Source organism: Paenibacillus sp. FSL H8-0548 (assembly GCF_038630985.1).
Lineage (GTDB): Bacteria > Bacillota > Bacilli > Paenibacillales > Paenibacillaceae > Pristimantibacillus.
Genome location: NZ_CP152049.1, coordinates 1,428,186 through 1,485,856, shown reverse-complemented (window position 1 = coordinate 1,485,856; position 57,671 = coordinate 1,428,186). Strand labels below are relative to the sequence as shown.

Sequence of the window (57,671 nt, the reverse complement as noted above, 5' to 3'; positions counted from 1 at the left end):
CTGACGAATCAAGCTGCTGAGCCGCTGCATGAGCAGAGCGATTAACAGCATGCTTGCCTTGGAACAAGGTGTGCATGGCGAGCTCCTCCTCCACCTGCAGCAGATGAATCGAGAGCCACACCGTCATCATAAGCACGATAAGCAGCAGCTTGTACATCCATTCACCTGCTCTCTTCGTTTATGGGACATATTCACTCATTTTCATACCGAAAGCCCGAATTCTCTCATCCTCCGAAGGCGGCGTCAGCCCTAATAAACGATCAATCTCAAACAATCCATCATAGGGATAACTCATCGTGAGCGAAAGGCCTGTCCCGCGAATTAACGGAGAGCTTGGATCTGAGGCGGACAATCCGCTTGTAGTCGCAAGCTCGAACTCTATCGCAGCGGGCAGCAGACCAAAACGTGAAAGCCGCTGCCTTGACTGCTCCTGCATCTCCTCACTAATATAGCCATAAGTTCCACTAGCCCCAATTTCTAATAAATAATCAACCTCCTGCTGCAAAACGGCTTGCCTAACGATAAGTACATGCTTATAAATTGGGGAAAACATGAGCCAGCATAACAATCCGGCAAACAGTACAAAAATTAATATTTGCTTCATGGGCTCATCCCTCTAATATGGCTGCTGATCGAGCTGCCCGCGCCATCTATCTGCTTCTTCATTCCTTCATCGCCTTCTGCAACAGCTTGATAAAGTAAAATCACAGTAACCAATAGCAGCATAGATACCAGAATTCCACGCATAAGTAATGACCTCCGCGCTTATTGAGAAATAAAGAGTACTGCAACTACTACGGAAGCAGCTGACTAATTTTTGTATTTGCCGAGGTTCCTTGTGATTCGATCTGACTTCTTGTCCCAGTCGTCTCCTTAGCGATTATCGTATTGAACAGGACGACAACAACAACGAGCAGCATGACAGTCATCAAAATATTGCGCATGCGATTCACCTCCTTTCCTAAGTTGTCAAACAGCAATCAACTAAGTGATTGAAACAGTTTCTGCCCTTCTCGCACCCACGGGTATATAAATATTTGAAACGTATACAAAATGGGAATGCCTGCGATAACAAATAAAAAATAGGAGGTCGATTCCTTGCGGCTTTCCTTGGCCAGTTCGATCTTCTCTTTGTAATCCGCTATCCGAACACGCAGCAGTTCGTAGTACTCAGGGCTCTCATGCAGGCGAAGCGCATCGAGTGTTTCCACGAAGCTTAAGCCCTCTTCCGTACCCAGACGCTGCTTGAAGCGCTGCAGCGCACTTCCCGCATCGTGATACCATTCCGCCAGCAGCCAATCTAGATCGTCGCGCATCACTCTTGTAAACGGAATACACCGCAGCAGCTTAGCATGAATATGCAGCGAGGATTCCGACATATAAAGCAGCTGCTTGCTGATGACAAATATTTCTTTCGTAATTTGAAGCGCACGCACTGTGCGGATCGAGCGCAGCCACATTAAATCAATATAGAGCATCAGCAATAGGATCGTAAGTACAGCACCTGCATAGGAAATAGGAATATAAGCAGAAATAAACTTATGACATGCAGCAACAAGTGCTAACAAGACGTAAACTGCGCTAAACAGAAATCGCCTCACCAGCACATACCACGCGGCATCGATGGTTACCCCGCAGCCTGCGAGGAGCAGCTCACGCTCCATGAAGGAAGGCTGCTGCCTTGAAATCCGAAACCAGCGGAGCCATCTCTCTGGTACCCTCTTCGTTCGCCAGCTTAGCAAGGCTAAATGTCTCCATCTAGCAGGCCGCTGCGGCCAAAGCTGCAGCAGTGAATAAATAGCCACTGCTCCAAAAACGTACTGGCCCGCCAGCAAAGCTAGACCCAGCATATTTTCCAAGAAGTCAGGCATTAGCTTGCTCCCTTCACATTTTTTTGCGTGACAGCCATAGGCCCATCAGAAATGATGCAAAAATGAGCAGCGCAGCATTCAGCAGCATGTCTCGGCCCTGCGTATCGACGAAATAGTAATAGTAGGAATTATCCTTGTTGTACCGCAAATTAATCCCAATAAAAAATACTAAAAACAAGACGGGCGAGAAGTTTGCTACGCGTATTTCCAGCAGTCTGTTCCTTTCCTGCTCATTTGCACGTCTAGCCTTACGCATATCAGTTAGCAGCTCCCTTAAGCTGTCCGATACGGGAACACCTTCCACGAGCGCAACTCGCAAAATATTAACAAAATAATCTGCCCATAGATGACCTAGCGAAACTGAAAGCAGCCGGAGACTCGCCTCATCGTCGCTGCGGACGGAAAGATTGCGATAAAGCTGTTCAAATACGGCTTGCATCGGTCCAAGTAATCTTCTCTCTTCTACTGTGCGCTGCAGCGCTATTCTAATTTGACGCTCCCCAGTAACCAGATAACACTGATAAAACAGCTCAACAGCAGGCAAAAAATCCATCTGCGTCTGCATACGACGGTGGACAAGCATCGCTCTAAGCGAGGTATAAGGCAGGGCCCCTAGCAGAACTCCGAACAAAAGAGTTCCCTTTACGTTTTGAAAGAAAAAGCCGCCTATTGAGACACCCGCCAGCAGGAGCAAGCCTGACAGACCGGCAAATGCTGCCGGGGTAAGCTTCAATCGAAGCGATTCTAACAATTCTGACAAATGCTGATACAGCCATTCTTGTCGTCTAAAGCGCATTGCCATTTGATTACGCCAGCCGCTATCCGCCGTATACGTCAACTTACTGACTAGCTGCCGCTCCTTTGACCAAATAAATAGCAAGTAATAGAAACTAATGAATAGCAAGCAAAAGAGCAAGCATGCCGCGGCAGCAAGCGAGAGCTTATTCATCATGCTCCCTCCCATCAGCAATATGAGCAGCTGCCCTCTTAGCAGGAAGCGATGGATATATCCAATCCTTCAAGGACTCATCAAACCTCACCCAATCCCGCACACAGCTCTGTCCTTCCTCCCAGCGCAGCTCTCCTATGCGGCTAATTACCCGGCGTCCTCCCAAATAGCTCATCTCGATACCGATCTCCGTCACGTATTGTGTAATCCGTTTCGTCAGGCGTTCAGCATTCATGCCTCTGCCATCGAGCATGCACATGTCGGTGATCGCCTCCGGCACATCCTCTAATTTGCTTGCATGCACCGTTGTCATGCTTCCTGAGTGTCCTCTCGTACAGGCTCTAACATAAATATTGGCATCGAGATCTCGTATTTCAGCATGAATGATCCGCTGCGGAGATTGTCTAAGAGCGAGCTTAAAGGCTTGGTCAGCACGATGATACGCATCATCTTCCTCTGTCATATATTCCACGACATTTTTGCTCGGAAAATCACGCCCAAGCATCATCTCGAATCGCCCTTCGATCGTAATAATTCGCTCCGCATCAGGAAGCTCCGCAATTAATGCTTTCATAAGATTTGTTTTTCCTGAATTCGTCGGTCCAATAATGACCAGATTATATCTCGCCGCCAATATCGCTTTAAGCAGCTGTTGTATTCGTCCATTCATCGTCCTATATGCCGGACTGCCTAACGTCTCTAGACTGAAGCTGCGAACCGTATAGAAACGTATAGTCAAGGTCGGGGTTGCTGTGAATCCAAAGCCAGTCATCGTTACACGGGACCCATCTCGCAGCATCACCTCCGCCCACCGCTTCCGTGGATTAATCCGATCGTTATTGTAGAGCACCAAATTTTGCTGGACACGCTCTACCTCTCGAATGCTGTTGAAACGATAAGCAGAGGGATAGGTCAGCCCATGCTTGACAATGAAAATTTGCTGGCCAACTACTTGTATTTCCTCTAAGCCTTCCTTATCCGCCAATACCAATTCAAGCACATTAAGCCCAACCACTTCTGCGAACAATGCTTCTGCAAGGGTTTGGTACGGATGCTGAACATTGACCGCGCCATGAACTCGCAATCTAATCAGCCGATCCGAAATGACAGCCATGACCTGCTCCCGCTCCTGAGCGTAGCCCAGCACCGCCCGATTAAGCGTTTCACTATACTGCCGCCTCTCTTCCTCGCCAAGCCCATGCGGGGAGCTTAAATAGGCTCTAATGTCCTCAGCCAGCCTGACGAATTCATCCTGTGTGTCAGCCGCAAGATAGGGGAGCATCATCTCAGCGTCCCGGCTGTCCTTTTCTAATTGCTTTCGAGCTGCAAATTCTGATGGCGAGAACCTACTCTGCTCCGCCGTCATGAGCTTGTACCGTCTCGATGAGCCAGCAGCTTCCGATACCACGGCTGAACCGATATCGTTGTCGGTCTGCTGCGCATGCCATGCCGCTGCATCATTGCTTTAGCTGGAAATTGCATCATTTGCTTGCCCTCCGAGTCTGATTTGAGCCACTCTGCATACGTTCCATTATCCAATTGACTAAAGACCGGCTCACTCAATTGAAGCTGTCCGAGCGCCGATGTGCCTAGCTCTTTGCAAATATGCTTCATCTGATAACCTCCATTTCTCCATGGGCCGTTAATAACGATCAAATCATACTGCTTGGGAGCAATCCCGAATAAAGGAGATACCTGACCTATCCACCGCCTGCCATCCTCTTGAAAATGAGATAACGCCGGTGTCGTTACGAGAATACGTGAGCTTGCTCTGCCAATAGAACAAATTGTCGCTGCATTATCCCAATAGGCCCCTACATCCAAAATAGTAAATGCGAAGGCTTGCTCTGCAATCGAGAGCAAATGCTCCGCTTCCTCAGGTGTGAAATATTCAGCTTGATCCCTCATCAGATTACCGAACAAAATATGTAGATTCGGCTGGCTTGGTACCGTATAGGCTGCTCTATGCAGCTGCTCGGGCGACAACGTGTAGGATCTAAGCTCCGGACGAAGCTTATCCAATGTAACAAGCGGCTCGTCAATACCTAAGTAGCGATGGATCTTAGCGCTCTTAAGATTAAGACATAAATAACCGATTGGTTTGCCGCTTGCTTCCGCTATCCGATAAGCTGCAGCAAATGCAGCTGCCGTAGTCCCGATATTAGGTGTTGTGCCGATAAATACAGCTATAGGCGCCATAGCTCCAGTCACGATCTATCCCCCTCCTCGCCTACAGCTAAATTAAGCGACTCAGGACTGTACGCAACAACCAGCTTCAACTCTCCAGCCTTGCATAAGTCATCCAGCTGCAGCCATTGCTCTTCCGATAAATTCAAGTTTAAATAATCGATCATTCCATTTGCTTCTCGCCTAGAAGCATACATTTGCTGCTTGTTTCCTTCCGCCAGTGAAAATAGGTTCGGATTCTCGATGCTATCGATCTCTACGTTGCCTGAGCTCTTAACCGATGCGACAGTAACCGCTTCTGAGAATATCCGCATGGAAGGAGCTGCTTCTCCTGATGCATAAATCATCACCTTATCACCCGCTCTAATTCCGTTTGAAATCGAGCGGATATATTCCTTCGGAATTTGAAAGGTCGACTCTGAACGTTTAGGCTGAAAATAATAATCGTCGACCTTCCAATGCAAGAGCGGTTCGCCCTGCCCTAAAGGAATAATCGTTTCTTTCCCTGCTGCGTGCTCTAATTTGCTTATCATATCTGACACATAAGCAGCCTTCGGCAGCATTTTAAACTCCAGATCACTTTCCTTCAGCCGCTCTCCCGCTCCGATGAAGCGCTTCGGAACAATAATCGCAATGGTGTCATCAAGCTCAATTTGATTGCGCTGCAGCTCATACATGCCATAAACGAGGCTTGCCGACAGCACCGCAGCAGTTAAGCTAATCATCGCATTACGCCTTCTCAATATCCTCACTCCTCACTGAGCACAAAAAAAAGAACGCAGCAGTAGCCATTTAAGGCGTACTACGTGCGTTCTTCGCATAATAAAGCTCATATATTAGTTAGCAATAAGTAATTGAATTCATAATAGCAAAATAAGCTTTCATTTGTCTATCATTTTTTTCTAATTCCACCATTTTTCGGTTCCAATCGACAAAAAAAGCCATTCAGCAAGAGATGATCTCTTTGGATGCTAAATAGCTCTTCCTACTTTAAAAATCGATTAATCCTACACTAATCAACAACGCATCATCAACCTTACGCATCGTTTCATCATCCAAATGCGTAATTTTGTCGGTTAGCCTTTGCTTGTCAATCGTTCGAATTTGCTCAAGAAGCACGACAGAATCACGATCAAACCCGTGTGCCGCAGCATCCATTTCCACATGAGTAGGCAGCTTTGCCTTTTGAATTTGAGCTGTAATCGCAGCGACGATTACGGTAGGACTGAAGCGATTTCCGATATCATTCTGAATGACCAAAACGGGGCGAACACCTCCCTGTTCCGATCCGACGACAGGTGATAAATCCGCAAAAAAAACATCTCCGCGTTTTACAATCAACCTCTACACCCCGCTAACGAGACGGCCTAACGTATGATCTGCTTCTTCCTCCGCTTGAAAAGCTTCCGAGGCCATGATCAGGTTTATTTTCGCCATTTCCATATATCCGCGCTGCATGGACTCACGAATTTGGCGCTTTTTGCGTTCCACCAAATATAGCTTCATGGCTTGCCGAATAAATTCGCTGCGGTTGGAGTTTTCCTTTGCAACAATCCCGTCAACCTCCTCCAGCAAGTGATCTGGCAGGCTAATCATGATTCTTTTGGTATTTTGTACATTGGCCACCGAACTCGCACCCCCAAAACTTTTCCATAACCTTACTACTCATTATAACAAAATATTGCCGTCGCTATACTTCAACATATCTATGATCGCCGTATATCAAATATGCTGTATGTTTTCATGTATAGCCGTTATAGATGATCTTACATACTACATTCGTGCTTTTTGACGAAAATCCTCTTCAATTGAAAAAAAATGTAGGATGAAAAGATTACCAGTACAAATTCAGTCTACACCAAGGGGTTAAATATTGCGGTTGTTTGGCCGCCGCTTATATAGATCCGTGGCACACGAGCAGCCAGCATACAAATGATTTCATAATTGATCGTGCCCAGTTGGTCTGCTACTTCTTCAATCGTAATGACATTATTGCCTTGACGCCCTATAAGCACAACCTCTTCTCCTGGCCCAACGGGCGCAGCTCCGGCAGTTGAAGCTTCATCAAGCGCAATCATACATTGATCCATACAAATGGTTCCGCGAATCGGTGCCTTAACTCCCCGAACAAGTCCATGCGCTTTGCCTGTAAGCATGCGGCTAAAGCCGTCTGCATAACCAATGGGCAGCGTTCCAATAAGCTCTTCGCCCTGCGTTACATAACGTGTACCATAGCTGATTCCCCAGCCGGCTGGCGTTCTTTTGGCCATAGTCACTTCCGTCTTTAGTGACATAACTGGCTCCAGCTCAATACGCTGCTTGTTAACCTCTTCTGAAGGATATAAGCCGTACATGCTAATGCCGAGACGCAGCATGCTGCCTGCCATGCTTGGTGTATCGATACCAGCAGCGCTGTTCGCCGCATGAATGATCGGAATAGGCAGGCCTTGCTGCTCTACATAGCCCGCCACTTCACGAAATCTGTCATGCTGCTGCTGCGTATAGCTCTTATCTGCTTCATCTGCACGTGCGTAGTGGGTAAATAAGCCTTCAACGTTAAGCTGCGTTACCTGCAAAGCCTTCTCTATAAAAGACACTGCAGCATCTTTGCCGATAATGCCAAGACGTCCCATTCCGGTATCAACCTTAATATGCACCTTGAGCTTGCGATTGCTGCTATCCATAGGCAGCTTAGCTGCTGCTTCTAAAATATCATCACGAAACAGACTTATCGTAATATTGTTTTCCCTTGCAACAGACAAAGCATCCGCCGCCACGAATCCTAGTACGAGAATCGGGCTTTGGATGCCAGCCTTCCGCAATTGCAAAGCTTCATCAAGAAAAGCGACTCCTAAATAGTCGACGCCAAAGCGTTCTGCTTCACGCGCCACTTCTACGGCACCATGCCCGTAAGCATTTGCTTTGACCGAAGCCATAAGCATGCAGCCTTGAGGCATGGCGTCCCGAAACGCTTGTAAATTATGTCGTAATGCATCTAATGATATTTCAACCCTGGTAGGGCGATAAAACGAGTCCAAGCCGTTCACCTTCTCCTTAGATATGGCAGCCACAATAATCCGAGCAGCAAACATCAATAGCAATAATGTTATACGCTGCTGCTTTGACTGTCAATGAAATGAAAGCCGGATATGGCTAGTACGTCTTGGGAATTCTCGTTTTTATCCGCTTTATTTACCGATTTCGCCCTGTACCGATTGTGCGATCTTAATCATTTCCGTTTCAGGAAGATTCGAGCTTGTCAGACGGAATTGATGTCCTTCGTACGTCCAATCCAGCGTTTGGTGCAGGCTCTGATCATCACTGTTAAGCTGTCCCATCGTAAACCCAAGATCAACCAGCATACCCGGTATTAATGAAGCCGCCTGATCCTTCGGCTCTGTTTGAATAAGTGTATAGCTGTAATCTCCGGTGTAACGGGTCATGAGGCCCGGATTGCCGCCAAAAACGATATCGACTAAATCCAGCTCCGTTACGCCATCTGGCGTGTAGGAAGGCTTCATAGCTGCAAAATCAGCCTTCACCTCTGGCTTCGCGCCAGTTGCGGCATCATCGGCTTTATTACCGCTATGACCCGATTGATCATCTCCGTCTACCGCGCTGTCATCGTTTGATGCATTGTCGCTGTTATCAGAGTCTGCATTCTCATCCGTTTCTTTTGTTGCATTTTCGTCTGCCGAATCATGACCTGGCTGGTCTGGCAATGTCATTGTCGGCTCATCAGAAGACTGGCTGGAAGGTGTAGCCTTCATATTCGCCTCTGTCTCAAATACTGCCTTGTCAAATTTAGTTCCAAAATCGAACGTATCAAATTTCACTTCGACCATGACAGCCGCGTTTGTATCACTAACCTCTACCTGCACCGGCTTGTAGTCTGATTTATTCAGCCAAATCTTCTGGCGAGCCAGAGAGCCGTTATTATAGTTGGCCATTACATCAAAGACGTAAGCATTCTCGTCGCTTACAAATTGCCGTGAATTATCTACTAAAATGCTTTGAATTAGCGTTTGGTACAAATACACTTGGCCTTGGTTTTGCGGCCAATCGCTTTGGAAGCGGAACACTTTATTCAGCTTCGGTGTGAGAACGAATACGCCGTCGTCATTGCGAAGCACGATTTGAGTAATGTCCTTCTCTTCATTCGTCAGCTTGATCCGATAATATTGCGGCTTTTGGTAGGAGATCTCCACCTTATACTCCAGTGGCTGCTGTCCCGTCCGCAGTGTCATCGTACCGCTTCCCTGATAGCTCTCCATACTGTTTACTACTTTGTCGAGGTCCTTAACCACGGACTCGGCGTCCTTCGTTCCGCAAGCTGCCAATATTAATGATAGACATAATATTATTGCCGCGGTCCATGTCATGCGACGCATGTAATCATCCCCTCTGCACATTGTTTTTTACTGGCTGATAACATGTCTATGAGGGGACTTGACCAATTATGCGGACTGGCATGTGCTTGACCAAACTTTTAATTTCACGTACAGCAATTTAAAAACCACGAAACCTTGTCCTTCGCGGTAGTTGAACATGCAGCCCGTCTCAAGCATGCTTTTTCCTGAAAACACTTACCACTAAGCTGGCAAACAACAGGCAGGACTATCGTAAAGGAATCCTGCGTATTGTAGTCTGGATAGCACATTGCTGATTCTGCTGCCACAATCCGTTGCTTTGCTCATCCTTGTCTCCTCCTAAAATAGTAAAAGGTCTCTGTGTAAGAGACCTTTTACCAGACTTACCAAACATCATTATTATGTCCAGCTATTATTCAATTTTTGTTCTAAAAGCTAACTCGGTTTAGCTCTTTGCTGAGCATTCTTTCGCTTGCTCAATAGCTCGCTACGAGTCTCGAGACAGCTGCTTGCCCCAGACGGCGGCACCGCTTTCATTCATCCCTGTGAAGACGAGAGCAGCCTTGTTCCGTTCCCAGTCCCATGCGGGCAACAGAAGAACAGTCTCCTCTGAAATAACTGTGCCCTCCGCATCGTGCCAGTACAAGGTCAAGGTATGATCTCCGTCAAACTTCCAGTAATCCTTTGGTTCGCCGCCCTCAATCTTGCCGTTCTTCAGTAAAGTAATCGTATTGGACCCGACTTGTCCGTCAATGAGCTTCTCATGGACAAGCAGCTCCCATTCACCATGTATGCTGCCTGCCGCCACCTTCTGCGGCGTTTCGCCTGCATAGCGTTCAGGGGATACGGCCGGCCAGCCGTCCGCAGTCCACACCATCCGCCTCACATGGAGATACATCCAGTTCGAATCCTGCTCTGGCCTTGCATGGTGCACCAGATAGTAGTCGCTGCCATCCTGCAAAACAGAGTTATGCCCGGGAGATATCCAACCTTCTCCTTCATTAAAACGATAGCCGCCAATGAGCTTGTTCCCGATTTCGAATTGAGCCTCATAGTCAACATCCAGCATATCGCGTCCATTCGAATCCAGATAAGGTCCCGTTATCGATTCCGAGCGCCCAACCCGAACATTGTAATCGGAGGATAAAGAGTCGTACGAAACGAATAAATAATATTTTTCCTGCTCGGGATTATAGATGACATAAGGTCCTTCCACCGCGCCTTGCTCCATCGACCTGCTGCGGGCAGCAATCTTCGTACCGAAGCCGGGCTCCGCAAGCTTGCCTGTCTCTTGATTAAGCGGCGATACGTAAATCCCGCCAAAAAAAGAACCGTAAACAAACCATGCCTTGCCGTCCGCATCCAAAACGATGTTCGGATCAATCGCGTTTGGATCGTCCACTCCCGAGGTCTTCACAACCTCTCCTTGATCTGTCCACGGTCCCTCTGGCGATGAGCTGGTCGCCACACCGATATAAGAGGTATTGGAGCCGAAGGTCGATGCCGAATAATACAAATAATAAGTGTCGCCAAACTTCTCAATATCCGGCGCCCATAGTCCCGTTGCCCCAGTCCACGTCTCCGCTTCTTCTGGAACGCCAACGAACGCATAGCCAACCCACTCCCAGCTAATCAGATCCTTCGACTTTCGCACCATAATGCCAGGAGTGCCCGTACCGCCGACCTTCACATCCGTAGAATAAATATAATAAGTATCCCCATCCTTCAAAATGGACGGATCATGCACATTGCTTGTGTTCCAAGCTGCCTCGTTGTGAAGATTATCCGTATCGTACAGCTTGTAATCAGGCGGCGCTGACGGATAAGCGGTCGGATCAGCCTGACCCGAGCAGCCCGTGAGCAGCAGCGCAGTCATTAAGGCCGCGCCAGTAAGCTTTTTCATTCCGAAGCCTGCTAATTTCATCGTATCATGGTCCTCTCTGCTAGCCCTTTACGCCGGAGATAGCGACAGATTCAATAATTTGTTTTTGGAACACGAGGAAAATAAGCAGCATCGGCAGCAAAGCGACGAAGGATGCCGCCATAATGAGCGGATAATCCGTCTGAATGGCATAGGTCGCGTTAAAGTTCGCAATGACGAGCTGCAGCGTCTGCTTCTCAGGCGAATTCAAATAGATGATAGGAGCGAGATAATCGTTCCAGATCGCCATAAACCACAAAATAACCTGAGCAGCTACCGCTGGACGAATTAACGGGAAAATGATTCTCGCGAAAATACCGAAATAGGATGCTCCGTCGATTTTGCCTGCTTCAATAATCGCTCCCGGTATGCTCGTTAAATATTGGCGCAGGAAGAAGATCATCATAATATTGCCGAACAAGCCTGGCACGATGAGCGGTTTTAGCGTGTCCACCCACCCGAATTCGGAGAACATAATAAACTGCGGAATCATAATCGCCGGATAAGGTATCATTAAAGATGACAGCAGAATCAAAAAAAGTGTATTCCTATGTTTGAACCGAAGTTTAGCGAACGAAAAAGCCGCAAGACTTGATGTGAACGTCCCGATAACCGTTACGCAAAGCGTAATGAACAGGCTGTTCTGAATCCCGCTGAGCAGCGGCCCTTTATCCCAAATTTCCACGTATTTGATGAAATCAAACGTCTCCGGAATCCAGACCGGCGGCAGCGCGAATACTTCCGCTTTCGTCTTGAAAGAGGTCGAAACCGTCCAAGCCAGTGGTGCAATCATAAATACGGCGCCGATACTGATGAATATGAAAATAAAAATATCCGAAATTTTAATCCTTTTGGCCGATAGCATGGCTGTCTTCACTCCTTCCTTCAAATGGTCGTTATTCCAAATCTCTTGACGATCTCTCATTCATCTTGAATTGGACGAGCGTAATGACAAAGATGAATAGACCGAGCAGCATCGCCATCGCAGAAGCATAACCCATTTGCAGGTTGCCAAACGCCTTCTGCCAAACATAGAATACGACCGAAGCGGAGCTGTATTCCGGGCCGCCTGTCGAGGTCATAATGTTGATTTCCGTAAAGACTTGAGCGCCTCCAATAATTTTCGTCACGATGATGAAGAAAGTAACCGGTTTCACCATCGGAAAAGTAATATGCTTGAAGGTTTGAAAAGCGTTGGCGCCATCAAGCGAGGCCGCTTCGTAATAATCCTTGGGCACGCTTTGCAGCGCCGCCAAATAAAGCAGCATGGAATATCCGATGTTTTTCCATACCATCATGATGATAAGAGCGGGTTTCACCGTATATTTATTGGTCAGCCAGTTGGGGCCGTCAATCCCGAACAGCGCAAGAAACTGATTAACCAAACCGTAGTCTCCGTTATAAGCCCATTGCCACAAAATCGAAATCGCCGCAAGCGATGAAATAACCGGAATGTAATAGACGACTCGAAAGGCGGTCGTGCCGAACATTTTGCGGTTTAGACCAAGAGCCAGCAGTAAAGCCAGAATAATTTCGATTGGAATGCCAATCATCATGAAGATCGTATTGAAACCAGCCTTATGAAACTGCTCGTCTGCAAAGATCTCCTTAAAATTCGCCAATCCGATAAAATCCATGCGGCCTAAGCCGTCCCAATCCGTGAAGGAGCCGTAAAGCGAATATAAAAGCGGATACATTGTAAACAAGAGAAACCCAAGAACGGGAGCAAGCACAAACAAATACCCGTAGTAGCTTTCTTTGCGATAGAGATTCGACTTGGTTTTCATCTTCCACCCCTGATTCACCCGGCACGAGAACGGCGCCTGCCTTCCTTGAGGAGGATAGACACCGTTCCTTACGGGCTAAAAATGTTTAGCTGGTTTTATTTTTTGGATTTTGCTTCCTGCTCGATCGCTTTGTCAAGCAGCGCCTGCATTTTTGGCTGCTGTGATTTCACATAATCGGCTGCGGTTGTTTTGCCATCCAATACCGGTTGAATGTCCGTGAAGAACAATTGGTACCATTCTCCGTTGTAAGTTAATGTGTTAGGCATTGGTTTACCGTAATCTTGAACGATATCCAAAAACTCTTTCTTGTTGGCAGGCTTGGTCTCCGTATTGGCAGCCCAAGTCTCAGCCATATCAATCAGGTTAGGAATTTGTACTTTAGCATCAACCAATTGCTGCTGGCCTTCAGGAGAAGCTGTCAGGTACGTAACCAGCTTGGCTGCAAGCTCAGGACTCTTCGAGCTATTGGAAACGCCGATGCCAAGCGAACCGACGAAGGTTGCCGATTTGCCAGTAGAGCCTGCTGGGTAAGGAATAAGATCATAATCGAAAGGAAGTGTTTCGTAAGTAGCCAAATCCCATGGGCCTACCGGAAAAAATGCCAATTCGCCTTTCATCCAACGCTGGTAAGTATCCAGCGTAGCCGCGTCTTCAATGGACGGTGTGATCTTATAAACGTTTTGCATATCTGCAAAGTATTGCAGCGCTTCCGCAAATTTCGGATCGTCAATCGTTACTTTCGTATTTGTCTCATCAAGCCAGTCCCCGCCGTTGCTCCATACGAATGACTGCAGCGCCCAGTTAATGTTGAAGCCTGTGCCGTACTGGTCAATTTTGCCGTCACCGTCATTGTCTTTGGTCAACTGCTGGTTTACTTTAATAAATTCATCCCAAGTGTACGGCTTGTCCTTGTCCGGCAATGGAATGCCAGCTGCTTCGAACATATTTTTGTTAAAGCCAAGCGCGAAAGGACCAACGTCTTTCAGCAAACCATAGATGCTGCCTTGGCCTACGTTGTCGCCATCATAACGGTAGATGTCTACACCATATTGCCAGATATTATCGAAGTTGACGTCCTTCACATACTCTGTAATGTCCTTCAGTACGCCACCGTTCACATAGGCTCTTAGATCACCCGGATCGAAGTAAAACACGTCGGGTACGCTTTTCCCTGTAATAGCAGCCTTCAATTTCGTAGCATATTGATCGCCGGTTGTCGTAATGATTTTAACTTTAACACCAGGATTATCCGCCTCGAATTTTTTTACAGTAGCCTCATATGCCTTTTGCTCTTCCGGAGCACCTCTGAACATAAACGAAATTTCTTGCGATTCCGTTTTATTGCCTTGCGCTCCTTCATTGTCTTTGCCTCCGCATGCGGAAAGGACAACTACTAACGACATCATTAATACAAACACGGAAAGCAAACCTTTTTTCTTCACCAATTAAACCCCTCCTATATATGCAGCTGTCACAATAACTTCGATTATGTAATGAAAATATAATAAATTAGCATTTACATTACATAGTTAATGTTTTTGTTAAATTGATAATAATGCAAAGCGCTTTCATTGTCAATATAAATCAATTACATATTTATAATTTAATTAATGAATTTGCTAATTTGAAAACTTGTTTATTGATTTCCCGTTCTTCCATCCGCTTGCGGAATACCGAAATGAGGCGTCCCATCGGAGTTCCAGCCGAACACCTGGGCACGGGTATGACGATTCGGATCGTAGAGAGGATCGCCTGTAATGTCTTTATAGTTGCGGGCGTGATAGACGATAATGTCCTGCAGACCGTCTGGGCTCACTGTAAAGCTATTGTGGCCGGGACCATATTGCCCTGTCGCTTCATTCGTTTGGAAAACTGGCATCGGTGCCTTCGTCCAAGAGGCCGGATCAAGCAAGTCGCTTGTCTCAGACGCCGACAGCAGCCCCATGCAGTAATTGAAATCGGTAGCACTGGCAGAGTAACTGATAAATATTTTGCCGTTCCGCTTCAATACCGCCGCTCCCTCATTAACGAGGAATCCGATCTTCTCCCACTCCTGCTCAGGGGTAGCAATCATAACTTGCTCTCCCTTGATCGTCCACGGGCTGCTCATTTCCGCAATATACAGATTGGAGTTTCCATAGATGGACGGATCCTTCTGCGCCCATACTAGAAAACGCACGCCGTTATGCTCGAACGTCGTCGCATCCAGCGCAAATGACTCCCAATTCGTTATGATTTGCCCTTTCTCAACCCACTCGCCCTCAAGTGGATTAGCCGATTCATTCTCGACAACGAACATGCGATGATCGAATAAGCCATCAACGGTGTCCGTTGTTCTGGCAGCCGCGAAGTAGATATACCATTTACCATCAATAAAATGAATCTCTGGCGCCCAAATGTTCGCGCTCATCATGCCTGAATCATATTTTCTCCAAGCCACGACCGGCTCAGCAGAGCCAAGCTCCTGAATCGTTCGGGCCCTCCTCACCTCAAGTCGATCGTATTCCGGCACCGAGGCGGTGAAATAATAATAACCATCCGTATGCTTGTAAACCCACGGATCGGCGCGCTGGGGAATGACCGGATTAACAAAGGATTGTGTTGCTGAGATTTCTTTACTTAACATGTAATTAAACTCCCTTTCTATAAGCCGTGTTTGCTGCTCTTGCTGACTGCTATGTTTGCCCATGCAGCTGGCAGCTTATTAGCTTCATTTCTGAATCACCCAAACGTCACAAATCACGTCTTTTTTGAGGCTGCTAAACACCTCATATGATTCGTATATATATTAACTAATTCACTATAATGCAAATGATAGCAATTTAACACCGTCTCTGTCAATTATTTATTCATCGAAGAGCAAGCCCAGCTTACTGCGTATAGATTGGTCTAGACACGACAAAAGGGCTCTTCACAGAGCCCTTTTGTCGTATCTGGATGGCAAATTAGTGAGATGCTCCCTCAGTCTCAGGAGCTGTTATCTTCTCGTAAAAAAGCTTGAAGACAATATCTTGATTGTAATTTCCGAATCCCGTCCCAAATAAGGTTACGCCTCCTACATTTTGCGCATCCTCATGCACAGCGATGCGAAATGTCCATTGCTTCAGGTCGATATGAATGTCACTTAGCTTAACGTCCGAGATTCTTGTACCGTCAATAAACGTGCCTTCTTCATTAATTTTCAGCATTTTCAAAATACCGTATTGATTTATCTCATTCCACCACCAGTCAGGGGTGTAGCGGCCGCGGTTGCCGCCGCCGAAGTCTCCGGGACTTGTCCATGATCCAAGCTTGATGTCATTGAGCGTAAACGTAATGTCCGATGGCCAATTATCGTTGGCAAAAGGAGCCTCGGAGGAAATTTCCATCGTTATCTCAAGCTCAGTCGGCTCCTCATTTTTCATCAAATAATTAGCAAGACGGTATTCCACAAAGCCTTGTCCAAACCATAATACTTTGGCATTGACACGCTCCGGCTCCAGAAATGCGCGCGGCTCGTCGAACATGCCAATTACTTTGACTGTGGATGCAAGACCGCAAGTCGGTGCAACCTCAAAGTCAGTGTAATGTCCCACCGATACTTCCGTCACATGGCATTCGCGTATCACTGAAGCAACCTTGGTTGGGAATAATATCTCAATGGAATCGGTTACAAGTGTGCATACCTTCTTGGCCCCGCCTTTGCCTGGCTGCATGGATGTCTTGATGATGCTTGCGCGTTCCAGCTTCTTCACATGCATCGTCATAATCGCGCTGCTCAAATTCATCGCTTCCGCAAGCTCTTTGACATTCATCGGCTTCTGGGTAAGCTGCTGAATCATGCCAATTCGCACGCTGCTTGCCAGCGCTTCATATACAGGGAGCGAATGTAGAGAGATATCTATCTTCATTATGTTCTCACCCTTATTCATAATAGATTTATAAATAAATATACTCCAATGTTAATCATCATACAACTATCTGTCAAAAATCTATCTCTATAAGTTAAATTAAAGTTTTAGAAAATTATGTTATGGAATATTAGCTTTCTTTCTCCTGTTCTTAGATTGGTCGTGCTAGCGCTATGGGTTCAGCGCTATAGGAAGAGGCTACGTTGCAGTTTGGACAACGTAATCGACGTTACTTAGCCTAACAAGGCAGGTACAGTGTAGGTACTTCTCCTTCATCTAGCGGAGGAGGCCTACGTAGTAAGCAGTCAAGATTGTAACGGAAACACGGCCCTCTATTTGTAGCCTATATGCCCGATCTCGCTACATTTCTGCATAATAGAGTCTTCCTCTTCCGTTAAGATGTGGCGCTAGCCAAAAATGGAATTTTAGCGTCTCTGGTTTCCGTTAGCTTTCGTTATCACCAGGTTCGGAGAAGGTGTAGCTTCCTATACAATACAAAAAAAGGCTGCCCCTTTCAGCGGGACAGCCTGTCGCATCTCAATAATCAGGTTTAATTCGTTGATTCTCTCATGAGCACTTCAGCGTAGATGAGCGTTTTCTCGACCATCGATTGGGGATTTTGGATTCTCCATATCATTTTATCGACGGCGCGCATGCCAAGCAGCTCTTTGTTCACATTAACCGTTGTGAGCAAAGGAGAATAATCCTTATCTGTATTGTCAAAACCGGTTACGGCAACTTGCTTGGGCACCTCGATCCCCCGCTCGTGAAGCGCGTGCATGACCGTTGAGGCCAAATGATCGTTCGCGCAAACGAATACCTCGGGAAGACTGCCCGCTACAGCGAGAGGGATCACCTCATGCAGAAGCTCCGCCTCCGTTTCCGTAAGCAGCGGATCTTGTTCGCAGGTCAGCCCGTATTCATCCAGAACAGAGCGATAGGCGATCCAGCGTTCAAAGAAGCTTTGGGCATAATCGGTTCTTCCTACGAATTGAAAATCTTTATACCCTTTGCTGACAAGCTGAAGCATCAGCTCACGCATGCACGTAAAGTTGTCTGTAAATATGGTGTCGGCATGCAGAGCCGGATCGAGATGGTCGATCATAACGACAGGTATCTCCAGCTTCTTGATGTCGAGCAAAATCTGTGTCGATACCGTTCCCAGCGTAATAATCCCTTGTATAGCATTCGGGTTTAATAGACTGAAAACATGGTCGCTAGAAGGCTCTGTTAACGTTAATATATCCATTTCCCTTTGATTCAGCCGTGCAGAAATGCCGTCAAAAATCGGACCCCAATAAACAGAATCCTTGTTTTGATAACGAATATTCGGGAATAATACCACTATAGTGCCTGTAATTTTGTCCGTACTATGATCAGGAGATTGGGTTAAAGGACTAGGGCGGCTGCTCTTAAAGTATCCTAGCTGCCCTGCTGTTTTGAGAATCATCTCGCGCGTTGAATCACTGACTCCCGTCTTTCCGGCCAACGCTCTGGATACGGCGAACTTCGATAATCCCGCCAGGTCAGCAATCTGTTGAATCGTAACTTTTCCCCTCATAAACCCCATCCTGTACTTGATAATATACCAAAATAGTAGCATATCCCTTCATGTTTCACAATTCATAGGGTGAAAACGCAAACATTTAAATTCCAGAAGCTGCTATCTACCTGTAATTGCCTCTATACTTCCAAGGTTCTCCATAAATAAAAAGCAATATAAGACTCCCACCCGGGCCATTGATCGAACAATGCGCTCAATTCAAGCGGAGTTGGCTTTAGGCTTAACCCCAGCAGCTTCTTTACCGCATTTTGCAGTCCCACGTCTCCTACAGGGAGAGCGGTCTGATCGCCCAAACATCTCATTCGCACATATTGGGCTGTCCATGGACCGATGCCGCGTATTTTCGTAAGCTCCTGATCGACGGATTCAGAATCGTTCAGCTTTAGCAGCTTATCCCGGCTTAATTCCCCGCCAGCCATACGGGATGCCACATCCAATATAGCCATCGCTTTGTTCTTGGTAAGCTGAAGGCTGCATAGGGATTCTACCGATTCCCCAGCAAACCGCTCAGGCAATGGAAACAGGCGATACGTTGCGCCCTCCCAATCCGCAGCAATGCCGTACCGCTCTGCCAGCCGGTGTTTAAGCTTGTAGGCAAATGCAAGATTCACTTGTTGACCGACAATCGCCCAGCACAATGCTTCAAAAAGATCCGGAATGCCTACCAGCCGCAATCCGGCAAAGCGTTCTGCCAGCGGAGCAAGCAGTGGGTCACCCTGTAAGAGCTTGATAAACGGCTTCAAATCCCGATCCAGATCAAACCAATCCTTTATATACCGTGTTAGCTGCTCCCTATCCTCAAGCGAAAGGGAAGCCCCATCCAGCATTTGAACCTGCATTACGCCCCTGCCTTCAAGGCAGGTCACCCTGACTAAACGGTCGGCAGATCCAACTCGCAGCAGACGATTCACTCCTGAGTAATCCATGCGGTACAAGCTCTCCAGCGGAGAACGCGTCATATAGTCCAGGCATTGCTGGAAATCAAACGGCTGCGGAAGCGCCAGCTCAAAAACGGAAGCGTTCATGCCCCACTACCTCCATATTCGTTACTCCCTCCAACGCAAGAATGTCTTTTTTCATCTGAAGTCCCCCTCTAAACCCTGTCAGCGTACCATTGGAGCCCACGACACGATGACAGGGCAAAATAATGGGAAGCGGATTGCGCCCAATCGCTGTGCTTGCCGCCCGTATCGCTGCCGGCTTTCCAATTGCGTCCGCGAACCGCTTGTACGTCCACGTCTCCCCATAAGGAATTTGGCTCAGGCCCGTCCATACGCTTTGTTGAAACGGCGTTCCTCCCGCATCCAGCGGTACCTTATCGAAGCTGACGGGAACGCCGGCGAAAAACTGCTCCAGCAGGTCGAGGATGCCGAATTCAACAAACAAGCCGCGATCCTCGATCATATGTGTGAAATCCTGGTCCAAACCGGCCAACTCTGAAACATGCGGCGGATATAACAATTGACTTACTCCTTGATCAGTAGCAATAAGTGTCCACGGCTGATCGAAGCCGATTATCGTTTGCCGATATTTTTGGTTAGCTGTCAAATAAATCCCCTCCTCTTTGTCCGTTCTGATACGCCGTAGGCGTGATGCCCGTTCTCCGAAAAAACCAAGAAGCCATATGAGATGGATTGCGGTAGCCTACTGCTGCTCCAACCTCTGCGATGACAGCTCCATCTTCTAACAACAATCTCTGCGCGTGTGCTAATCGAACACGCTCCGTTTTTTCCGCAGGAGAATATCCGGTCACTTGCTTATATACCCGCTGCAGATGGTAAGGGCTAATAGCAAGTGAAGCAGCCAGCATAGATAAAGTCAGCTTCTCTTTGTAGTGTGCCTCAATAATCGCATCCGCCTTAGCGGCCAGGTCCGCATCCGGTCGAAGCGTCCCATTCTCCTCGGGCTTGCATCGCTTGCAAGGACGAAAGCCCGCATGCAGCGCATCCTCCAATGAAGAGTAAAAAGTCACATTGCGGGCAAGCGGTGTTTTGGCGCGGCAGCTGGGCCGACATACGATCTTCGTCGTCCTTACACCTGTATAATATATACCTTCATAGGTTAATTCCCGATTCACAACAGCTTTGTATACAAGGTCAAATAACGTCTGATCCATAGCGTTCACCTCACTTCAATAGTATAAGCCAATCCTTGCTCCAGTTGTAGTACGCCTGAATAGGACAGCAACATTTCGATAGGCGAGTATAAATGGTACAATAGCAACAACATCATTAAGGGGGAGCCCATGTTTATTTTAATCGGACTAGTATCCATCGCTATTTATGCATCTCTCGTATTTTATATTGGGTGGAGCGGCTGGTCATGGATGAAGCCTGTCCTATCCCGCCGCTTTCGCTTACTGTACATCATTACGCTAATCTTTCTCGCAACCTCCTTTATATTAGCTAGAGTAGTTGAAGGCTCTGTGCTGCTAAATATTGTAGGCTCCTATTGGCTCGCCTTGTTCAGTCTGCTCCTGCTGGTGCTGCCGATCATCCATCTCCTAGTATGGCTAACGAGGCTTACATCGCTTCCCCGCCATCGCGTACAGAAATGGGCTGGCTCCATCACGCTGGCTGCGCTTATTTTACTTATCGGCTACGGCACCTTTAACGCATACAGCCCAATTGTACGGAGCTACGACATTGCACTGCCTAAGCAAGGTCCTGCGAGTGGAGCTCTCAACATTGTGATGGTCTCCGATATGCACTTTGGTTACCTATCCGGCAAGAAGCACGCCATCCGCATGGTTGAGGAGATCAACGCCTTAAAGCCTGATATCGTCCTTATTCCAGGCGACCTAATTGATGATGATATTGAACCGTACAAGCAGAAGAATCTCGGCAGTGTATTGGCGCAAATTAAAGCTCCCTATGGCGTATATGCCTCTCTCGGCAATCATGATCGCTTTAAAGGAGAGATCGGAGAGCTCATCGCTCTTCTTGAAGAGAGCAATATGAAAGTATTGTATGATGAGGTCGTTACCGTTGACGGCTGGCTCACCTTGATCGGACGCAAAGATCATAGTGATAAGGAAAGAGCAGAGCTTTCCCACTTCACAACGGACATCGACCAATCCAAAGCTATTATTTTGTTGGAGCATCAGCCTTACGGGCTTGATACGGCGAAGGAGCAAGGCATCGATCTTATGCTCTCAGGGCATACACATCGTGGACAAATTGCCCCCGCACACCTCATCACCCAGCTGCTATTTGAGAACGACTGGGGACATTTGCAGAAGGAGCAGTTCCACTCGATCGTATCCTCTGGCTACGGCTTCTGGGGCCCACCAATTCGAACGGGGTCCCGCTCCGAAATTGTCCAAATTCGAGTTTCTTTCGATAAGTAAAAGGCCCTGACGCTGCGTCAGGGCTTTTCTTCTCTTGTGTTCCTTCCCGTCCACCTACTGCCCCTCGTTCCCCGCCGTTTGTCGCAATGAGCCCCGCCTAAAGACCAGTACCCAGAACAGACTGCCGACCGTTACGAGAAGATGCTCAGCATACTACAATAAGGACATAGAAGAACTGAACGAAAGGATGAAAGTTATGAAAAAATTATTTCGATCAACAACGGACAGTAAACTAACTGGTCTCTGCGGAGGTATTGGACAATGGCTCGGCGTAGATCCCACGATCATAAGGCTGATTGTCGTTATTGCGTCGTTCTTCAGTTTCGGAGCAGTAATACTCGCCTACTTCATTGCCACACTGTTTGTCCCAAAAGCGCCAAACCATGATTTCAGATTTGTTGACCACCACTAATTTAACTATTAAAGGAGAGATTATAAAATGGGAATTTTACAACGCGTAGTTAGCATGACGAAGGCAGCAGCAAATGAGATGCTCGATAAGATTGAAAATCCAGTTACTATGCTCAAGCATTATTTGAAGGAGTTGGATGAGGAAATTGCGAGCACCGAGCGCGAAAGCGTGCAGCAGCTAACGCAGCAGCGTATTTTGCAAGCAAAGCTTGCCGAGTTGAAGGATCATTCGGACTACTACGAAAGAAATGCAGTGCAAGCTGCGAGCGAGGGACGAGAATCAGATGCCCGTATAGCGCTTGAAGCGAAGCTTCTTTATATGGACCAAACAGAGGACACGCTTAAGCTGCTTCGTCTTTCGGAGCAAGCCTCAGTTGACCTAGGGGCCACAATTGAAACATTAAAGGAAGAGAAAACGAAACTTCAAGGAAAACGTAATGAACTGGTCGCACGCGTCCAGCAGACATCCGCAGCATCTGGCAATTCATCTTCTGCTTGGCAAGGAAGTACAGCCTCCAGAGGCTTTGATCGGATCGAACAGAAGATCATGGAGAAGGAAGCGGAGCTTGAGCTAAACAAAGGCATTCATGGAAGCAGCCATCTGGAATCCGCTCAGTTGAACGAGCTGCATCATGCGAGTGTAGAGGAAGAGCTGAAGCAGCTCCTGCAAAAAAAATCCGTCAGCTAGCCCAACATTTACATCAAGATTGACCGCCTTCAATGAAGGCGGTCTTTTTGTTATGTCATCATATGTGAGTGGTTCATCCTCCTGAGCAGGCAGCAAAAAAAAGCCCTTGAAGAATGATCTCCAAGGGCAGCTGTAAAGATTATCTATACAAAGCTCTCATCGATCTGTGATGAGCTTACGCTACTGTAGAAGACTTGTCTCCTGCATACGCAATAGCCGCAATACGAGTCCGAATCGCGCCGGACGGCGCAGCAACAGAGATCACCTCATCTATGCCAGCTAGAAGCAATTGCTTCCCTACCGGAGATAGAAAAGAAATTAGGTTCTCATCCGGATCAGCCGCGTCAGGCATAACAATCGTAAAAGAGTCCTTCGTATCAAAATCTGGATATTCGATCGTAACTTGACTGCCTATCAGCACCTTAGACTGCAGCTCTTCATCTGAAGCTTTAAGCAGCTTTTGCACAGTTTGTGTGTATATAGAAAGGAATTGGCTAATCTCTGTACGCTCTTTTCCTTGCATAACAAAATAGCTGTCGAGAAAGCGATTCTTCTCATCACTCAATAATACTAGCTGCACGACCAATTGTTCTCTTACACTGGAAAAATCGATACTATGGTTCATAGTAGACCTCGCCTCCTATGCGCACGATGCTAATTCTACACAAACATCCAACTGCTTTTTCCATACTCTTCTCCTCCTAAAAAAATATAAGACCTCTGAAGCAGAGGCCTTGTAACTAGCTTACCAAACCTACAATATAAGTCCAGCTATATTTCTTATCATTGGATAAATTTCAAATGCTAGCCTTCTTCCTTCTGGATCTCCTCAAGCAGGCGCTGAAGCTCTGGATTCGCAGGCGGGTCCGTTAGCTCAAGGCTGCGCAAGGCGTCCACTGCAATGTTGAGCACCGCATAATTGCGATACCACCGATTATCAGAGGGAACGACATGCCACGGCGAAGCTTTGCTGCATTTTTCAAACAGCTCCTCATAGTACTTGCCATATCGCTCCCAAGACTTGCGCTCCTGTAGATCCGATGGGTCAAACTTCCAGTTTTTAGTTGGGTCCTCGATACGGCTAATCAGCTTCTCCAGCTGGAATTCCTTCGAGATATGCAAAAATATTTTGACTACCTTCACTCTGCTGTCTTCCAATAGTGTCTCAAAATGATTAATATGCTTAAACCGCCGCTTAGCTTCCTTATCGCTCACCTGCCCGTGAATTCTCGTAATGAGTACGTCCTCATAGTAAGAGCGATTAAATACGGCTATTTTGCCAAGAGCAGGAACTTCATGATGCGCTCTCCATAAAAAGTCATGGAGCGCCTCAGCCTCCGTCGGCTCCTTGAAGCTATGAGCTGAAATCCCCTGTGGATTAAGTCCGGCAAACACATTTTTTATGACCCCATCCTTACCGCTGCAATCCATCCCTTGAAATATAAACAGCACCGCCTGCTCTTTGCCAGCGATAAGCTTCTCCTGCAGCTGCTGCAGCTCCTGCTCCAGCTCCTTTGTCTCCTCGGCTGCCTCTTCTTTGTTCTTGAATCGTCCCGTATCCCTCGGATCATAGTTAGTTAAATCCACCTTGTTTTTCTCGTTCACTCTAAAGCCTTTGGACAATTTATTCATCGCTTTCGCCTCCTACTATTTACTAAATTGTATCCTGCCGCGCTTACTCTTAAACAAATAACCGATTGCGATTTTGGCACACCAAAGTGCAAAGAAGCAAAATAAAGCTGACCATACAAATGCCGGAATGGACGTTGCCCCGCTTAAGCTGGTTGCATCACCGGCGGAGTCTGGCTCCGTAACCGAAAGAAAAAGCAGCACAAACGGACTAATAATCGACTCCACCAAACAAATGAAAGCAATCAGCAAATAATAGCCGCTTCTCAGCCAGTTCGGCGCACCAAAGTAAATAAACACGGATAATAACGTAAATCCTGCACTCCATACCATCCCATACTCATTTCGAACGAATAGCGCTAACGCCACTCCTGCTGCTAAAGTAATTATGGCTAAGCCAAAGCGCTCCTTCCCTCTCCCGTAAAGAAAGAAGAGCAGCAGCGAGAACAACGCCGAGCCCATATAGCCAGCAAGCGCAATCGGAATCAGCATCCAGCTGCTCGTATAGGAGGTATAAGTGACTCCACTCTGATCCGCGTTTAAGTAAATATGCATAACGCTGCCCTTAAGCAGCAGTGTTGCCAGCGCATGGGCCAGTTCATGGACCAATGTATTTACATTTTGAAAAAAGGTCGAAAACGGAATAAAACGCGTCAAAAAAGCAGTGACGATAAAAATAGCTGCCATCCTTAGCCAAGAATACATAGATCGCCTCCAACCTCTCCCTTTATTCTAACTGTACATACGGATAAAAAAGATTTATTTTTCAAATACTTCTTAATTGGGTATAGAAATATATAGACGCGAGAGGAGAGATACAATGGGACATTACATTGAGGTTGAAACAAACGTAAGACTACACGTAACGGATGTCGGCTCTGGGCCCGCTGTCATTTTCCTTCATGGGTGGCCGCTCAACAGCCGGATGTTCGAATCGCAATTCACACTGCTTACTGAGCAGGGCTATCGCTGCATTGGAATCGACCAGCGCGGCTTCGGCAAATCCTACGCCCCGGCTGATGGATACAACTATGACAGGCTTGCAGATGATATAAAGGCAGTTATTGATTATTTGAAGCTGGACCAAGCTTATCTGATCGGCTTCTCCGTAGGCGGCGCAATCGCTGTCCGTTATATGGCCCGTCATGGAGGCTACGCTATTCGGAAGCTTGCCTTGCTTGGAGCAGCTGCTCCTTCCTTCACACAACGCGAGGATTACCCTTACGGCATGACGCAAGAGCAGGCCAATGAACAAATCGCTGCCGTCAAAAAAGACCGCCCGCAGATGCTTCGCGATTTCGGCGAAATATTTCTGGCTGATCATGCAGAAAACAGGATAAGCCAGCCCTTTAAAGATTGGTTGCAGGCGCTTGGCCTCGAGGCCTCCGCTTGGGGGACGGTTCGTACATTCGAATCGCTTCGTGATGAGGATTTGCGAGCTGACGTGCTGCAAATCAAAACGGCTACAACGATCTTTCAAGGTGAGCTGGACACGATATGTCCGCCAGAGTTCGCCAAGCAGCTGCTTAATGGCATCGATGGTTCCACGCTCGTGTCATTCGAAAATAGCGGGCATGGCATGCTATTCGACGAGCCGGATAAATTCAATCATGAGCTGCTGGAGTTTCTGAAATAAAGTAAGGCGTTACAAGGTGAAACGGCTGTCGCCGCCCTTATGGCGGTGGCGCGTTTCATTCCGGAGAAATATAGAGATCGTATGGTGAAATGATATACTTTCCTATATTTTGGGAAAGAGGTTGTTCTACAATGCGATATGCCTTGTAGAACAACCTCTTTCTCTTGAAATGATAAGCCTTAGTCAGTATGTGCTTAGGGACATTTAGGGGATGCTGGGAAAGCTTAGGTCGTTTGATCCTCTGCTTGCTGCATATGAAACTTATTTAATAAGAAATGAAACCGTTGAAAGTCACTCGAGAGCACCTTTATTTTTCTTTTGAGTCTAAGCCTCTTCTTATGGTCCTGCCCGCCATCCATATACAAATCGATGTTTTTGTCGAGCTTCTCACGGAGTGTCAGGATGATGCCAATCGCAATATGGGATCGCTCCATCTCCTGCAAATCCGCTGCGAGCGCTTCTCCCAAATGATCCATCGTTTGCTGCTGCATATAGAGTGTTTTTTCCAGCGTCATTTGTTCCGGTGTAAAGTCCTCACGGTAATCCTGCCCAGGCACCTGATCCCAGAATGCATGCCAGCCCTCTAATTGTTCAACCTCATATAATAAATATTTGTGAAAGCCGCATAACCATGCCGTACAGCTCGTATTACGCAGCTGACAGCCTACGCCATCGAGCAGATTCCGACAACCGTTGCAGCACGAGCCACTGTTGGCAATGCAAACCTTGCAGATATGATTAGCTCCGAGTTCATTTAAAACTTGCAGACCGCTCTCAATAACATTTGTCCTGCTTACGGTTGAAGAAGTATGCGCGATGGCTCCCTGGGACTTGTCATCTCGTTTATCAAGTGTAATATCGGGCATTCAAGCACGCCCCCCTTAATATTCAAATATGCTTAAAGTATACCCCAACTAAGTGTTCAATGCCATTAAAGTATAAATAGAGCTGCCGTCAGAATACGAATCATTCTGACGGCAGCTCTAGATCGGCTATGTGCCGCAGCTCAAGCTACCACGCATTTACGCCCAGCTTCTCAATGATCTCATGGATAAAGGCAGGCTCATCCTCTGGTGTTCGAGATGTAATTAGATTACGATCAACGACAACCTCTTTATCGACGAATTTCCCGCCTGCGGCTTCTATTTCGGACGAAATGCCAGGATAGGATGTAAGCGTACGTCCTTTGAGCAGACCGGCTGCTTCCAATATTTGCGGACCGTGGCAAATCGCTGCGATCGTTGTACCTGCTTCATCAGCCTCTTTCACGAAAGCTTTTACCTCAGCATTATTCATTAGGTGAGATGGTGATTTTCCACCTGGGATAATAATCGCCGAGTAATCATCTGCGTTCGCCTCACCGATGCCCAAATGAGAAGTATAAGTAATCGTCCCCTGCTTGCCGGTTAGCTTTTCATTACTCTTGAGGCTAATGATGACAGCGTCATGACCGTTTTTGACCATTTCATCATATGGGTTTTGCATCTCGGAATCTTCGAAGTCACTCGCTAGTAAAAATGCAACCTTTTTCGCTTTCGTCATATGCTGCACGCTCCTCTCCATATTCAAACCATATATTACTTTACCCCAAACGAATCGATTTGAAGCATGGTCAGAGGTAGACTGCGAACAGCATGTGCGAGATGCCTCTATAGAGCGAGGAAAATCGTGGCAGGAGACGGTCATTTCGTGCGGATAAGAACACATAGGTGCTTATCACGGCGAAACTGTAGGACTTCTTGGACGATAAGCGCATATGTGTGCTTATGAGCTCTAATTTGTGGCAGGAGACGGTCATTTCGTGCGGATAAGAACACATAGGTTCTTATCGCGGCGAAACAGCAAGATTTCTTGGGCGATAAGCGCATATGTGTGCTTATGAGGTCTAATTTGTGGCAGGAGATGGTCATTTCGTGCGAATAGGAACACATAGGTGCTTATCACGGCGAAACTGTAGGACTTCTTGGGCGATAAGCGCATATGTGTGCTTATGAGCTCTAATTTGTGGCAGGAGACGGTCATTTCGTGCGAATAGGAACACATAGGTGCTTTTGAGATGGTTTTTGTGGCTTTGCTGACTCTCTTGCTTTTTGGGACAGCCCCTTCAACTGCTCGGGGCTGTCGCTCAGCGTGCAAAGCCAGCGGGTATTCGCTCCAGCAAGCTTTTGCCATAAACCTCGTCTAGCTTAAGCTCTGGCATGTGAATATAGCCGATATAACAGCCGCATTTCTTCATCCCGCAAGGACGATCGGCACTGAGGCCCTCCAAGCCGTCCCGATAAAGCTGGCCTATCACCCGTCGATCACTGTAGCATCGCTTGACGATTCCCGACCCCTGTATGTAAAACACATTCGCGCCCGCATCGCATGACTTGCCAAAGCTGTTATAGTCAGGTATGTTAAGCTGGAAAAGAGGATCTATTCGTGATAAATGCGCAATATCTTCCTCCGTATAGTACGCCTTCTGATCTTTAAAAGCATTCACCCACAGGTAGACATCCTCAGGAAGCAGCTTCCTCAGCTCTTCTATAGCAGGGAATGCGCTGCGAATACCAACCGAGCCAACACTAAACGGAATTCGCTGCTCATATAGCTTCATGCACTGGCTAAGAAAGTTTGCTTGCTTCGTCTGCCCAGGATGATACGTAACCCAGAAGGCGGCCTTGCCTCTTGCAAGCTGCTCCGTCCAATCCAACTTAACTGACAGGTTCGTCTGTATCGCTACCTTCGCAACATGAGGCATGTGAGACAGCTCCGTCATAGCTTCTCGATACCAACTATGGACAAGCGCCTCCCCGTACGGATTAAAGAAAATAGAAAGCTCATGGCCTGCCCCCTGCTGCTCTCGCACCCAGCTCATAAAATCCGCGAGCTGCTGCTTATCCTTGGCAAGCGTCTCTTTGCTGTCCGTCGTTTTGCTAAAGGGACAATACGGACAGTCATAGTTGCAGGATGACAGCGCGCCGCGGTAATACAGTGTCGCCTTCATCGGATCACACAGCTGTCCATCAGCTCTCTCACAGCTCCTGAAATAAACTCGTCCCCGATCGCATCCGAATACGCCATTCCGAGCGTGGTCAGCCGCATTACGCCTGATTCAAGCTCTGCCAGCCGTGTGCTCAGCAGCTCCTCTAGATCAGAATGCTCAACCAAAGCATCATGTCCGAAGCGCCCCTCATAAGCAGCAAGCTCAAGCCCTTCTCGGTGCAGAAGGGCTTTCAGAATAAATCTGCGCTTCTGCTCCGCCTCGTTTAGTCTAAAACCATAATCGGCCATATCATAGCGCTCGGAAGCGACATAATTCTCAATAATACTCCGTGTTGCCGCTGCGCTCACGCCATATTTGGAGGCATAATGAACCTCGCGCGTATAGGACCTTGCTCCGCAGCCAAGTCCAGCCATCCCTTCCTCCTGACAGCTAAAGGGCAATATGCTTTTGTGAGTAAAAGTCGTATCCTTAGCAAAGCGCCGCATCGAAAACTGCTTATAGCCCGCTTCCTCCAGCCGTTGACGAGCGATATGATACAGCTCCAAACGAATATCCGTCCCTGCGTTTCGTATTTGCTCCGGCTTTAGGATCGTATTCTCACGTGTGTAGAGCGGGTAAATAAAAATTTCCCCCGGCCCGTAGCTAATCGCCTTCTCTAGTGAATACAGCCATGTAGCCGCGGTTTGACCTGGCAAGCCATAAATAAGATCCAAGTTAACGAGCGGAAAAGCATAACCCATAAGCATCTCGAGCGCATCCTCGGCAAGCCGCGGCTTCTGTGGACGATAAATGGCTGCCGCTTCCTCTTCTACGAAGCTTTGAATGCCCATGCTGACACGGTCAACGAGCCGATCCTTCAGCACTTTCATTCGATCCGCCGTTACCGTCTCAGGCGAGGTTTCAACCGATATGGATGCTGCACTCGGATCAAGTCCCATCGTGAGCTCGGCAATATCGAACAATCGGTTCAGCTGTCCCGCTTCCAGCAGTGTAGGCGTTCCTCCGCCAATCGCAAATCTGGAGAAGGTTCGGTTTTGAAACCACGGCGCCCATTGCTCCGCCTGACGCCCAAGCGCATCAACATACTGCTCGTGAACGTCCAAACGACGATCCGGCAGCGTAAACAAGTTGCAGAAGCCGCAGCGGGCTCCGCAAAAAGGAATATGCATATACAAAAAATGATAATCAGTCTGGTCCTGCTCCCATAGCTCCTTAAGCGACACTGCAGGCTGCAGATCGCGATAAGCAGTCTTATGCGGGTAAGAATACAAATATGAACGGTATGGAGCACGCGTCCAGCGCTGCTCCAGCTCCCGCAGCTCGGGAGAAGTTTGTAGCGATGATGGATGATCCAAGATGTTTCCCCTCCTTAATCCAATAAAAATTCGCGATACGGAACATTCCAGACGACCTCATGCGCCAAGCGATGTCCTTCATAACCATCCTCGCCATAAGCGGTCCCATGATCGGAAAAAGCGAGGCATAATGTTTTCCCTCTTTTACGCATCGCTTCAAATAAAACGCCTAACTGGCTGTCAACATAGCGCAGCGCCGCACGCTGCGTCTCTATAGAGTCCCGCTTCGCACCCTCTACATAATAGTGATTAGGGCCGTGCATTGCCGATATATTTAGAAATAAAAACAGCCTCTCAGACGGATCAGCCTTCTCCAGCAGCTTCAGCGTATGATTCACCTGATGCTCGGTCGAGCGAGGATTGGTTACGCCAAAGATCATCCGCCAATAGCTCTCTCCAAAATAACTCGGGAGCACCTTGGCCAGCTTGTTTTTTTTCGTAAAAAAAATGACGCCTCCGATGCAGATCGTCCGGTACCCCGCCTCCTGCAAGCCGGATATGAGATCCGGAGCGTCAAATAACCATGTATGCGGGTGCGTTTTGAGCCCCGTATTTTTCGTGTGGAATAACCTCACATGCGTTGACTTGTCTGTATTCGCGGGTGTAGGCAGAAAACCACCAAAAAACGCGTGATGGGCCGCATAGGTAAAGCTGCCCGGCGTATGCCGCTTCTCCCATCCTCCATCCCCGCACAGGTTCGGACAATTTGCTTCCTCGAGCTTCGCCACATCATAGCGCAGCGTGTCGAGCGTAATCATCAATATATCGTGGGTGCCCACAATTTGGTTCATATCCAGCATATGCTACGATTCCTTTCTGAGAAGCTGATGCATCTGCCATTCATAGGTGTTCATCCCCTCGTACTCAGCGCCGTACAGCAAATCGCCGAAAGGATTGATGTCGATCGCGTAGGTCATGCCGCTTCCCCGTTTAACGAGCACGTCCACCCCAGCCGTTGAGCTCCCTGGAAAAGCACGAAGCGCCGCTTCCGCTGTAAGTTTCACCGCTTGCTCCACCTCTGTGGATAGAAGCTGGTCAATATCCATTCGCCGCTCATTGCGCAGATGCAGGTTCGTAATGGGCGTGCGGCTCAAACGCAGCACCGTATGGCAGGCCCTGCCGTTCACGACTAGCTGCCGCACGTCGAACGACTTGCTCTCGAAGCTTTCCTTCTCGATCCATCGCTCAATATGCGCTCCTTCCCTGCAAACCCAATCAATAATTCGCCGAATAGAGGACCGCTCTCGATAACGACGAAGCAGTCCCGCGTTGTAGAAGGAGCAGCCGCCTTCACGCTCCTCCATGCCAATCGTCGTAATCGCAAGCTCCTCACCCGTGCGCGGATTGAGCTGGTAAGCGATAACACCCGCGGCTCCCGAGCCGCAGGCAAGCTTAATAAATAGACGCTTCATGCTGCTTGCGCTAATGGCAGCTTGAAGGTCGTCATAATTTTTAATGGATCCAACGGGAGCGGGCAAGGCAGGCATCGGAAGTCCGTGACGAGATAGCTGATGCCAGCAGCTTCTCTTGTCGAACATCCTCGCGATGCTTCCAGGCGTATTCACCCAGCGAACGGATATGCCTGAAACCCTCGTCTCCCTCTGCAGCGCGGCAAGAAACCGGCAGTAGCCGCGATACCACTGAGCAGGATAGAAGATTCGCCCGTGCTCCATAGGAAGCTTGAGTGCCTCCGATGCTGCAATCGAGATATCCTCAGCCAAAGAGCCCGCTGACCAAAACAAATCGTCACCGCTTCGATCCGGCGCACCCCAAGCGATCAGCTCACGTTCAACCGCCTGATGCTCACCTGGCGCGTCAAGGCGAATGATAACCTCTTTGCAGCCTATTAAATTCCGCAGTATATCTTCTATGTACAATGTTCGCTGAAGGAGCTGCTCATATGGAAGAACGATAGCCGGTGCAAGTCCCAGCTTAGTTCTTGCTGCCTGCAGTCCATGCGTCCGTTTATTAGCCGGATTTCCAATGAGTAGAAAAGGAAGCTCTGAATCATTCATCGGAGAACAACCTCCCTTACTCCGTCAGGAATGGGTAGCGCCAATCCTCTTCATCCGATTCTTGTTGGTCCGTCACATCAACAGACAAACCTGATTGCTTCCAGCGCAGCAGCAGCTCATCAGACATATAGTGATAGCTTAGATTCAAATGCTTCAGCTTCTTAACCCGCTCGCTTGCAAGCAATACCTCTCCACCCACATCCGTTAGCGTACCGTAAGACAAATCCAGCGTATCCAATTGATCCAATATAGGCGCAGCCGCAGCCGCAATCGCGATTTCGTCCTGAATTTCACTATCCTTCAAACCCAAGTATTTGAGCTTTGGAAATAAATCACCCTGTAGCAGCGGCAGAACATCATCGATGCCGCCGTCAAAGCCATAGTCCTCTACGCCCAAATAAAGCTCCAGACGCTTCAGCTCAGGCAGGCTTGCACTTGTTATTTCCTCCAGCACAGACTTCGGAAGTCCCCCGCATATCACAACCAGCTCCTCCAGCTTCTCATGAACGAGCGGCTGCAGGCTTAAGTCTTGGCTGCCCTTGATCGACAACGACTGCAGATTAGGAAAAGCGGCAAGCAGCGGGGCAAGGTTTGTCTGATTAATCCAGGAAACCTCACATTCCTCAAAGGTCATATCTCCTATGAATAGTTTCTTTAAGCTCGGAAAGGAATCCTTATGGCTAATCAAGGTGTCCAAAAAACTGTCCGGAGAATTCTCATACGCCTGACCCCAATCCCCAATCGTCAGTATGGAAAGCTGCTGGCTATCCGGGCCCGATGCCAATTTTTCAATAAGATTGGACATCCTTGCGCCTTCTTCATACTCGTCATAGCCTATCGATAAGCGAATTTCAATCAAAAGTATCCCTCCAATTAATTCCATATGGAATTAGGTTACCATGGCGATTTTCAACACGTCAATGGTCCCATAGTAACATCTCGCCTTGCGCCTGCAAAACAAAAAGACTGAGCTGCTCCTAAAAACAGAGCGCTCAGCCTTTAAAGCGGATAATGACATGCTGCCCAGTGCTCAGGAGCGATCTCCGTCAGCTCTGGCTGCTCGTTCTTGCAACGCGCAGTCGCTGCAGGGCAGCGGGTATGAAAGCGGCAGCCTGAGGGGGGACTTGCGGGGGACGGAATTTCACCGCTAATGGCGATAAGCTCTCGCTTGCGCGAAGGATCTGGCCAAGGAATCGAGGCAATCAGCGCCTTCGTATAATGATGCGCAGGATGCGTAAACAGCTCCTCGCTGTCCGCAATCTCAACAAGCTTTCCTAAATACATCACGCCGATTCGATTCGAGATGTGCCTCACGACATGAAGGCCGTGAGCAATAAACAAATAGGTCAGTCCAAGGCTTTGCTGCAAATCCTGCATCAAATTCACAATTTGCGCTTGCACGGAAACGTCAAGCGCCGATACCGCTTCATCAGCCAGTACAAACGAGGGCTTAAGCGCGATCGCTCTCGCTATCCCTATACGCTGCCGCTGTCCCCCGGAAAACTCATGAGGGAAGCGATCATGCCAGGATGGATTAAGTCCAACGACATGCAGCAGCTCCTCCACCCGGGAGCGTTTCTCCGCCGCGCTCTGCGAGGTATGTATAGACAGCGGCTCTCCAATAATATCGCCGACTCGCCAGCGGGGATTCATGGAGCCGAAAGGGTCCTGAAATATCATCTGCATATCTTTGCGTACATCATGCAGCTGCGATGGCTTCATTTCGGTTAACGGATTTCCCGCAAACCGCACCTTGCCCGCTGTTGCTTTCTCCAACTGCATGATGACCCTCCCAAGCGTCGATTTGCCGCTCCCTGATTCGCCCACCAAGCCAAACGTTTCTCCCTTGCGTATTTGGAAGGATACATCATCAACCGCACGGATAGCAGATGCTTGACGAGAAAGCACACTTTTGCCAAGCGGATAATATTTTTTCAACCCTTCGATTTCAAAAAGATTTGCTGCCCGGCTTCTCGGGCCGATCACGAGGCGATCCTGTGATTCCTCGACAAGTTCCACACTTGCCTTGGAAGGGTTAGCACCTGCCCATGCCTGAGACTCTGCCAGCTCTTCTGCATACCAGCAAGCAGCCTGACGATCATTAACAGTGAGGAGCGGCGGATTTTCCTTCTCGCATTTCTCCGTCGCATGAGGACAGCGCGGATGAAAGCGGCAGCCCGTCGGCAGCTCGAATAAATTCGGAATACTGCCTTCGATTGAGAATAGCTTAGCGCCTCGATCGCTATCGAGCGTCGTCACCGAACGAAGCAAGCCCTGTGTGTAGGGATGATGAGGCAGCTCGAACAGCTGTGCAGCCGTAGCTTGCTCAACAACCTGTCCAGCGTACATGACAATGATGCGATCAGCCATCTCAGCTGCAATACCCATATCATGCGTGATCAGCAGAATAGACATATTAAATTCCTGCTTAAGCTCCTGCAGCAGCTGTAATATTTGCGCTTGGATCGTCATATCCAGCGCCGTTGTCGGCTCGTCTGCGATGAGCAGCTCCGGGCCGCAGGCAAGAGCCATCGCAATCATCGCACGCTGGAGCATGCCCCCTGACAGCTCGCCGGGGTATTGCTTCATTCGCAGCTCCGGCTCAGGGATGCCAACGCGGCGCAATAGATGAATCGCACGCTCTGCAGCCTTCTCTCTGCCGCTTATTTTATGACCGACTATGACCTCGATAATTTGACTCCCGATGGTGAACACCGGATCAAAGGCGGACATAGGCTCTTGAAATACCATCGCCATTTTCTTGCCGCGCAGCAATCGCATATTGCTTTGTGGAGACCTTACCAAATCAACGCCATCCAGCTTCATCTCTCCGCTTGCAATAACTCCGTTCTCATAATCGATCAGACGCATGACCGATTTGGAGGTAATCGTCTTGCCGCTCCCGGATTCGCCGACCAAACAGACGGTCTCACCTGGCTGCATGCTCAGCGATACGTCCGAAATAGCGGTCAGCCAGCCTTTTGGCGTGGCAAACTTGACGGTTAGATGCTCGATTTCAAGCAATGCTTTCAAATGAATGTCTCCTCCTTAAAGCCTGCTTTTTTTCGGATCGATATGGTCTCTCAGCTTGTCGCCCATTAGGTTCACCGACAATACTAGCAGCGTAATCGCCAGACCTGGGAAGGTGGACATCCACCATGCGACAGTCAAATAGCTTCTCCCCTGTGACAGCAGCGTACCCCAGTCTGGAATTTCCTTAATAACGCCTAGTCCAAGGAAGCTTAGCCCTGATCCTACAAGGATGGATGTGCCTAAACCAATCGTTGCCATAACGAGCAGCGGCGACCAAGCATTCGGAAGCACATGGCGGAAAAAAATCCGCAAATGTCCCGCTCCAACCGAACGCGCCGCCATAATGAACGGACGCCCTTTAATACTAATGATTTGACCGCGAAATACTCTCGCATATCCAGGAACGGATGATAAAGCAACCGCCAATACGACATTGGTCAGACTTGGCCCCATCGCTGCCGCAATCGCAAGAGCGAACAAAATTCCAGGAATGGTCATTAACACCTCGATGAAACCCATAATGATCGTATCGAAAATACCGCCAAGAAAGCCTGATAGCGCTCCAATCGAAGCTCCTAGCAATCCGCCGATCATAACCGATGCCAGACCGATCAAGAGCGAATCACGACTTCCGTATACAACAACGCTAAACACATCACGACCGTAATAATCGGTTCCAAAAAAATGGGTTAGGCTTGGCGGCAGCATAATGTCCGTCATGACCATTTCGGTAGGTGAATATGGCGCGATCTGGGCTGGAATAAGCGCGCACAAAATAATGAAAATAACGACAAAGCCTGCGGTATAAACGAGCAGATTGGATACATTCAGCTTGGCCGTTTGCGGTGCCAAGCGGCGCGATGCCTTCTCCCTCGGCCAGGCCGTCTTGGCAACTGCGGTCTCCTTCATGCTAAATTCCCCCCTTGCCTATTGCGAACGTCTAACTCTCGGATCTATGATCCGATAGGAGAGATCCACAATTAAATTAATAATGACGTACATAATCGCCGAGAAGAAAACAACACCCTGAACGACAGGCAAATCCTTGGACATGAGCGCATCTGAAATCACTCTGCCAATTCCTTGTCTGGAAAATACCGTTTCAATAACTACAGTCCCAGCTAATAGATCTCCGCTAAGGACGCCGATCATCGTTAACGCGGGTATAAGCGCATTTCGCAGCGCATGCCGATACATCACCAGCTTCTCCGATATCCCCTTCGCTCTTAGCGTCACGATAAAGGGCTCATTAATGACCTCAAGCATGCTGTTGCGCACCAATCGAACGACAAAGCCTGCCCCAACGATGCCTAGTCCAATTGACGGGAGCACAAGCGTCTTCCAACCCTCTGAGCCCATTGCAGGAAACCAGTCGAGCGTAATGGAAAAGAGGAGGATGAGCAAAATACCTGACCAGAAGGTTGGCATCGATATGCCGAACAATCCGACCACTCTTGCCGTAATGTCGATCCAGCGGTCACGATGGATCGCCGACAGCACGCCAAGCCAAATACCGACCACAGCAGCGATAAGGCAGCTCGCAGCCGTTAGAGCAAGCGTTGCCGGCAAATGGGCAATGATTTTGGGCAGCACAGGGTCGTCGTTTACAATCGATTTGCCGAAATCCCCCTGTAAAACCTTGCTCACATAGGAACCAAACTGCTCATAAAGCGGCCGATCTACCCCGAGCTGCGCACGCAGGCTCGCAAGCACCTCGGGCGTCACCGTGCTCGGATCGACCATGGACATGACCGGATCTCCCGGCAGCAAATAGACGATCACAAATACGAGCACAAGCGATCCGAGAATAACCAATAGGGAGGTAAACAACCGTATACTTATCGTTTTGAGCATGACTTACCTCCTGAACGTTTTTATCCTGCGTTTCCGTGCACAGCTGCATCCCTTATTTTTGAATGAACGCATCATTAAACAGCGGATAAGCTAAGGAATCAAACTTTATATCTGTAACTGACTTTGAAGCGGCGATCGTATACGGGAATACATAAATCGGAATAATGACTGCCTGCTCGATAATCGCCTTCTGAACGTTTGCGTAAAGCTCTTGACGCTTAACGGGGTCCTTCTCGATCAGCCCTTGATCAATCCAGCTATCCACCTCGGTATTTTTGTAACCTGGAAGGTTTTGCTTCCCAGAAACGTTAACTGCCGATGAGTGATAGAAGGAACGCAAAGCTTCCGGATCAGAATTCACTTGACTGTTGCCATAAATATCATAATTGCCATTCTCATAGACGACGGTACGTACATCCTTCGTAATTTCCACTTCAACCGTAACGCCGATTTGCTTCAGCTGCTGCTGAATAATTGCCGCAATGTCATTTCTTTTCTCGCGATTAGGCGAGCCGTCCACATAATGAAGCGTAAGCTTCTTGCCGTCTTTCGTACGGATGCCATCAGCGCCAAGCACATAGCCAAGCTCATCAAGCAGTGCATTTGCCTTGTCTAAATCAGGCTTCACGCCACCCTCAAGCGACTTATCATAACCGAAGGTGCCTGGCGTAAGCGGTGACCATGCCCGGTCATAGGTGCCGAGATACAAGGTTTTGACGATCGCATCCACATCAATGGCCGTCTGCAGCGCCTGTCTAGCCTTCAATTCATTCCATGGCGCCTTACTTTGATTGATAAATAAAGTGTACGGCAGGCCCTGCGTATTCGATTGGAACAATTGAAGCTTCTCATCCTTCTTCAGTGCGAGAATGTTTTGCGGTGGAATCGTTTCGCCTGCGAGCACCTGGCCGCTCTGCACGCTTCCGATTCGGGTAGCCTCCTCAGGTACAATCTTGAACACGACTTTATCCAAATAAGGAGCTTCCTTGTTTTCCACTAGCGGCGGCGCCCATTTGTAGTCTGGATTGCGCTCAACTGTAATTTGCGAGTTTTCTTCCCAGCTTACAAACTTGAACGGGCCGGTGCCTACCGGATTTTTACCAAGCTGGTCACCATATTTTTGCGCTGCGGTAGGCGATACGATACTTACCAGCGCTTGACTGAGATTACCGAGAAAGGCATTGGAGGGCGTCTCCAAATTCAGCTTTATCGTGTACTCGTCAAGCACCTCGGCAGATTTATAAGGTCTAATCAAAGCCGCTGAGTTAGCCGCCTTCGTCTCAGGATTCAATATCCGGTCGTAGTTGTACTTAACAGCCTCCGCATTAAACGGAGTTCCATCATGAAATTTCACATCCTGACGGAGCTTAAACGTGTAGCTCTTGCCATCCTCTGAAACGGTCCACTCCTCAGCCAGCCAAGGCTGTATGCTGCCGTCAGGGAGTTGGGCGACTAGACTGTCGTGAATCGTCCGAATGGCGCGAACAGCGACTGCTAGCCCGCTGCGATGCGGATCGAGCGTATCGGGCGACGTTGCCAGCGCATAGGTCAGTTCTCCGCCTTTGGCAGGCTCTGACGCTGCTGCTGTATTGGTTTCGGAGACAGAAGCAGCGCCATCGCTAGTGCTGCTTCCTTTATTCGTACCTGCACAGCCGCTCAGCACCAATATTAGTGCGGTAGTGAGTGCAATCATAATTTTCAAACTGCTTCGTTTTTTCAACATGTTAAGCTCCCCCGTTTCTTCTTAAGTTAGATGGTTTTCGTTACTTCTGCTGCCGCCGCCTCAGCCTCGGCAATCTCCGCAGGCACACCCAATTGCTTATTTCTTTGCTCGGTGTAGCGGTTAACTGGTATCGCTAGGCCCAAGTTGCCACGCAGCGTGTCCGCTTCATATTCGGTCCGGAACAAGCCGCGCTGCTGCAGTACAGGAATAACGAACTCTACAAATTCATCCAGCCCCGTAGGCACGCCCGCTCCGATAATAAAGCCATCGGATGCACCTTGCTCGAACCATTCTTGAATGAGATCAGCAACCTTCTCAGGCGTTCCGATAAACGGAGTTCTAGGCGTTGCCGACCGCTGAGCCACTTGACGCAAAGTTAAGCTCTGCTCCTTCGCTTCCCTTTTAATTTTGTCCGTTGTGCTTTGAAAGCTGTTTTTCCCGAGCTCGCCCAGCTCAGGAAACGGCCCGTCCAGCGGATATTGCTTGAAGTCATGATGCTCGAAAAACCGTCCCAGATTATCCAGCGCATTGTCAATGCTGATCAAGCCAGCTACTTCCTCATATTTCCGTTCTGCTTCCTCAGCTGTTGCTCCAACAATAACCCCTATGCCGGGAAAAATAAGAATGTCCTCAGGCGAGCGTCCCAGCTCTACTGCTCTGCGCTTCACATCCTGATAGAATGCTTTCGCTTCCTCAAGCGTTTCATGACCCGTGAACACTGCATCCGCAGAAGCGGCTGCCAGATTCCTTCCTCTGTCTGACGAACCGGCTTGGAACACGACCGGCTGACCCTGCTTCGATCTTGCAATATTAAGCGGCCCCTTGACGGAAAAAAACTCTCCCTCATGATTTAAGGCATGAAGCTTGCTTTCATCAAAAAATACGCCGGTTTCCTTATTGCGGACAAACGCATCATCCTCCCAGGAATCCCATAGCCCGCGAGCAACCTTCAAATACTCGGCAGCTATACGGTAACGCTTGCTGTGGTCTGGATGCTCATCAAGGGGAAGCCCGTAATTAAGCGCTGTGCCTTCAAGTGGAGACGTGACAACATTCCAGCCGGCTCTTCCTCCGCTAATATGATCAAGAGAAGAAAATTGTCTTGCTACGGTGAAGGGCTGGCTGTAAGAAGTCGATAATGTGCCAACCAATCCGATTTTGGAGGTGACAGCGCCCAGCCCAGACAAAATGGTAATTGGCTCAAACCGATTCAAGAAATGCGGATTGGATTTTTCATTGATATAAAGACCGTCAGCTATAAATAAAAAATCAAACTTCCCTTCCTCTGCTTTAATCGCCTGCTGCTTGTAAAAATTGAAGTTCACGCTAGCATCCGCAACCGCATCAGGATGTCTCCAGCCTGCCAAATTGCCTCCAGCGCCATGTAATATAGCACCTAATCTTAGTTTTCTTTGCTCCGCCATAATCTCTCCACCCTTCATTTGATCATCAATTTCATGCATACTAAATAATTCAAATAGGTTTTATCGGAATTACGTTGAGATGAGTCTATCACCTGCGTCCAAACACAGTCAATGACTTCCATAATAGATAAATTCTATATCTACATTCAATAATTCAATGCGGTCGCTTACTTTACAGAAGAAGGGGTGGAATAGAGGGGGACAGCTTGTCCCCTGATGTTTTTATTAGTGAGGATATGATTTAGTGAAGTGCTTTGCGGAGAACCCATTCGATTAGGCGCCAGGGGAGAAGTTTTTTCATGAGAAAAATCATTTTGGCATCACTGCCGCAGGTATAACGCAGCTTTGGATTTCGGGCTTTGCATATTTTCACAATTGTATTGGCTACATGGATAGGGTCAGGAGCGTTTTTCTCTGATTTTCTGTTAAACTCGTTGAAACGCTTAATCATCTTCTTGTAAGGTGAATCTGGATGGCTGCGGTACACATGCTTGGCTGAAATGCCCGTGTTGTAAGTGCCTAGCTGGACGAGCACCACAGGTATCGAGAACGGCAGCAGCTCCAAACGCAGTGCCTCGCTAAAGCCTTCCATTGCGAATTTAGAAGCGGAGTAAGGACCAGTATTGGAAAAGCCTATGATGCCAGCACCGCTGCTGACATTAATGATTTTCCCTTGCTTGCGGACTCTCATATGAGGCAGCACCGCTTTGGTGACAGCGACCATGCCGAAAAAATTAGTCTCCAGCTGAGCTCGCCAATCGGCCATCGGCACCTCCTCAATGACACCCATGACCGCATAGCCCGCATTATTTACTAGCACATCAATCTGCCCCCAGCGCTCCATTACGGCTTGAACGACGTCGGTTACATTCTGATGGTCAGTAATGTCTAGCTTCATAATTTCCAAATGCGCAAGTACACCGTTTTCTTCTGCTTTGGCAAGAATGCTCTCTTCTTTTCCCCTATCCCGCATCGTTGCTATGACACGATAACCCTCCTGTGCCAAGCGAATAGAGGTGAGTAAGCCAAACCCGCTGGAGGCTCCTGTTACTAGAGCGATAGGACGGTTTGTTTGATTTGCGACTTCTATCATCTTCATACCCCCCTTCCATTATCGTTCAAATGAAGCTCGATCTTATGGTTACTATCTATTACAGGCATCAAGTCATTTTCTCTAAAATTTTATAATCTGATGTTTTATGAATATCGATATCAAATTCATTTGCAAATGTTTCTAATTCATTGAATACATTTGTTGGATTGAACAACGATATTCGCATATTCCAAGCTTTTTCCACTCTTACTATTGCTAACTTTGTTTTCCAATTTGCACGCTTAAACACGATTTTATTTATGTCTTTGGGCTTAACCATTTTTTGATACACTTTAAATCCAAACATGTATGTTTTATAGGTTAAGGTATCTTTATCTATAACAAATTCATATCTAATAAAAAGTGTGAGAAACGAATAAATGATAGTAAGAAGTGCCAAAAACACCACCACTTTGGATTGAGATCCTTGAACGAATAATAAAATCCCTAAAAGTAAAGGAGGAAAGATAATAGCTTTTTGAGTAGTAGCTTTAAATAACATAAACTCTCCTCCTACTATAAAGTAATGTTTTCCCGCTCATTCTTAGGATTTCAACTTTGACAGATTAAGAGGTGCTGGAGGAATATGTAGTCTTCACCACATAGAAAACTCCTCCAACATCGTTACTTCCGTACACCATTAAGCTGTACAGGTCCAATTAGACCGGATGTATACGACTTGCCGTCGTAAAGGTTGGCTAAGCTGTTCGTTACCGCTACCTTTAGCTCGTTCGCTCCTAGCTTTAAATAGTCTCCAATGTCAAATACATAAGGACTCCACATACGCACTCCCACTTCCTGGCCATTGACCCACAGCCGTGCCAGTTCATGAGCCTCGCCAAGATCAAGCTTGACGTCGGCCCAAGCGGACGGATCATTGAGCTCAAAGCTTTTCTCATACGTAACGATACCGGAATAATGCTTCATGCCAACCCATTCCGTCCAGGAGCAAAGTGCCGGGAGTTCATCGCTCACCAGTCCTTTAACAACACGCCAATCGGTTGACAACTCCATAATTGCAACGGCCTCACCTGGTTCACATTCCATTCCACCCTGCTCGATATTCGGGTCTACGGCGATAATCAAACATCCCCGGCGCTCGATGCTTATATGGAGCCTCTGTCCTTCCATAGACTGTTCGACTCTTGCCCGTTGAATTCCTCCTGTCCAAGGCAACCAACATTCCGTATAACCGGAGCGATTCATCACAAGCGTTCCCTCGTAACCTACTTCGCCTTCATTCACGATAACGTAGAACAGGATGCCATTCTTCGTTGCCTGGCTGATCCGGATGTAATCCGCTGCAGGCTCAAGATGAGTATCTTTGCCGAGCGTGCGTTCCAGCAACTCCGGTATTTCTTCCTCGTGGCAAACCTGAACCTGGCCGATGTCATTCGTTATTTGAGCGTCATCAGAAAGCTCGATGACCAATCCGCCCTGTTCGGCAAATGTTTGAAGCATCCGCCAACTGTCCGGCGTCAACCGCTTGCCATCCTCGACCAATACCGCCTTGTAGCGGTAACCGGCAATCGACAATATCCCATCCTTACATTCGGTGGAACTACATAGCAGGCTTTCTTCCAGATAATTAAACTCGAACTGCCCTTCGTACAGTGGTTTGACGATTCTCCATGGAAGTTCGGCAAACCCGGCGATAACCGCCGTTTCCGCACCGTTTCGGCCGTCGGTCATCAGCCAGCTCATCCGCTTGATATATCTTGCAAATTGAGCATAATCCTGCCACCATATATTATTCGGTCCCACATCCGGCGGCCGTTCATCCCTGCGTTCTCCGCTAATAGAGTAATAGAAGGCATGCGGGACGATCAGATTGACGCCTCTGACGAACAGCCAGTCCAGATACCACTTCATATTGTCGGCGCTGAGCGACCAACCACCTTCGATTCCGCAGACACCGAAGCTTTCATTCATATTTCTCCGTTTGCCGCGATGGCGCGCTGAGTCCGACGAGCACTTGCCCATGGTGCTGTGCATGCCTGTCACCGCTTTTCCTGCCTCCGGCGCAACATATCTCCAGACCACATCTTGTCCCGGTATATGAAAATGCTCCAACAGCCCGATATCGTTGCTCGCTGCCGGGTGACCGGTCAGACCAATCCCGTGAGCTTCGCACCAATCAGCCAACGCTTTATAATACGTCCGGGCCAGTCGATTGCGGATTACCGTTTCATATGCTTCGCGGATCATTGCCGTCGTTTCTCCGGTCTCGAACCAAAGCACCGCCAAATCCTGTTCCCGGCTCCCGCCCTTCAGATATTCATTCATAAAGCCTCGGGTCCAGGGCTTTAATCCCTTCAAATGACAGCGCCCGAGCAAATCCGGCTCATCCGTAAACATGGCAATAACTGTGGTTCCGAAAAAGCGGCTCAGCTTCTTGTAATACGTTTCATGCGTCAACCTGATGAAGGTCTGGACCGCATCGGGATTTAATAAGTCAGCAGCCAAAGGAGTGTCGTACTCGCCGTCGTCCTGACCTGGATGAACCCCCCGGATGGTCCCCTTGGAAGGGGTCTCAATGAACAATAGGACCGACCAATCACCCGAAAGCGAGGGGGCAAACCGAATACTGTCCTCCTCGGGACGAAGCACAAGGGTGCTCTCGGCATCAATCTCTCCCCCGGAAAGCTTGCGGACCGCAAGAGCGGAAACCAGGTTTTCCTCCGAGAGCAGCTCAACCGGTATTCGAACAGGTTCTCCGCTCACCAAACAAGGATATTCCTTCATTTGCAGACCACGGCTGGCGTAATCTATGTTCTCCTTCACGACCATTCCACAGGCAGAGCCGGAAGGATACATGCCTTCATCATAAAGAATGACCCTCATGCCCAGTTTATTCGCTTCGGTCACAGCTAATTCGACAAGCTCCATATAAGGCTCCGACAGATAAGGCATCGATCGGGGCAGACCCATCCGCGGATGAATGACGAAGCCGTCCACTTCCTTCGCGTGGAAGTCATGAATTTGTCCGGTGATTTCCTCTGCTGATAGCTCGTCATTCCAGAACCAAAACGGAAGCGGGCTAAATTCAGCCGGTGGGTTGATAAATTCCCTCTTTAAAGCATTCATTTTGTGCAAACTGTTCACATCGTTATCCCCTATTCATGTAATATGCAATCAGACTGCCTTAAGATAAAATGTTTGGCCGTATGGGTTAAGACATTTCATTTTCTTCCTGCTTGTAATCGTTTTTATTACATTATAAAATGAGATTGAGTCCAATATTACTGGCGATTCTGACTTTTATAGTGATATTTCGGACATTATTTGTATGATATATGGAGAGATAATGATGGCGATTCAACGCACAATCGACATGTCCAAAGGCGATAAATATTTTCGTACCGATGTTCCCATTTTTGTAAATCGGGCGATTGAAGCTTTCGATAAGATCGAACATCGGCACGATTTTCTTGAAATCAGCTATGTGGGGGAAGGTTCCGGCACTCATTATATCGGCGATCTGGCATTGCAAGTACATCAAGGAGACGTTTTCCTTATTCCTGTCGGAGTCTCCCACATATTCCGTCCTGCTACCACATCGTCTAGCCGGCCACTCGTCGTCTACAACTGCGTGATGGCTCTAGAACCGATTAGACCGCTGCTGCAGAGCTTCCCCGGAGGGGGCGCGCTTGCGACGGTGCTGGATGAAGCCGATTGGAGACATTACCGCGATGCGTTTGGTGAATTCCGAAGGCTATTTCTTAAGCTGTATGACGTATACACAACCAAGCGGTCAGGCTGGAGCACCGAACTGCACTTGGCCGTACTTGAGCTGCTTCTTTACCTTCACCGCTACCGGGACGAGGCGTCGGATACTGTACAGAAAGCCGTTTCACCAGATATGGAAATGGCGCTCCATATCATCCATAATCGTTTTCATTCCCCCATCACATTAAAGGAAGCAGCCGAACTGTCTGCACTTGGGGAGCGGCAATTTTATCGAAAATTCAAAAGCCGAACCGGCATGTCATTTATCGATTACGTCCAATCGGTCCGGATCGAGGAAGCATGCCGACTGCTCCTTACGTCCGACCGCAAAGTCGCGGACATTGCTTCCTCCGTCGGCTATCAGGATATTACATTTTTCAATAGACTGTTCCGAAAAAAAACAGGTCTCTCACCCAGGGAGTATAGGAAAGAAACTGGCCAAGCGCATGAGCGCATTCCTTGGCAGATAAACGATATCCCCTAAAACAAACTCCTTTAGGATCGGAAGTCCCTCCTTCATCGATGCGGGCTCTGACTTCGGGTGGTGTTGTGTTGCGCAACTCTAGACGCAACGTCAACGTAGATATCGCACAGCGAATCCGAGCAAAGCGCTCTGCATTGGACTTTGAGCGATAGGAGTCTGAAACTTTCACTTTGACCTTAGCCATACGGATGTCACGCTCTGCTTGATTATTATCGAATGGAACGCGGGCATCTCGAATAAAGCGGAGTATAGCTTCTTTGTGAAGCTGAAATCTCTGCCCTAAGTTGGTGGCTTTGCTCTTTTTCTTTCTTCCTTTCGTACGTACTTGCTCCGTTATTCCTGGATCTGCCCATTCGTGATAGCCATCAGCAAGAATGTCATCATAGCGCTCTTCCATTTTTCAACGAATTTCGGACTATATTAGAGTGCAGGGTGGCTAGCCTTACAACGTTGCCAAACTTTTATATGTTGACTGGTCGTCACCAGATTGCTTTCATACATCGTAGTCATCGTTGCAAGTGTCAGTTAAGTTGCGGACAAAGTTCTATTGCATAGCACCTTTACTATAGTTGTCGTGCTATCCATCTTGAAAGGTGCGATTTTTTCTTTCTCAGTATCACTATCGTTATATGGTATTTTACAGTTGCGAGTACTTCCGAAAAAAATGCAGATAACAAAGGTAACAAAAAAACAGGTCAATCATGGTGTTATCTGACCATAATCGACCTGTTTTGTGTACGGGTATTAAATGGGTTAAGTCTGTTATTGGTTGAATGGTGGATTCATTCTGCAATGTGTAGCCACAACCTAAATTCATAATTACAACTTTTCTACTTACTCATTGCTTGGTCTACAAGCCACTGTCGAGCTCTTTGTCTCTAAGCATGATCGGGTGTTCAATAGTGCCAATATTAATACTTTTTATAAAAGCTTCGCTTACCGAGAAGCTGTAAATGAACATGCTGCTGCTGCGCTAGACGTGTTTGAAGCGGAGTAGGGCAAGAAATATCCCTATATTGTTCGCTCTTGGAGAACTAACTCGACAGAGCTCACAGCCTTCTTTCAGTACCTTCATGAAGAAATGGACTGGAAGAGTACAGGGCTCGGGACAAATCATCCTACAGCTCTCCATACACTTTGGGGAACGCATCACCCCCTACATCCACTGATTATTTAAATTGAGTTTACACAAAAGATTTGACAGACTCCCAATCACATGGATAAGGAAACCCTATTTTCTTCGTACAGCAGACTCATGATCCAAGTACAAAGAAACCGTCTCCTTTTAAATGGTAGTCGCAATTCCATTTTACTAAGAGACAGTTTCTTTTTGTTTTATATTAGTGATAATAGACTGTACCCAGCCATATTTTATGGCTTTTGAGAAGTCCCTCTATTAAGTGAGTCTTTATAATTTCCAAGGTACTTTAGGGAATTTATATCTAAAGTAAACTTCTCCTTCTTCCTTCAAGTATATCCAGGGCGGGATTTCCGGAGTATCATTAGCCTTGAATAACTTCATGTTACTATCACTTAACCTATATTCTTCTAGCTGGTTAGATTGTAATCGAACTTTTCCATTATACGACATCCTATCACCATTAATCTTTAATGCCGGTGCTCCTGCGATAGCTCTATAAGTGTTATTAATTATGCCCACATTACCAGTTAAATATATGACCGAGTCTATCAGTACTAGTAATAAAATAATCAACAAGATCAAACTAATTTTATTTTTCACCATTTATATGAGCTCCTACGGAGTTTTTACCCACGTTACAACGTTTGTATTCCAGCTTCCATACTTAACATAGAAATTAGTGGACGTATCACTCTGCCAATTGTTTTTCACCACAAGATATTTAGAATTTGATTCATACCAAGATCGCACAAATTCTTTATAACCTACTACAGTTACAGTATGATCACCAAAATAATTTTGACTCCAATAACTTTGAAGTGTTGGATTTCCAGTCGATACTCGTATTTTCCAAGCAGAATAGTCAGGGAATAATCCATTCTGTACCTCAGCATTAGGCCTGCCATTATTTCTAAAGTAGGTTTGTAATCCATCATCAATATTATAATGATCAGTAATACCCGTACCGCTGCTTGTTTGAGTAGTTCCCATTGTAGTGCGCAATGCCATTACAATATTCGCTTGGTTATTTGTCGGATTCAGAGAAGGATAAGTATTAGCATACCATTTTACGATATTCGATCCCGCAGTTGGTGAACATCCAGTCGATTGATTAACACCGCCCGTTGTGGTGTAGTGCCATTGTTTCTGATTTGCAACACCATCGATATAATACTTATCAATGCTATTGTAACCAGACTCCCAGGTCGAAGGATCGATATTTGTAACTCCATCACTTGGATTACTTTGACCTGGGCTACCTAAAGGAATGCTCATAATATGAGCCCATTTTTGACGGTTAATGGGATCTTCTTTTTGAGGAATAGGATAACTTTCACTCTTCACTGAATCGTAAATGTGTTGAGACTCATCAATGATAATTTCAGATCCATCAGCTTTGTTAATTTTAATGCCAAACTTAAGACCCCCAAACCAAACTACTTCTTTAGTAGCAGTCCTAATTTCTTGAAAATCCTTTATATTGGTGGCTTCCTCTGAATTAATTGATTGTCCATCTGTCGCCCACAACATTATTGGCTCGTCATCGAGAAAAGCACTCACCATTACAAAGCCTTCTGCTGTCTTTTCATTATCTATAATGTCTACCAAGTAAGCAACATGTTTTCCAGACGGATCATATACCTTGACTGGTTCCTTTAACTTTGTATCTTTTGACCAAGTTGTCTCTTTGTTTAATACCAACTCGTCTAAAATAATTGCAGCAGCTGCTTGTTGAGCTGCAATTGAATCAACTCTAGAAGCTTCTTCTCCTCCTTTAGCCCATGTAATAGAGCCCATCATTGAAATTAACATTGTAATACAAAGTACTGATCCAAAGAACTTTTTCAACATCATGTCATCATCCTTTCACCATAATTTTTGGAAACATTTCTAACTATATCCTTTTCATTCCACTTACTCAATATCGAATAATGTCGATTTATAAGTTAATCCACAAGTCCTACTGAACATATCGATTTTTATGTGCTTTCCTTCGAGTTGCTATACAGCCTTCAAGTTGTTCGCTGGTGAGTGTACTAGACTAACTGAGCTTTTGCTAAATAAACGCTTTGCTTTTCTGCAACGTGATTTGCGTCGCAACCATTGACACGATACAGAATAAAACCCTTGACGCAACGTCAAGGGGCAGCCTTTCTCAAAAAAACATTGTAAATAAAGGAAAAATATATATAATTAGTTTTTCAAGCATAATTGTGCTGGCTTTCTTACAGCAGCACGATAATAAGGGAGAGAAATAAATGGATCAATATCAACAGCCTCCAATAAACCCAGGTGTACCGGGCTACGGCTACGATGCACAGCAGGAGGTTTCACCCGTCATTACTGTAAAAGAGTGGATGATTACTTGGCTCATTCTAATGATTCCGATTGTAAACATCATCATGATGTTCATTTGGGCATTTGGCGAAGGCAATCCTACTAAAAAGAACCTCTTCAAAGCTTATCTGATATTTGCGGGTATTATATTGGTGCTTTATATTATTGCCTTCGTCGTTTTTGTATTAGCCGCTGCTTCGTCTTAGTTCGCTCGTTCGCAATCTATACAAAATAAATAAGGGTGCCTCGGAAGCTAATATCGCTTCTAAGGCACCCACTTTATTTATTACAAGCCTACTCCACTGCGCGGAAGCGGTACACCTTGCTTGCATAGTCACCGAAAAATTGCGGTGTAGCTAGACCGGCATACAACAGTTGATCGCCGCCGTATACGGTGTCCTCATCATGCAGCTTATAATCGCGATTCGGGTCCAGCCCCTGCAGACGGAAGCGATTCAGCTTCGGATTCGGCTCCTGCAGAACGGATACGAAGACGACGAACGCTTCGCTCTTGTCTTTGGACACAAACATCCATGCTGTTTCATTACCCTCGAACGGACTTAACAGCCGGTAGAAATCACCAAATTGTACGAGATGACGAACATCCTTGTACAATTTAACCTGCTCTTTAACCTCGTCCTTCTCCTCCTCAGTAAACTGAGTCAGATCAAGCTCATAGCCAAAGTTTCCGGAAAGCGCGACGTTGCCTCTAGTCTCAAGCGAGGTCATGCGGCCAACCTGATGGTTTGGCACGGCCGAAACGTGAGCCCCCATGGAGCTTACCGGATACACTATGCTGGTGCCGTATTGAATCTTCAAGCGGGAAACCGCATCCGAGTTGTCGCTTGTCCACGTTTGCGGCATGTAGTGCAGCATGCCAGCGTCGAAACGTCCGCCGCCGCCCGAGCAGCTTTCGAACAAAATATTTGGAAACGCTGATGTTATTTGCTCAAGCACAGAATAAAGACCAAGCATATAACGGTGAGCCGTCTCGCGTTGGCGATCTGCTGGCAGAAGCGCCGAACCAACCTCTGTCATATTGCGGTTCATGTCCCATTTCACATACGTGATCGGCGCGCTAGCGAGTATATCTGAAACTGACTTCACGATATATTGTTGAACATCCTCGCGCGACAAATCGAGAACGAGCTGATGCCTTGCCTGCGTCCGTCTGCGGCCCTCCACATGCAAGCACCATTCAGGATGCGCTTTGTAGAGCTCGCTTTCTGGAGAAATCATCTCAGGCTCGAACCATATGCCGAACTGCATATCCAGACGCTTCACGCGGCTAACCAAATCCTCAAGGCCGTTCGGCAGCTTATTGCGATCTACAAACCAGTCGCCCAGCGAGGTCGTATCATTATCACGCTTGCCGAACCAGCCGTCATCCAGCACGAACAGCTCGATCCCGAGCTCTTGTCCTGCGCGCGCAATCGCTTCTATTTTGTCTGCGTTAAAATTAAAATACGTCGCTTCCCAGTTATTAACGAGAATCGGACGTGTTTGATCACGGAACGTACCGCGAATGAGGCGAGCACGGTAGAAATCGTGGAAGCTGCGCGACATGCCGCCAAGCCCGTGCTCGGAATGCACCATAACCGCTTCAGGCGTTTGGAACTGCTCGCCTGGTTCTAGCTTCCAATTGAAATCAAACGGGTTAATACCGATAAATAGCCGTGCTGCGTGGAATTGATCGACCTCTACACCAGCGGTGAAATTCCCGCTGTATACCAAATTCACTCCGTAAACATCACCATGCTCCTCGGTTGCACCCTCCGCCAGCAAAGCGATAAATGGATTTTGCATATGACTGCTTGAGCCTCTACGGCTCTCGATGGATTGCAAGCCCGGTACAAGCTTCCGTTTATGAATATGACGCTCACGAATCCATGCACCGGAGAGCTGTAGCATTTCGAATTGATCATGCGCAAAATCCAGACTCATACTGAATGCACGCTGCAGCTGCAGCGTGTCAGAGCCGTTGTTGACCACTCTTGCCGAGCGAGTAATCGCATCATAGTCTTCAAATACGGTATAGGACAAAATAACCGACAAGCCTGTCAGCTCATCTTTCAACGTAATCTCCAAGGTTTGCGCTTCGGCATCACTTTCCGTATAGGTCGATGGCAATCCAGCAAGGGCCGGCTTTCCAGCGATAATTTGATAAGATTCATAGCGCAGATCTGTTACCGTTGTCCCATTAGGCAGCTTGACTTGGAATGCGGGCATACGGAAATCGGAGTTGCCATATGCCGGATACTCCTGCGGCAGCGTATCGAGCGATAGTTCGAGCTGATCAAGCTCCGTGCTAGGCGTGAAGGACGCGCGCTCTTTCAGCTCAAGCAATCTCTCCAGCTGTACACCGCGAACCTTTTTTCCCCAATAAATATGCGCAGGATAACCTGTGTTGGTCACATGGATAACATAGCTTGTATCCTTCGATTGCAAATGAAATACCGAACGCTGTTGATCATACTGAATGGTCAAAATAATAGCCTCCCAAATGTAAAGTATTGTTTTATTACAACAAGCTGCCACAGCTTTCCCGAACGATGAGGGTTGTATTGATGGTCATATGAACGGCCGCCTCACGACCTTCTATTCGCTCGAGCAGCAGTTGAACCGCGGCTCTGCCCATTTGTTCCGTATGCGCGCGAACCGTTGTCAGCGGCGGATTCAAATACGCAGATATTTCTATATCATCGAAACCCACAATTGCCATATCCTCCGGTACTTTAAGACCATGCTCATGCAGTGCTCGCAAAGCGCCTACCGTCATCGGATCACTGCCGATAAAGCAGGCTGTTGGTCTTGTGCTTTGCTTAAGCAGCCGTTTCATCGCATCATACCCGCCGTTGGAGGACCAATAAGCTTTCACAACAAAGCTCTCATCATATAAACCAAGCTCGCGCAGCTCTCTCTCAAAAAACAGACGACGCGGCTCTTCGGTTTCTTTATCTTCAGCCTGGCCGCTAAACCGATGAACGCTATCAGTGCCACCGATATAACCTATTTTGTTATGCCCAAGCGCTTTAAGATGTGTAATTACAGCTCTGGTAGCCTGCTCAAAATGCAGCTTCACCGTATCATACTCATTCAGCTCATACGAATGGTTAACAAACACAAGTCGCTCCCTGTTGTTATACAGCTGACGAACATCGTCTTCATCGATTGAGCCGACAACGATTACGCCATCAAGCTCATGCACAGGCTGCATCTCCGCGCGGGTGTTGCCTCGCAAAACTTTAACGATACTAATTCCGAGCTCCTCACAGCGCGCCTCGATGCCTTTGCGAATGGAAAAAAAGTAAGGATCCTCATGCTCATCTTCCAGCGTCGACCACATCAACAAGCCTATTTGCTGGCGAGAGCGCTGCTCTTCTTTTTTCATTCTTCGCAGCCTGGACGGCTTATACTGCAGCTTCTCGGCAATGCTAAAAATACGTGTCCGCGTTTCCTCGCTTACCGCCAAGGTTGTATCATTGTTTAAAACCCTGGATACGGTAGCAGCTGAAACGCCCGCCTCCTGCGCAATATCTTTTATAGTCGCCATATCACACTCCAAGTTTAGTTAATAAATTTACTGAATAACTATTCACAGTTTAGCAGATGATAATGAAGTCTACAAGCACCCATGCAACTTTTAAAGATTAGCTACGTCTGTTTTAATAATCATGCAATGCAATACATTACACATAAGAGGTGATCATCTTTTGAAAAAAGCGATGGCTTTTCTTATAATCATGCTGCTTCTAGCCGCCTGCGGCAACAATGCAGATATCACTGATGCCACTTTGCCTTCACCAACTATAGTTAGCAGTACAGACAAGCCTTCTCAGCCTATAGTAGCTGCAACTGCTCAAGAAGCGGCTTCCGCTGTTATTTTAGCTTTAAAGGAGTCTGATATGACCGCACTTGGAGCGTACGCTCATCCGGTCAAAGGTCTATTATTCTCTCCATATGCACATATTGATACTGCAACCGCCAAGATTTTTCCTGCTGCGGGCTTGCCGGCCTTAACGGATACGACTGTTTACAACTGGGGTTTCTATGATGGATCTGGCGATCCGATCTCACTTACCTTTCAGCAGTATTATGACAAGTTCGTCTATGATAAAAATTTTCTCGAATCGGAAATGGTCGGCGCAGATGAAATTATAGGGACCGGCAACACACTAGTTAATATTAAGGATGTTTTTCCGAGCAGCTATGTCATGGATTATTATTTCAGCGGCTTTGACGAGCAATATGAGGGCATGGATTGGGAGAGCCTTATTCTTGTGCTTGAGGAAATGAACGGGGCTTGGTATGTTAGTGCGATCGTGCACTCGCAGTGGACGATATAAATAGCGAATGCTGCCTCCCTTAGCGGGGGCAGCATCGCTTAAAAGTCTTTTCGGGTCATAACAAATAAACCAACTGCTAATAAAATTATCGTATATATCGCACAATAAACTAAAAATGAATTTGTTGGCGCTCCGTTGATTGAGAATACGTAGCTGAGCTCACGGCCCAGGTTAATCAAGCCTCCAAGCTCGGATATCGAAAATAGCTCACTTAGCATACGTTGTTGCAAGGCATCAGCAGGCATGAATAGCTTGATTAATCCGGTAATAGTTTCAAGCGTCTTTATCCCCTCTAGCTGTATTCTCCCCATTTCCATAAACCGGCCGAGCATGCTGCCGAGCCAGCCCATTCCAAATAGCATCGTCATGCTAATTCCATTACCTAAAGGACTTAGAAAGCATGACCCCAGCATCGTCAAGGAAACGAGCAGCGGTACAACTGCAGTGAATAATAAATAAGCTTTCAATAGGACGAAGATTTGAAATAACACCCCTGTCTCTATCCAGCAAATCACGATAATAGAAAAAAATAATAGAAATGCATACAAAGCTCCATAAGAAACAAAGCCAAGCCATCTCCCCATAAACCACTTCCAACGAGGAATTGGTCTTGCTAATACGGATTGCAATACCCCCTGCTCCGCTTCGCCTGTTACTGCAGCAACAGATCCAAAAATCGCTAAAAAGGCGACGGCAAACGCTCCAAAGAAAAAACCGAGCGTCAGCACCATTACGCCACTAACCATTTTGATGAATAAATCATTTGATGAATCATTTGCATACACCTGATGCTCACCAGCGATAGCGTCGGCAATAAACCAATAAGCGACCAGAAAAACGACCGTCATCAGTATCGTCATCAGCGTCACGCGCTTTCGTATAAGCTCCTTCCATGTTAGCCCCCAAACCGCGTTCATCGCCGCTCACCCCTATGCTCAAGTCCAGATACGGCCTCAAAAAACCATTCATCAAGGCGCGATGTTGTTTTACCTACCTCATACAATGTCAAGCCCAGCTCAATGAGAATATAATTAACTAAGCCAATTTGCTCATCATCCTCCAGTTCAAGCTCCAGCCAGACCTCATCTTCACCGGCCTGATCTGAGACCCTAACATTCACCTCGAGTAATTGCCGAATACGCTCAGGGGCAAGCGGTGTATATCCACTGACTCGTATACGCCAACTCGACTTTGAGCGCAATACCTCCGATACCTTGCCCTCTTTGAGAACTTGTCCATTATTAAGTAGAGCCACCCTATCGCATAAAAGCTCAACATCCTCAAGCAGATGAGAGTTGAGAAAAATCGTTTTCCCTTGGCTTCTTAGTCTAGCAAGCAGCTCGCGTACCTCATGCCTGCCAACCGGATCAAGTGCCGATGCTGGCTCGTCAAGAAAGACAATATCAGGATTGCCGAGCAAAGCGCAGGCGAGTCCAAGCCTCTGCTGCATTCCTTTTGAATAACCTTTGAGTCGATCACGTCCACGGCTGCCAATGCCGACTTCATCCAGAAGTAAATAGATTCGCTGCTTGGCGGCTGTTCGGTCCAGCTCGCATAGCTTCGCATGAAAGGCCAGCACCTCTTCTCCGGTCAGCCAGTCTGGATAACGAAACAGCTCAGGCAAATAACCTAATTTCCGATTTGCCTCCATCGAACCCGAAGCATAACCGAAGATTTGAGCTTTGCCTGAGGTTGGCTTAATTAGACCAGTGAGCATTTTGACAATCGTGCTTTTGCCTGCTCCATTAGGACCGAGGAAGCCAAAGGCTTCCCCTTTTCTAATGGTTAAAGTAACGTCGCGACAGCCGCGCCCGTCACCGTAGTCCTTGTTTAATTGAATAGCTTCAATAGCATGGGCGGTCATGAGCGGATCATCTCCGCAATCACCGACTGTAAGTTGTCGATATCTCCATAATTATTAACGTATGCTGTCACGACATAACCCTTCTCAAGCCAAGTCGCCATCGCATACAGATTAGCCTCATGCTCAACATAGACATCAATGCCCTTTATGTTGACCTTATCTGGATTTCCCCGTGTGATCAGTGGCATCGGAATTCCACCCTCCTCCAGACTAGAGGCCTGCATAAGTGAGGTGCGCAAATGCTCAGGCAGTGCAGGTAAGCTAATGATGGCCTCATAGGCATCTTGAACCTCTACAGACGGGTCCACATTAATCGTTGGAATCTCCATATAACTGATGTTAGCGCTTAGCTTAAGAGAATCTCCTCCCTTATCCTGATAGGAAATATGTGTGCTTCTTCCTGTATCAAAAGTAATTTTCTTGCCATCTACAGACTTTGGCAAAAGCTTCTCAGCGCCCAGCTTACGCATCGTACTGTTGATTTCGTTCACCTTAAGGCTGAAAGTAAAGGTTTGGGTCGCACTCGATGATATCGTAATGATCTGACTATCCGATGCCTCCAATGCTGGAATATTAAAGCCCAGCTCTACTGCAGCCTGCTCTGGCGTAAGCTGCTGCCAAGTCCCATGGGCTGTCTGTTCAAAATCTCCAAAGCGATTAGACATCTCAAGCGTCTCACCATCCTCGATAAAGCTGTTCATAAGCGTTACCAAATCATTCTCCTGTACAACCATGACATTATCCATACGGAACGTATTCAGCCATGCAGCTAGCGCTTCATTCGTAGAAGGCGTCGCAATCACGACAGTTAATATTGCAGCTGCACAAGCTGCAGCGGTCTTGCCTGCATTTTTTTTCACCCAGCGTCGAACCGCTCCTCCCTTCCGAGATTTGCTTGCTGCCTCACTTGAAGAGCTCTGTACTCTGCCTAGCGGAACGGAATTCCCCTGCTCCATTGCTTGGATCGAATGAGCGGATTGCAGCTGCTTCTTCAAGCGCTCTGTGCCTTCCGCACTAACTTCAGTCGTCCTCTGATGTGCTGCAAAAAGCCCCTGCCCCTGCGCTTCCCATTGCTCCCAAAGCGGCGATTGCTCTGAAGCGTGCAGTTGCTTCTCTAGACGTGCCCACGCGTCTGCGGTTTGCTCTTGCTCCTTTTTATTGAAACCATCGCTCGTTGTCATTTTAAATTCCTCCTCCAAAAAATTCGGCTTGCACTACCATCCTCATGATAGAGTTCTATTCATGGGACATTGCATTCTCCGCCTTCAACGCTTTCCGCTTCAACCGCTCTCCAGCTCTCCTGAGCATGGTGCCGACCTGAGGCTGCCGCACCTGAAGCTGCTGTGCTATTTCCGCATAGCTATACCCCTCATAACGCAGCATGAGCAGCTGCTTATCTCGCTCAGATAGCGTATCCAGCCAGGCTCGAACCTGTTCCTGCTCGTCCTTATCGATGAACTGCTGTTCATTGGACTGCACCTCTTGCGGCTGTGCAAGCATGCTTTGCTCCTGTTTTTGCGTTAGAGCGCGTTCCCGCGCTTTCTTATCCATATAGTCATAAGCGAGCCGCGTCAATACACGATGCAGCCAGCCTCCAATAGCTTCAGGCTGATCCGGCGGATTCCGGTAAAGCCGCAGGAAGGTTTCCTGCGCAAGATCCTCAGCCGCTGCTTCATCGCGAATAAGCGCAACAAGCTTGCGTCTGACTGATGGATAGTACTGATTAAATTGTTGACGAAACAAATCCGGCGCCGAGTGGTCCATTCCGTATTCCTCCTTACTTTTTTTGCTCAAGCTATAAGTAAGACGATGCCGCTTGCCATTTTGTAACATAGTGAAATAGACTTTATAACTAAAAAACCGCCCCCCACGTAATACGGGAGACGGCAATTCTATTAAACGTCCTCTTTATTGTGCTGCATAAAGAGCTGCACGAACCTCTGCGCCGGTACGGGAGGGCTATAAATATAGCCTTGAACAGCATCGCAATTATGATTGGATATAATATCCAGCTCTTCCTGCGTCTCTACCC

General features: G+C 47.5%; 57 protein-coding genes (2 of these 57 cut by a window edge). 7 read left to right on the top strand and 50 right to left on the bottom strand.

All coding sequences use genetic code 11. The annotated features are described in order from the left end of the window. The 23 genes from MHI37_RS06165 to MHI37_RS06055 all read right to left on the bottom strand — a co-directional run. A protein-coding gene (locus MHI37_RS06165) for a hypothetical protein (RefSeq protein WP_076336641.1) crosses the window boundary here: on the bottom strand, positions 1 to 157 show its start. The gene continues 329 nt to the left of window position 1, outside the view; the window shows 157 of its 486 coding nt (coding positions 1-157); it begins with the start codon at positions 155 to 157; its stop codon lies off the left edge, out of view. Between the two features lie 21 nt (positions 158 to 178). Further along, positions 179 to 604 carry a hypothetical protein gene (locus tag MHI37_RS06160; protein ID WP_076336640.1) on the bottom strand — a complete coding sequence of 142 codons (426 nt, stop codon included), beginning with the start codon at positions 602 to 604 and terminating at the stop codon, positions 179 to 181. After that, positions 601 to 747: a hypothetical protein gene (locus tag MHI37_RS06155; protein ID WP_179090196.1), complete on the bottom strand. Its 147-nt coding sequence runs from the start codon at positions 745 to 747 to the stop codon at positions 601 to 603. Before MHI37_RS06155 ends, MHI37_RS06160 begins: the two co-directional genes overlap by 4 nt. A 47-nt stretch (positions 748 to 794) precedes the next feature. Further along, positions 795 to 944, bottom strand: a complete 150-nt coding sequence (locus MHI37_RS06150; RefSeq protein ID WP_179090195.1) for a hypothetical protein — start codon at positions 942 to 944, stop codon at positions 795 to 797. A gap of 36 nt (positions 945 to 980) precedes the next feature. Beyond that, entirely contained in the window at positions 981 to 1,871 is an 891-nt protein-coding gene (locus MHI37_RS06145; RefSeq protein ID WP_076336639.1) for a hypothetical protein, read from the bottom strand. Between the two features lie 13 nt (positions 1,872 to 1,884). Next, positions 1,885 to 2,823, bottom strand: a complete 939-nt coding sequence (locus MHI37_RS06140) for a hypothetical protein (RefSeq protein ID WP_256710499.1) — start codon at positions 2,821 to 2,823, stop codon at positions 1,885 to 1,887. Continuing rightward, positions 2,813 to 4,186 carry an ATPase, T2SS/T4P/T4SS family gene (locus MHI37_RS06135; RefSeq protein ID WP_076336637.1) on the bottom strand — a complete coding sequence of 458 codons (1,374 nt, stop codon included), beginning with the start codon at positions 4,184 to 4,186 and terminating at the stop codon, positions 2,813 to 2,815. Before MHI37_RS06135 ends, MHI37_RS06140 begins: the two co-directional genes overlap by 11 nt. Beyond that, positions 4,183 to 5,031 (bottom strand): hypothetical protein, encoded by an 849-nt coding sequence (locus MHI37_RS06130; RefSeq protein WP_256710498.1) that lies wholly within the window; start codon positions 5,029 to 5,031, stop codon positions 4,183 to 4,185. The genes MHI37_RS06135 and MHI37_RS06130 overlap by 4 nt, the downstream gene beginning before the upstream one ends. After that, complete coding sequence (locus MHI37_RS06125) at positions 5,028 to 5,759, bottom strand: SAF domain-containing protein (protein ID WP_256710497.1); 732 nt, start codon at positions 5,757 to 5,759, stop codon at positions 5,028 to 5,030. The genes MHI37_RS06130 and MHI37_RS06125 overlap by 4 nt, the downstream gene beginning before the upstream one ends. Positions 5,760 to 5,997: 238 nt before the next feature. After that, on the bottom strand, positions 5,998 to 6,348 hold the full coding sequence (locus MHI37_RS06120; RefSeq protein ID WP_028609438.1) for a type II toxin-antitoxin system PemK/MazF family toxin: 351 nt from the start codon (positions 6,346 to 6,348) through the stop codon (positions 5,998 to 6,000). 3 nt (positions 6,349 to 6,351) lie between these two features. Continuing rightward, positions 6,352 to 6,633 carry a CopG family ribbon-helix-helix protein gene (locus MHI37_RS06115; protein ID WP_076336636.1) on the bottom strand — a complete coding sequence of 94 codons (282 nt, stop codon included), beginning with the start codon at positions 6,631 to 6,633 and terminating at the stop codon, positions 6,352 to 6,354. A gap of 227 nt (positions 6,634 to 6,860) precedes the next feature. Next, a complete protein-coding gene (gene alr / locus MHI37_RS06110; protein ID WP_076336662.1) occupies positions 6,861 to 8,045 on the bottom strand; it encodes an alanine racemase in 1,185 nt (394 codons plus the stop codon). Positions 8,046 to 8,195: 150 nt separating this feature from the next. Next, on the bottom strand, positions 8,196 to 9,398 hold the full coding sequence (locus tag MHI37_RS06105; protein ID WP_076336635.1) for an outer membrane lipoprotein carrier protein LolA: 1,203 nt from the start codon (positions 9,396 to 9,398) through the stop codon (positions 8,196 to 8,198). A 466-nt stretch (positions 9,399 to 9,864) separates the two neighbouring features. After that, complete coding sequence (locus tag MHI37_RS06100; RefSeq protein ID WP_083676221.1) at positions 9,865 to 11,253, bottom strand: arabinan endo-1,5-alpha-L-arabinosidase; 1,389 nt, start codon at positions 11,251 to 11,253, stop codon at positions 9,865 to 9,867. Between the two features lie 67 nt (positions 11,254 to 11,320). After that, positions 11,321 to 12,163 carry a carbohydrate ABC transporter permease gene (locus MHI37_RS06095; protein WP_076336634.1) on the bottom strand — a complete coding sequence of 281 codons (843 nt, stop codon included), beginning with the start codon at positions 12,161 to 12,163 and terminating at the stop codon, positions 11,321 to 11,323. Positions 12,164 to 12,194: 31 nt separating this feature from the next. Next, entirely contained in the window at positions 12,195 to 13,085 is an 891-nt protein-coding gene (locus MHI37_RS06090) for a sugar ABC transporter permease (protein WP_076336633.1), read from the bottom strand. Between the two features lie 95 nt (positions 13,086 to 13,180). Continuing rightward, complete coding sequence (locus MHI37_RS06085; RefSeq protein ID WP_076336632.1) at positions 13,181 to 14,530, bottom strand: sugar ABC transporter substrate-binding protein; 1,350 nt, start codon at positions 14,528 to 14,530, stop codon at positions 13,181 to 13,183. Positions 14,531 to 14,721: 191 nt separating this feature from the next. Then, positions 14,722 to 15,711, bottom strand: coding sequence for a family 43 glycosylhydrolase (locus tag MHI37_RS06080; protein WP_076336631.1), 990 nt, complete (start codon positions 15,709 to 15,711; stop codon positions 14,722 to 14,724). Positions 15,712 to 16,030: 319 nt separating this feature from the next. Continuing rightward, complete coding sequence (locus tag MHI37_RS06075) at positions 16,031 to 16,975, bottom strand: helix-turn-helix domain-containing protein (protein WP_076336630.1); 945 nt, start codon at positions 16,973 to 16,975, stop codon at positions 16,031 to 16,033. Between the two features lie 550 nt (positions 16,976 to 17,525). Further along, the gene (locus MHI37_RS06070) at positions 17,526 to 18,536 is read right to left on the bottom strand and encodes a LacI family DNA-binding transcriptional regulator (protein WP_076336629.1); all 1,011 of its coding nucleotides are present in this window, start codon (positions 18,534 to 18,536) and stop codon (positions 17,526 to 17,528) included. A 122-nt stretch (positions 18,537 to 18,658) separates the two neighbouring features. Next, on the bottom strand, positions 18,659 to 19,564 hold the full coding sequence (locus MHI37_RS06065) for a DNA-3-methyladenine glycosylase 2 (protein ID WP_076336628.1): 906 nt from the start codon (positions 19,562 to 19,564) through the stop codon (positions 18,659 to 18,661). After that, the gene (locus tag MHI37_RS06060) at positions 19,545 to 20,087 is read right to left on the bottom strand and encodes a methylated-DNA--[protein]-cysteine S-methyltransferase (protein ID WP_083676218.1); all 543 of its coding nucleotides are present in this window, start codon (positions 20,085 to 20,087) and stop codon (positions 19,545 to 19,547) included. Before MHI37_RS06060 ends, MHI37_RS06065 begins: the two co-directional genes overlap by 20 nt. Further along, complete coding sequence (locus MHI37_RS06055; RefSeq protein ID WP_076336626.1) at positions 20,077 to 20,655, bottom strand: Ada metal-binding domain-containing protein; 579 nt, start codon at positions 20,653 to 20,655, stop codon at positions 20,077 to 20,079. Before MHI37_RS06055 ends, MHI37_RS06060 begins: the two co-directional genes overlap by 11 nt. A gap of 129 nt (positions 20,656 to 20,784) precedes the next feature. On the opposite strand from MHI37_RS06055, the gene MHI37_RS06050 reads away from it, so the two are divergent. The 3 genes from MHI37_RS06050 (at position 20,785) to MHI37_RS06040 (ending at position 22,987) form a co-directional block, all read left to right on the top strand. After that, positions 20,785 to 21,888: a metallophosphoesterase gene (locus tag MHI37_RS06050; protein WP_076336625.1), complete on the top strand. Its 1,104-nt coding sequence runs from the start codon at positions 20,785 to 20,787 to the stop codon at positions 21,886 to 21,888. A gap of 187 nt (positions 21,889 to 22,075) precedes the next feature. After that, on the top strand, positions 22,076 to 22,300 hold the full coding sequence (locus MHI37_RS06045) for a PspC domain-containing protein (protein ID WP_306010668.1): 225 nt from the start codon (positions 22,076 to 22,078) through the stop codon (positions 22,298 to 22,300). Between the two features lie 27 nt (positions 22,301 to 22,327). Further along, positions 22,328 to 22,987, top strand: coding sequence for a PspA/IM30 family protein (locus MHI37_RS06040; protein WP_076336623.1), 660 nt, complete (start codon positions 22,328 to 22,330; stop codon positions 22,985 to 22,987). A 175-nt stretch (positions 22,988 to 23,162) separates the two neighbouring features. On the opposite strand, the gene MHI37_RS06035 is transcribed toward MHI37_RS06040, so the two are convergent. The 3 genes from MHI37_RS06035 to MHI37_RS06025 all read right to left on the bottom strand — a co-directional run bounded on the left by MHI37_RS06035 (position 23,163) and on the right by MHI37_RS06025 (position 25,321). After that, on the bottom strand, positions 23,163 to 23,612 hold the full coding sequence (locus tag MHI37_RS06035; protein WP_076336622.1) for a GreA/GreB family elongation factor: 450 nt from the start codon (positions 23,610 to 23,612) through the stop codon (positions 23,163 to 23,165). Positions 23,613 to 23,791: 179 nt separating this feature from the next. Further along, positions 23,792 to 24,619 (bottom strand): PPK2 family polyphosphate kinase, encoded by an 828-nt coding sequence (locus tag MHI37_RS06030; RefSeq protein WP_076336621.1) that lies wholly within the window; start codon positions 24,617 to 24,619, stop codon positions 23,792 to 23,794. A gap of 15 nt (positions 24,620 to 24,634) precedes the next feature. After that, positions 24,635 to 25,321 (bottom strand): M50 family metallopeptidase, encoded by a 687-nt coding sequence (locus MHI37_RS06025; RefSeq protein ID WP_076336620.1) that lies wholly within the window; start codon positions 25,319 to 25,321, stop codon positions 24,635 to 24,637. A 115-nt stretch (positions 25,322 to 25,436) separates the two neighbouring features. Here MHI37_RS06025 and MHI37_RS06020 point away from each other — a divergent pair, with 115 nt between their 5' ends. Beyond that, a complete protein-coding gene (locus tag MHI37_RS06020; RefSeq protein ID WP_076336619.1) occupies positions 25,437 to 26,252 on the top strand; it encodes an alpha/beta hydrolase in 816 nt (271 codons plus the stop codon). Between the two features lie 224 nt (positions 26,253 to 26,476). Here MHI37_RS06020 and MHI37_RS06015 read toward each other — a convergent pair whose 3' ends face one another. The 15 genes from MHI37_RS06015 to MHI37_RS05945 form a co-directional block, all read right to left on the bottom strand. After that, the gene (locus MHI37_RS06015; RefSeq protein ID WP_076336618.1) at positions 26,477 to 27,118 is read right to left on the bottom strand and encodes a hypothetical protein; all 642 of its coding nucleotides are present in this window, start codon (positions 27,116 to 27,118) and stop codon (positions 26,477 to 26,479) included. A 145-nt stretch (positions 27,119 to 27,263) separates the two neighbouring features. Next, entirely contained in the window at positions 27,264 to 27,794 is a 531-nt protein-coding gene (locus MHI37_RS06010; protein WP_076336617.1) for a type 1 glutamine amidotransferase domain-containing protein, read from the bottom strand. A 583-nt stretch (positions 27,795 to 28,377) separates the two neighbouring features. Next, a complete protein-coding gene (locus tag MHI37_RS06005; RefSeq protein WP_076336616.1) occupies positions 28,378 to 29,241 on the bottom strand; it encodes an STM4011 family radical SAM protein in 864 nt (287 codons plus the stop codon). Then, entirely contained in the window at positions 29,238 to 30,560 is a 1,323-nt protein-coding gene (locus tag MHI37_RS06000; RefSeq protein ID WP_256710501.1) for an STM4012 family radical SAM protein, read from the bottom strand. The genes MHI37_RS06005 and MHI37_RS06000 overlap by 4 nt, the downstream gene beginning before the upstream one ends. Before the next feature lie 50 nt (positions 30,561 to 30,610). Continuing rightward, complete coding sequence (locus tag MHI37_RS05995) at positions 30,611 to 31,396, bottom strand: STM4013/SEN3800 family hydrolase (protein ID WP_076336614.1); 786 nt, start codon at positions 31,394 to 31,396, stop codon at positions 30,611 to 30,613. A gap of 3 nt (positions 31,397 to 31,399) precedes the next feature. Further along, positions 31,400 to 32,611 (bottom strand): STM4014 family protein, encoded by a 1,212-nt coding sequence (locus tag MHI37_RS05990; RefSeq protein ID WP_076336613.1) that lies wholly within the window; start codon positions 32,609 to 32,611, stop codon positions 31,400 to 31,402. Positions 32,612 to 32,627: 16 nt separating this feature from the next. Further along, entirely contained in the window at positions 32,628 to 33,467 is an 840-nt protein-coding gene (locus tag MHI37_RS05985) for an STM4015 family protein (RefSeq protein ID WP_179090198.1), read from the bottom strand. A gap of 143 nt (positions 33,468 to 33,610) precedes the next feature. After that, positions 33,611 to 35,644, bottom strand: a complete 2,034-nt coding sequence (locus MHI37_RS05980; RefSeq protein ID WP_076336611.1) for an ABC transporter ATP-binding protein — start codon at positions 35,642 to 35,644, stop codon at positions 33,611 to 33,613. A 15-nt stretch (positions 35,645 to 35,659) separates the two neighbouring features. Then, positions 35,660 to 36,553, bottom strand: coding sequence for an ABC transporter permease (locus tag MHI37_RS05975; protein WP_076336610.1), 894 nt, complete (start codon positions 36,551 to 36,553; stop codon positions 35,660 to 35,662). An 18-nt stretch (positions 36,554 to 36,571) separates the two neighbouring features. After that, positions 36,572 to 37,498 carry an ABC transporter permease gene (locus MHI37_RS05970; RefSeq protein ID WP_076336609.1) on the bottom strand — a complete coding sequence of 309 codons (927 nt, stop codon included), beginning with the start codon at positions 37,496 to 37,498 and terminating at the stop codon, positions 36,572 to 36,574. Positions 37,499 to 37,550: 52 nt separating this feature from the next. Beyond that, complete coding sequence (locus MHI37_RS05965; protein WP_076336608.1) at positions 37,551 to 39,221, bottom strand: ABC transporter substrate-binding protein; 1,671 nt, start codon at positions 39,219 to 39,221, stop codon at positions 37,551 to 37,553. A gap of 26 nt (positions 39,222 to 39,247) precedes the next feature. Continuing rightward, positions 39,248 to 40,645 carry an LLM class flavin-dependent oxidoreductase gene (locus MHI37_RS05960; protein ID WP_076336607.1) on the bottom strand — a complete coding sequence of 466 codons (1,398 nt, stop codon included), beginning with the start codon at positions 40,643 to 40,645 and terminating at the stop codon, positions 39,248 to 39,250. Between the two features lie 241 nt (positions 40,646 to 40,886). Next, the gene (locus MHI37_RS05955; RefSeq protein WP_076336606.1) at positions 40,887 to 41,738 is read right to left on the bottom strand and encodes an SDR family oxidoreductase; all 852 of its coding nucleotides are present in this window, start codon (positions 41,736 to 41,738) and stop codon (positions 40,887 to 40,889) included. Positions 41,739 to 41,805: 67 nt separating this feature from the next. Further along, positions 41,806 to 42,240: a diguanylate cyclase gene (locus tag MHI37_RS05950; RefSeq protein WP_076336605.1), complete on the bottom strand. Its 435-nt coding sequence runs from the start codon at positions 42,238 to 42,240 to the stop codon at positions 41,806 to 41,808. A gap of 122 nt (positions 42,241 to 42,362) precedes the next feature. Then, positions 42,363 to 44,843 carry a glycosylhydrolase-like jelly roll fold domain-containing protein gene (locus MHI37_RS05945; RefSeq protein WP_306010667.1) on the bottom strand — a complete coding sequence of 827 codons (2,481 nt, stop codon included), beginning with the start codon at positions 44,841 to 44,843 and terminating at the stop codon, positions 42,363 to 42,365. A gap of 202 nt (positions 44,844 to 45,045) precedes the next feature. On the opposite strand from MHI37_RS05945, the gene MHI37_RS05940 reads away from it, so the two are divergent. After that, positions 45,046 to 45,951 carry an AraC family transcriptional regulator gene (locus tag MHI37_RS05940; protein WP_179090194.1) on the top strand — a complete coding sequence of 302 codons (906 nt, stop codon included), beginning with the start codon at positions 45,046 to 45,048 and terminating at the stop codon, positions 45,949 to 45,951. A gap of 1,408 nt (positions 45,952 to 47,359) precedes the next feature. Here MHI37_RS05940 and MHI37_RS05935 read toward each other — a convergent pair. Next, on the bottom strand, positions 47,360 to 47,695 hold the full coding sequence (locus MHI37_RS05935) for a hypothetical protein (protein WP_076336602.1): 336 nt from the start codon (positions 47,693 to 47,695) through the stop codon (positions 47,360 to 47,362). A gap of 12 nt (positions 47,696 to 47,707) precedes the next feature. After that, a complete protein-coding gene (locus MHI37_RS05930) occupies positions 47,708 to 48,946 on the bottom strand; it encodes a hypothetical protein (protein ID WP_144023667.1) in 1,239 nt (412 codons plus the stop codon). Between the two features lie 404 nt (positions 48,947 to 49,350). On the opposite strand from MHI37_RS05930, the gene MHI37_RS05925 reads away from it, so the two are divergent. Beyond that, a complete protein-coding gene (locus MHI37_RS05925) occupies positions 49,351 to 49,635 on the top strand; it encodes a hypothetical protein (RefSeq protein WP_076336600.1) in 285 nt (94 codons plus the stop codon). An 88-nt stretch (positions 49,636 to 49,723) separates the two neighbouring features. Here MHI37_RS05925 and MHI37_RS05920 read toward each other — a convergent pair whose 3' ends face one another. Then, positions 49,724 to 51,916, bottom strand: a complete 2,193-nt coding sequence (locus MHI37_RS05920) for an alpha-galactosidase (RefSeq protein ID WP_076336599.1) — start codon at positions 51,914 to 51,916, stop codon at positions 49,724 to 49,726. A 34-nt stretch (positions 51,917 to 51,950) separates the two neighbouring features. After that, positions 51,951 to 52,982, bottom strand: coding sequence for a LacI family DNA-binding transcriptional regulator (locus MHI37_RS05915; RefSeq protein WP_076336598.1), 1,032 nt, complete (start codon positions 52,980 to 52,982; stop codon positions 51,951 to 51,953). Positions 52,983 to 53,142: 160 nt separating this feature from the next. Here MHI37_RS05915 and MHI37_RS05910 point away from each other — a divergent pair, with 160 nt between their 5' ends. Next, the gene (locus MHI37_RS05910) at positions 53,143 to 53,775 is read left to right on the top strand and encodes a hypothetical protein (protein ID WP_076336597.1); all 633 of its coding nucleotides are present in this window, start codon (positions 53,143 to 53,145) and stop codon (positions 53,773 to 53,775) included. A gap of 38 nt (positions 53,776 to 53,813) precedes the next feature. Here MHI37_RS05910 and MHI37_RS05905 read toward each other — a convergent pair whose 3' ends face one another. From MHI37_RS05905 to MHI37_RS05885, 5 genes are all read right to left on the bottom strand, one after another. Beyond that, positions 53,814 to 54,692: an ABC transporter permease subunit gene (locus MHI37_RS05905; protein ID WP_076336596.1), complete on the bottom strand. Its 879-nt coding sequence runs from the start codon at positions 54,690 to 54,692 to the stop codon at positions 53,814 to 53,816. Further along, positions 54,689 to 55,639 (bottom strand): ABC transporter ATP-binding protein, encoded by a 951-nt coding sequence (locus MHI37_RS05900; protein ID WP_076336595.1) that lies wholly within the window; start codon positions 55,637 to 55,639, stop codon positions 54,689 to 54,691. Before MHI37_RS05900 ends, MHI37_RS05905 begins: the two co-directional genes overlap by 4 nt. Beyond that, positions 55,636 to 56,820, bottom strand: a complete 1,185-nt coding sequence (locus MHI37_RS05895) for a hypothetical protein (protein WP_076336594.1) — start codon at positions 56,818 to 56,820, stop codon at positions 55,636 to 55,638. The genes MHI37_RS05900 and MHI37_RS05895 overlap by 4 nt, the downstream gene beginning before the upstream one ends. 55 nt (positions 56,821 to 56,875) lie before the next feature. Then, positions 56,876 to 57,403, bottom strand: a complete 528-nt coding sequence (locus MHI37_RS05890; protein ID WP_076336593.1) for a sigma-70 family RNA polymerase sigma factor — start codon at positions 57,401 to 57,403, stop codon at positions 56,876 to 56,878. A gap of 131 nt (positions 57,404 to 57,534) precedes the next feature. Further along, on the bottom strand, positions 57,535 to 57,671 hold the 3' end of the coding sequence (locus tag MHI37_RS05885) for an EAL domain-containing protein (protein ID WP_076336592.1). The gene runs 2,356 nt beyond the window's last position; only the last 137 of its 2,493 coding nucleotides appear in the window; the start codon falls outside the window, past its right edge; the stop codon is at positions 57,535 to 57,537.

Excerpts from the sequence above, each read along its gene's own strand:
- MHI37_RS06160 (WP_076336640.1), bottom strand. The coding sequence starts at position 604 with ATGAAGCAAATATTAATTTTTGTACTGTTTGCCGGATTGTTATGCTGG.
- MHI37_RS06155 (WP_179090196.1), bottom strand. The coding sequence starts at position 747 with ATGCGTGGAATTCTGGTATCTATGCTGCTATTGGTTACTGTGATTTTA.
- MHI37_RS06150 (WP_179090195.1), bottom strand. The coding sequence starts at position 944 with ATGCGCAATATTTTGATGACTGTCATGCTGCTCGTTGTTGTTGTCGTC.
- MHI37_RS06145 (WP_076336639.1), bottom strand. The coding sequence starts at position 1,871 with ATGCCTGACTTCTTGGAAAATATGCTGGGTCTAGCTTTGCTGGCGGGC.
- MHI37_RS06140 (WP_256710499.1), bottom strand. The coding sequence starts at position 2,823 with ATGATGAATAAGCTCTCGCTTGCTGCCGCGGCATGCTTGCTCTTTTGC.
- MHI37_RS06135 (WP_076336637.1), bottom strand. The coding sequence starts at position 4,186 with ATGACGGCGGAGCAGAGTAGGTTCTCGCCATCAGAATTTGCAGCTCGA.
- MHI37_RS06105 (WP_076336635.1), bottom strand. The coding sequence starts at position 9,398 with ATGCGTCGCATGACATGGACCGCGGCAATAATATTATGTCTATCATTA.
- MHI37_RS06100 (WP_083676221.1), bottom strand. The coding sequence starts at position 11,253 with ATGACTGCGCTGCTGCTCACGGGCTGCTCGGGTCAGGCTGATCCGACC.
- MHI37_RS06095 (WP_076336634.1), bottom strand. The coding sequence starts at position 12,163 with ATGCTATCGGCCAAAAGGATTAAAATTTCGGATATTTTTATTTTCATA.
- MHI37_RS06090 (WP_076336633.1), bottom strand. The coding sequence starts at position 13,085 with ATGAAAACCAAGTCGAATCTCTATCGCAAAGAAAGCTACTACGGGTAT.
- MHI37_RS06080 (WP_076336631.1), bottom strand. The coding sequence starts at position 15,711 with ATGTTAAGTAAAGAAATCTCAGCAACACAATCCTTTGTTAATCCGGTC.
- MHI37_RS06075 (WP_076336630.1), bottom strand. The coding sequence starts at position 16,975 with ATGAAGATAGATATCTCTCTACATTCGCTCCCTGTATATGAAGCGCTG.
- MHI37_RS06070 (WP_076336629.1), bottom strand. The coding sequence starts at position 18,536 with ATGAGGGGAAAAGTTACGATTCAACAGATTGCTGACCTGGCGGGATTA.
- MHI37_RS06065 (WP_076336628.1), bottom strand. The coding sequence starts at position 19,564 with ATGAACGCTTCCGTTTTTGAGCTGGCGCTTCCGCAGCCGTTTGATTTC.
- MHI37_RS06055 (WP_076336626.1), bottom strand. The coding sequence starts at position 20,655 with ATGGATCAGACGTTATTTGACCTTGTATACAAAGCTGTTGTGAATCGG.
- MHI37_RS06050 (WP_076336625.1), top strand. The coding sequence starts at position 20,785 with ATGTTTATTTTAATCGGACTAGTATCCATCGCTATTTATGCATCTCTC.
- MHI37_RS06045 (WP_306010668.1), top strand. The coding sequence starts at position 22,076 with ATGAAAGTTATGAAAAAATTATTTCGATCAACAACGGACAGTAAACTA.
- MHI37_RS06040 (WP_076336623.1), top strand. The coding sequence starts at position 22,328 with ATGGGAATTTTACAACGCGTAGTTAGCATGACGAAGGCAGCAGCAAAT.
- MHI37_RS06035 (WP_076336622.1), bottom strand. The coding sequence starts at position 23,612 with ATGAACCATAGTATCGATTTTTCCAGTGTAAGAGAACAATTGGTCGTG.
- MHI37_RS06030 (WP_076336621.1), bottom strand. The coding sequence starts at position 24,619 with ATGAATAAATTGTCCAAAGGCTTTAGAGTGAACGAGAAAAACAAGGTG.
- MHI37_RS06025 (WP_076336620.1), bottom strand. The coding sequence starts at position 25,321 with ATGTATTCTTGGCTAAGGATGGCAGCTATTTTTATCGTCACTGCTTTT.
- MHI37_RS06020 (WP_076336619.1), top strand. The coding sequence starts at position 25,437 with ATGGGACATTACATTGAGGTTGAAACAAACGTAAGACTACACGTAACG.
- MHI37_RS06015 (WP_076336618.1), bottom strand. The coding sequence starts at position 27,118 with ATGCCCGATATTACACTTGATAAACGAGATGACAAGTCCCAGGGAGCC.
- MHI37_RS06010 (WP_076336617.1), bottom strand. The coding sequence starts at position 27,794 with ATGACGAAAGCGAAAAAGGTTGCATTTTTACTAGCGAGTGACTTCGAA.
- MHI37_RS06005 (WP_076336616.1), bottom strand. The coding sequence starts at position 29,241 with ATGAAGGCGACACTGTATTACCGCGGCGCGCTGTCATCCTGCAACTAT.
- MHI37_RS05995 (WP_076336614.1), bottom strand. The coding sequence starts at position 31,396 with ATGCTGGATATGAACCAAATTGTGGGCACCCACGATATATTGATGATT.
- MHI37_RS05990 (WP_076336613.1), bottom strand. The coding sequence starts at position 32,611 with ATGAATGATTCAGAGCTTCCTTTTCTACTCATTGGAAATCCGGCTAAT.
- MHI37_RS05975 (WP_076336610.1), bottom strand. The coding sequence starts at position 36,553 with ATGAAGGAGACCGCAGTTGCCAAGACGGCCTGGCCGAGGGAGAAGGCA.
- MHI37_RS05970 (WP_076336609.1), bottom strand. The coding sequence starts at position 37,498 with ATGCTCAAAACGATAAGTATACGGTTGTTTACCTCCCTATTGGTTATT.
- MHI37_RS05965 (WP_076336608.1), bottom strand. The coding sequence starts at position 39,221 with ATGTTGAAAAAACGAAGCAGTTTGAAAATTATGATTGCACTCACTACC.
- MHI37_RS05960 (WP_076336607.1), bottom strand. The coding sequence starts at position 40,645 with ATGGCGGAGCAAAGAAAACTAAGATTAGGTGCTATATTACATGGCGCT.
- MHI37_RS05955 (WP_076336606.1), bottom strand. The coding sequence starts at position 41,738 with ATGATAGAAGTCGCAAATCAAACAAACCGTCCTATCGCTCTAGTAACA.
- MHI37_RS05950 (WP_076336605.1), bottom strand. The coding sequence starts at position 42,240 with ATGTTATTTAAAGCTACTACTCAAAAAGCTATTATCTTTCCTCCTTTA.
- MHI37_RS05940 (WP_179090194.1), top strand. The coding sequence starts at position 45,046 with ATGATGGCGATTCAACGCACAATCGACATGTCCAAAGGCGATAAATAT.
- MHI37_RS05935 (WP_076336602.1), bottom strand. The coding sequence starts at position 47,695 with ATGGTGAAAAATAAAATTAGTTTGATCTTGTTGATTATTTTATTACTA.
- MHI37_RS05930 (WP_144023667.1), bottom strand. The coding sequence starts at position 48,946 with ATGATGTTGAAAAAGTTCTTTGGATCAGTACTTTGTATTACAATGTTA.
- MHI37_RS05925 (WP_076336600.1), top strand. The coding sequence starts at position 49,351 with ATGGATCAATATCAACAGCCTCCAATAAACCCAGGTGTACCGGGCTAC.
- MHI37_RS05915 (WP_076336598.1), bottom strand. The coding sequence starts at position 52,982 with ATGGCGACTATAAAAGATATTGCGCAGGAGGCGGGCGTTTCAGCTGCT.
- MHI37_RS05905 (WP_076336596.1), bottom strand. The coding sequence starts at position 54,692 with ATGAACGCGGTTTGGGGGCTAACATGGAAGGAGCTTATACGAAAGCGC.
- MHI37_RS05900 (WP_076336595.1), bottom strand. The coding sequence starts at position 55,639 with ATGACCGCCCATGCTATTGAAGCTATTCAATTAAACAAGGACTACGGT.
- MHI37_RS05895 (WP_076336594.1), bottom strand. The coding sequence starts at position 56,820 with ATGACAACGAGCGATGGTTTCAATAAAAAGGAGCAAGAGCAAACCGCA.
- MHI37_RS05890 (WP_076336593.1), bottom strand. The coding sequence starts at position 57,403 with ATGGACCACTCGGCGCCGGATTTGTTTCGTCAACAATTTAATCAGTAC.